General features: G+C 38.7%; 44 protein-coding genes, 1 tRNA gene and 3 pseudogenes. 38 read left to right on the forward strand and 10 right to left on the reverse strand.

Annotated features, from left to right (window positions below):
- The first annotated feature begins 162 nt into the window (after positions 1-162).
- The 18 genes from HT671_RS11945 (at position 163) to smc (ending at position 20,538) form a co-directional block, all read left to right on the forward strand.
- On the forward strand, positions 163-288 hold the full coding sequence (locus HT671_RS11945; RefSeq protein WP_031233629.1) for a hypothetical protein: 126 nt from the start codon (positions 163-165) through the stop codon (positions 286-288).
- 52 nt (positions 289-340) lie between these two features.
- Positions 341-1,384: a TIGR00341 family protein gene (locus tag HT671_RS07250; RefSeq protein ID WP_007284808.1), complete on the forward strand. Its 1,044-nt coding sequence runs from the start codon at positions 341-343 to the stop codon at positions 1,382-1,384.
- A 165-nt stretch (positions 1,385-1,549) separates the two neighbouring features.
- Positions 1,550-3,637, forward strand: coding sequence for a type I DNA topoisomerase (topA, locus tag HT671_RS07255; RefSeq protein WP_000179656.1), 2,088 nt, complete (start codon positions 1,550-1,552; stop codon positions 3,635-3,637).
- 105 nt (positions 3,638-3,742) lie between these two features.
- Entirely contained in the window at positions 3,743-4,102 is a 360-nt protein-coding gene (locus HT671_RS07260; protein ID WP_023936524.1) for a YbaN family protein, read from the forward strand.
- Positions 4,103-4,194: 92 nt separating this feature from the next.
- Positions 4,195-4,827, forward strand: coding sequence for a copper homeostasis protein CutC (locus tag HT671_RS07265; RefSeq protein WP_050208162.1), 633 nt, complete (start codon positions 4,195-4,197; stop codon positions 4,825-4,827).
- A gap of 43 nt (positions 4,828-4,870) precedes the next feature.
- Entirely contained in the window at positions 4,871-5,527 is a 657-nt protein-coding gene (locus HT671_RS07270; protein WP_050223289.1) for an MmcQ/YjbR family DNA-binding protein, read from the forward strand.
- A gap of 314 nt (positions 5,528-5,841) precedes the next feature.
- On the forward strand, positions 5,842-7,404 hold the full coding sequence (locus HT671_RS07275) for a 2-isopropylmalate synthase (protein WP_050223288.1): 1,563 nt from the start codon (positions 5,842-5,844) through the stop codon (positions 7,402-7,404).
- Between the two features lie 11 nt (positions 7,405-7,415).
- Positions 7,416-8,453, forward strand: coding sequence for a 3-isopropylmalate dehydrogenase (gene leuB, locus HT671_RS07280; protein ID WP_023933058.1), 1,038 nt, complete (start codon positions 7,416-7,418; stop codon positions 8,451-8,453).
- Complete coding sequence (locus HT671_RS07285) at positions 8,450-8,719, forward strand: DUF1294 domain-containing protein (protein ID WP_050208156.1); 270 nt, start codon at positions 8,450-8,452, stop codon at positions 8,717-8,719. Before leuB ends, HT671_RS07285 begins: the two co-directional genes overlap by 4 nt.
- 3 nt (positions 8,720-8,722) lie before the next feature.
- Positions 8,723-10,105: a 3-isopropylmalate dehydratase large subunit gene (leuC, locus tag HT671_RS07290; protein WP_050208154.1), complete on the forward strand. Its 1,383-nt coding sequence runs from the start codon at positions 8,723-8,725 to the stop codon at positions 10,103-10,105.
- 9 nt (positions 10,106-10,114) lie between these two features.
- Positions 10,115-10,708 (forward strand): 3-isopropylmalate dehydratase small subunit, encoded by a 594-nt coding sequence (gene leuD, locus HT671_RS07295; RefSeq protein ID WP_023933062.1) that lies wholly within the window; start codon positions 10,115-10,117, stop codon positions 10,706-10,708.
- 27 nt (positions 10,709-10,735) lie between these two features.
- Positions 10,736-11,515 carry a Sua5/YciO/YrdC/YwlC family protein gene (locus HT671_RS07300; RefSeq protein WP_000160496.1) on the forward strand — a complete coding sequence of 260 codons (780 nt, stop codon included), beginning with the start codon at positions 10,736-10,738 and terminating at the stop codon, positions 11,513-11,515.
- Positions 11,516-11,671: 156 nt separating this feature from the next.
- Positions 11,672-13,405, forward strand: coding sequence for an McrB family protein (locus tag HT671_RS07305; protein ID WP_138703430.1), 1,734 nt, complete (start codon positions 11,672-11,674; stop codon positions 13,403-13,405).
- Positions 13,389-14,708: an McrC family protein gene (locus HT671_RS07310; RefSeq protein WP_171043120.1), complete on the forward strand. Its 1,320-nt coding sequence runs from the start codon at positions 13,389-13,391 to the stop codon at positions 14,706-14,708. The genes HT671_RS07305 and HT671_RS07310 overlap by 17 nt, the downstream gene beginning before the upstream one ends.
- Positions 14,709-14,880: 172 nt before the next feature.
- Positions 14,881-15,867, forward strand: a complete 987-nt coding sequence (locus HT671_RS07315; protein WP_138703432.1) for a GMP reductase — start codon at positions 14,881-14,883, stop codon at positions 15,865-15,867.
- A 65-nt stretch (positions 15,868-15,932) separates the two neighbouring features.
- Positions 15,933-16,004, forward strand: a tRNA-Arg gene (locus HT671_RS07320).
- 305 nt (positions 16,005-16,309) lie between these two features.
- Complete coding sequence (gene rnc / locus HT671_RS07325; RefSeq protein WP_000661480.1) at positions 16,310-17,008, forward strand: ribonuclease III; 699 nt, start codon at positions 16,310-16,312, stop codon at positions 17,006-17,008.
- On the forward strand, positions 16,999-20,538 hold the full coding sequence (smc, locus tag HT671_RS07330) for a chromosome segregation protein SMC (RefSeq protein WP_023938602.1): 3,540 nt from the start codon (positions 16,999-17,001) through the stop codon (positions 20,536-20,538). The genes rnc and smc overlap by 10 nt, the downstream gene beginning before the upstream one ends.
- 193 nt (positions 20,539-20,731) lie before the next feature.
- Here smc and HT671_RS07335 read toward each other — a convergent pair whose 3' ends face one another.
- On the reverse strand, positions 20,732-21,583 hold the full coding sequence (locus HT671_RS07335) for an Rgg/GadR/MutR family transcriptional regulator (protein WP_023938601.1): 852 nt from the start codon (positions 21,581-21,583) through the stop codon (positions 20,732-20,734).
- Between the two features lie 79 nt (positions 21,584-21,662).
- Here HT671_RS07335 and HT671_RS07340 point away from each other — a divergent pair, with 79 nt between their 5' ends.
- From HT671_RS07340 to ftsY, 7 genes and pseudogenes are all read left to right on the forward strand, one after another.
- Entirely contained in the window at positions 21,663-21,731 is a 69-nt protein-coding gene (locus tag HT671_RS07340; RefSeq protein WP_133302227.1) for an SHP2/SHP3 family peptide pheromone, read from the forward strand.
- Positions 21,732-21,758: 27 nt separating this feature from the next.
- The gene (locus HT671_RS07345; protein WP_172923103.1) at positions 21,759-22,985 is read left to right on the forward strand and encodes an MFS transporter; all 1,227 of its coding nucleotides are present in this window, start codon (positions 21,759-21,761) and stop codon (positions 22,983-22,985) included.
- Entirely contained in the window at positions 22,969-23,097 is a 129-nt protein-coding gene (locus HT671_RS11675) for a site-specific DNA-methyltransferase (protein ID WP_004242334.1), read from the forward strand. Before HT671_RS07345 ends, HT671_RS11675 begins: the two co-directional genes overlap by 17 nt.
- A 54-nt stretch (positions 23,098-23,151) precedes the next feature.
- A pseudogene (locus HT671_RS07350) lies at positions 23,152-23,691 on the forward strand (DNA methyltransferase); the annotation flags it as partial.
- 268 nt (positions 23,692-23,959) lie between these two features.
- Positions 23,960-24,751, forward strand: a complete 792-nt coding sequence (locus HT671_RS07355; protein ID WP_023938600.1) for an HAD family hydrolase — start codon at positions 23,960-23,962, stop codon at positions 24,749-24,751.
- Positions 24,751-25,569, forward strand: a complete 819-nt coding sequence (locus HT671_RS07360) for a Cof-type HAD-IIB family hydrolase (protein ID WP_023938599.1) — start codon at positions 24,751-24,753, stop codon at positions 25,567-25,569. The genes HT671_RS07355 and HT671_RS07360 overlap by 1 nt, the downstream gene beginning before the upstream one ends.
- 3 nt (positions 25,570-25,572) lie before the next feature.
- A complete protein-coding gene (ftsY, locus tag HT671_RS07365) occupies positions 25,573-26,862 on the forward strand; it encodes a signal recognition particle-docking protein FtsY (RefSeq protein WP_172923104.1) in 1,290 nt (429 codons plus the stop codon).
- A gap of 45 nt (positions 26,863-26,907) precedes the next feature.
- Here ftsY and zwf read toward each other — a convergent pair whose 3' ends face one another.
- From zwf to HT671_RS07380, 3 genes are all read right to left on the reverse strand, one after another.
- Positions 26,908-28,395: a glucose-6-phosphate dehydrogenase gene (gene zwf, locus HT671_RS07370; RefSeq protein ID WP_172923105.1), complete on the reverse strand. Its 1,488-nt coding sequence runs from the start codon at positions 28,393-28,395 to the stop codon at positions 26,908-26,910.
- 150 nt (positions 28,396-28,545) lie between these two features.
- Positions 28,546-29,286: an amino acid ABC transporter ATP-binding protein gene (locus tag HT671_RS07375; protein WP_001096326.1), complete on the reverse strand. Its 741-nt coding sequence runs from the start codon at positions 29,284-29,286 to the stop codon at positions 28,546-28,548.
- Positions 29,286-31,451 carry an ABC transporter substrate-binding protein/permease gene (locus HT671_RS07380; RefSeq protein WP_172923106.1) on the reverse strand — a complete coding sequence of 722 codons (2,166 nt, stop codon included), beginning with the start codon at positions 31,449-31,451 and terminating at the stop codon, positions 29,286-29,288. The genes HT671_RS07375 and HT671_RS07380 overlap by 1 nt, the downstream gene beginning before the upstream one ends.
- Before the next feature lie 172 nt (positions 31,452-31,623).
- Between HT671_RS07380 and HT671_RS07385 the strand changes: the two genes are divergently transcribed.
- The 5 genes from HT671_RS07385 (at position 31,624) to HT671_RS07405 (ending at position 36,205) form a co-directional block, all read left to right on the forward strand.
- Positions 31,624-32,577: a CPBP family intramembrane glutamic endopeptidase gene (locus HT671_RS07385; RefSeq protein WP_172923107.1), complete on the forward strand. Its 954-nt coding sequence runs from the start codon at positions 31,624-31,626 to the stop codon at positions 32,575-32,577.
- A 76-nt stretch (positions 32,578-32,653) separates the two neighbouring features.
- Positions 32,654-34,642: an excinuclease ABC subunit UvrB gene (gene uvrB, locus HT671_RS07390; RefSeq protein WP_050207922.1), complete on the forward strand. Its 1,989-nt coding sequence runs from the start codon at positions 32,654-32,656 to the stop codon at positions 34,640-34,642.
- A gap of 9 nt (positions 34,643-34,651) precedes the next feature.
- Positions 34,652-35,215: a GNAT family protein gene (locus tag HT671_RS07395; RefSeq protein ID WP_050207923.1), complete on the forward strand. Its 564-nt coding sequence runs from the start codon at positions 34,652-34,654 to the stop codon at positions 35,213-35,215.
- On the forward strand, positions 35,181-35,669 hold the full coding sequence (locus HT671_RS07400) for a GNAT family N-acetyltransferase (RefSeq protein WP_000216002.1): 489 nt from the start codon (positions 35,181-35,183) through the stop codon (positions 35,667-35,669). The genes HT671_RS07395 and HT671_RS07400 overlap by 35 nt, the downstream gene beginning before the upstream one ends.
- A gap of 68 nt (positions 35,670-35,737) precedes the next feature.
- The gene (locus HT671_RS07405) at positions 35,738-36,205 is read left to right on the forward strand and encodes an 8-oxo-dGTP diphosphatase (RefSeq protein ID WP_000091551.1); all 468 of its coding nucleotides are present in this window, start codon (positions 35,738-35,740) and stop codon (positions 36,203-36,205) included.
- Here the strand turns inward: HT671_RS07405 and HT671_RS07410 are convergent.
- Positions 36,202-36,270 (reverse strand): annotated as a pseudogene (locus HT671_RS07410) (DNA-binding transcriptional regulator); the annotation flags it as partial. The gene HT671_RS07405 and the pseudogene HT671_RS07410 sit on opposite strands and share 4 nt — an antisense overlap.
- 144 nt (positions 36,271-36,414) lie before the next feature.
- Here HT671_RS07410 and HT671_RS07415 point away from each other — a divergent pair.
- From HT671_RS07415 to HT671_RS07445, 7 genes and pseudogenes are all read left to right on the forward strand, one after another.
- Positions 36,415-37,389, forward strand: coding sequence for a LacI family DNA-binding transcriptional regulator (locus tag HT671_RS07415; protein WP_050207926.1), 975 nt, complete (start codon positions 36,415-36,417; stop codon positions 37,387-37,389).
- Positions 37,389-38,300 carry a ribokinase gene (gene rbsK / locus HT671_RS07420; RefSeq protein WP_050207927.1) on the forward strand — a complete coding sequence of 304 codons (912 nt, stop codon included), beginning with the start codon at positions 37,389-37,391 and terminating at the stop codon, positions 38,298-38,300. The genes HT671_RS07415 and rbsK overlap by 1 nt, the downstream gene beginning before the upstream one ends.
- Positions 38,275-38,673, forward strand: coding sequence for a D-ribose pyranase (gene rbsD, locus HT671_RS07425; protein WP_000759834.1), 399 nt, complete (start codon positions 38,275-38,277; stop codon positions 38,671-38,673). The genes rbsK and rbsD overlap by 26 nt, the downstream gene beginning before the upstream one ends.
- A 13-nt stretch (positions 38,674-38,686) precedes the next feature.
- On the forward strand, positions 38,687-40,165 hold the full coding sequence (locus tag HT671_RS07430; protein WP_000687782.1) for a sugar ABC transporter ATP-binding protein: 1,479 nt from the start codon (positions 38,687-38,689) through the stop codon (positions 40,163-40,165).
- Between the two features lies 1 nt (position 40,166).
- Complete coding sequence (gene rbsC, locus HT671_RS07435) at positions 40,167-41,111, forward strand: ribose ABC transporter permease (protein WP_023938584.1); 945 nt, start codon at positions 40,167-40,169, stop codon at positions 41,109-41,111.
- 103 nt (positions 41,112-41,214) lie between these two features.
- On the forward strand, positions 41,215-42,180 hold the full coding sequence (locus tag HT671_RS07440) for a substrate-binding domain-containing protein (protein WP_023940186.1): 966 nt from the start codon (positions 41,215-41,217) through the stop codon (positions 42,178-42,180).
- Positions 42,181-42,255: 75 nt separating this feature from the next.
- A pseudogene (locus HT671_RS07445) lies at positions 42,256-42,396 on the forward strand (DNA mismatch repair protein MutT); the annotation flags it as partial.
- Here the strand turns inward: HT671_RS07445 and HT671_RS07450 are convergent.
- The 5 genes from HT671_RS07450 to coaB form a co-directional block, all read right to left on the reverse strand.
- Positions 42,393-42,908 (reverse strand): transcription repressor NadR, encoded by a 516-nt coding sequence (locus HT671_RS07450; protein ID WP_000159169.1) that lies wholly within the window; start codon positions 42,906-42,908, stop codon positions 42,393-42,395. The pseudogene HT671_RS07445 and the gene HT671_RS07450 overlap by 4 nt on opposite strands.
- A gap of 11 nt (positions 42,909-42,919) precedes the next feature.
- Complete coding sequence (locus HT671_RS07455) at positions 42,920-43,447, reverse strand: ECF transporter S component (protein WP_001097394.1); 528 nt, start codon at positions 43,445-43,447, stop codon at positions 42,920-42,922.
- Between the two features lie 177 nt (positions 43,448-43,624).
- Complete coding sequence (locus HT671_RS07460; RefSeq protein ID WP_023938573.1) at positions 43,625-44,188, reverse strand: ECF transporter S component; 564 nt, start codon at positions 44,186-44,188, stop codon at positions 43,625-43,627.
- Positions 44,172-44,723, reverse strand: a complete 552-nt coding sequence (gene coaC / locus HT671_RS07465) for a phosphopantothenoylcysteine decarboxylase (RefSeq protein ID WP_023938571.1) — start codon at positions 44,721-44,723, stop codon at positions 44,172-44,174. Before coaC ends, HT671_RS07460 begins: the two co-directional genes overlap by 17 nt.
- A gap of 11 nt (positions 44,724-44,734) precedes the next feature.
- Entirely contained in the window at positions 44,735-45,424 is a 690-nt protein-coding gene (gene coaB / locus HT671_RS07470; RefSeq protein ID WP_023938570.1) for a phosphopantothenate--cysteine ligase, read from the reverse strand.
- A gap of 229 nt (positions 45,425-45,653) precedes the next feature.
- Between coaB and HT671_RS07475 the strand changes: the two genes are divergently transcribed.
- Positions 45,654-47,324, forward strand: coding sequence for a formate--tetrahydrofolate ligase (locus HT671_RS07475; protein WP_023938568.1), 1,671 nt, complete (start codon positions 45,654-45,656; stop codon positions 47,322-47,324).
- Positions 47,325-47,578: the final 254 nt, after the last annotated feature.

A 47,578-nucleotide genomic window follows, 5' to 3' on the forward strand; every position in this document is an offset into this window, starting at 1 on the left:
CCCACGTAACCGCTATGTTTCAAAAAATGAATTGACACAAGCTGAAGTAATCGAGCGCCTAGCCGCTATCGGTGAAAGCTTGGATCAAGCAGCTACAGTATAAGATTAAACAGTCCTTAGGGGCTGTTTTTCTATGCTTTTTACTCAAAAATCTAATACTCAATGAAAATCAAAGAACAAACTAGGAAGCTAGCCGCAGGCTGCTCAAAGCACTGCTTTGAGGTTGTAGATAAGACTGACGAAGTCAGTTACATATATCTACGGCAAGGCGAAGCTGACGTGGCTTGAAGAGATTTTCGAAGAGTATTAGCGACTAGTTAGCTGGGAAAGGAAGATATTTGTGACAAATAATAAACTGTATTCGTTGATAGAATTTAGAAATAAAATATATGAAGAATTAGAACTTTCCAGAAGTGATTTAGCGATTTTACTATGTGCCATGCTTATCGCCTCTATCGGATTAAATATGGATTCGACTCCCGTGATTATTGGAGCCATGTTAATCTCTCCTTTGATGACACCTATTCTGGGAGTGGGGCTCTCTCTAGCTATATTTGATTTTAAATTGTTAAGAAAATCTTTTAAAATATTAGCTATTCAAATTCTTGCCAGTCTAATAGCTTCAACACTTTATTTTTATCTTTCTCCCATTTCGTATGCTAGTTCGGAGATTGTTGCTAGAACCTCTCCGACTATTTGGGATGTTCTCATTGCTTTTGTAGGAGGGATAGCAGGTATTATTGGTGCTAGGAAAAAAGAGACCAATAATATCGTCCCTGGTGTAGCAATTGCAACTGCCTTGATGCCTCCTCTTTGTACAGTAGGTTATGCTATTGCTTCTGCTAATCTAAAATTTATCATAGGCTCCTCTTACCTATTCCTCATCAATTGTAGCTTTATTGTCATTGCGACTTATATAGGTGTTAGGTTGATGATGGTTAAGAAACATTATTTTAAAGATAATGAAGAAGACTCTAAAATGCGCAGGATTTTGCTTCTAGTTGCTGTTTTGCTGATGATTCCGAGTTTTATCTCTGCAACGACTTTAGTGAGAGAAACGTTGAAAAAAGAGTCCCTTAAGAAATTTATATCAGAGCAATTTCAGGGGCATAATATTTTGAAAAAAATCTATTCTAAAAAGACTCATACCCTAAAGCTAACCATTTCAGGAAATTATTTGACAGAAGAAGAACTCGATATGATTTCCAGTAAGAGAGGTGACTATGGTTTAAGTGATGTTTCTGTTCAAGTTTCCCAATTGTCTGATTCAGAACAACTTAGTAAGGAAGAACTGGTGGAGTATTTCTTCCAGTATATCAAGGATAAGGAAGCAAAAGAAAAGGAAAAAGCCAATAAATTTGATACAGAGTCTGAGGAACAATAATTTCTTGAGAATAGCTGGTTTTTCTCGTGAGTCTTCTATGTATATCAAAGGAAGACTGAAGTCTTAAGTATAAACTTTTCTTCTATTATAGTAGCTAAGTCTTGACAGGGTTCAAAAAATGGTTTACACTTTATAAAGTTTATTACTTTGAAAAGGTGTGATACTGTGGCTACGGCAACAAAAAAGAAAAAATCAACAGTTAAAAAAAATCTAGTCATCGTGGAGTCGCCTGCTAAGGCCAAGACGATTGAAAAATATCTAGGCAGAAACTACAAGGTTTTAGCCAGTGTCGGGCATATCCGTGATTTGAAGAAATCCAGTATGTCCGTCGATATTGAAAATAATTATGAACCGCAATATATCAATATCCGAGGAAAAGGCCCTCTTATCAATGACTTGAAAAAAGAAGCTAAAAAAGCTAATAAAGTTTTTCTGGCGAGTGACCCGGACCGTGAAGGAGAAGCGATTTCTTGGCATTTGGCCCATATTCTCAACTTGGATGAAAATGATGCTAACCGTGTGGTCTTCAATGAAATCACCAAAGATGCTGTCAAAAATGCTTTTAAAGAACCTCGTAAGATTGATATGGACTTGGTCGATGCCCAACAGGCTCGTCGTGTCCTAGACCGCTTGGTAGGCTATTCGATTTCGCCTATTTTGTGGAAGAAGGTCAAGAAGGGCTTGTCAGCAGGTCGCGTTCAGTCTATTGCGCTTAAACTCATCATTGATCGTGAGAATGAAATCAATGCCTTCCAGCCAGAAGAATACTGGACAATTGATGCTGTCTTTAAAAAGGGAACCAAGCAATTTCAGGCTTCCTTCTATGGAGTAGACGGCAAAAAGTTGAAACTGACTAGCAATGATGAGGTCAAGGAAGTCTTGTCTCGTCTGACTAGCAAAGATTTTTCAGTGGATCAGGTAGATAAGAAAGAGCGCAAGCGCAATGCTCCATTACCCTATACCACTTCATCTATGCAGATGGATGCTGCCAATAAAATTAACTTCCGTACTCGAAAAACCATGATGGTTGCCCAACAGCTCTATGAAGGGATCAATATCGGTTCTGGTGTGCAAGGTTTGATTACCTATATGCGTACTGATTCGACTCGTATCAGTCCAGTGGCACAGAACGAAGCAGCAAGTTTCATTACAGACCGTTTTGGTAGCAAGTATTCTAAGCATGGTAGCAAGGTCAAAAATGCATCAGGTGCTCAGGATGCCCATGAGGCTATTCGTCCGTCAAGTGTCTTTAACACACCGGAAAGTATTGCTAAGTATCTGGATAAGGATCAGCTCAAGCTTTATACTCTTATTTGGAATCGTTTTGTAGCGAGTCAGATGACAGCTGCTGTCTTTGATACCATGGCTGTTAAATTGTCGCAAAATGGTGTTCAATTTGCTGCTAATGGTAGTCAGGTTAAGTTTGATGGTTATCTTGCCATTTATAATGATTCTGACAAGAATAAAATGTTACCAGATATGGCTGTTGGAGATGTGGTTAAGCAGGTGAATAGCAAACCAGAGCAACATTTCACTCAACCGCCTGCTCGTTATTCTGAAGCGACATTGATTAAGACCTTGGAGGAAAATGGTGTTGGACGTCCGTCAACCTACGCACCGACCATTGAAACTATTCAGAAACGTTATTATGTTCGCCTTGCAGCCAAACGCTTTGAACCGACAGAGTTGGGAGAAATTGTTAACAAGCTCATCGTTGAATATTTCCCAGATATCGTAAACGTGACCTTCACAGCTGAAATGGAAGGCAAGCTGGATGATGTCGAAGTCGGAAAAGAGCAGTGGCAACGTGTTATTGATGCCTTTTACAAACCATTCTCTAAAGAAGTGGCCAAGGCTGAAGAAGAAATGGAAAAAATCCAGATTAAGGATGAACCAGCTGGATTTGACTGTGAAGTGTGTGGCAGTCCAATGGTCATTAAACTTGGTCGATTTGGTAAGTTCTACGCTTGTAGCAATTTCCCAGATTGCCGCCATACCCAAGCAATTGTGAAAGAGATTGGTGTTGAGTGTCCAAGTTGTCATCAGGGACAAATCATTGAGCGTAAAACCAAACGCAATCGCCTTTTCTATGGTTGCAATCGCTATCCAGAATGTGAATTTACCTCTTGGGACAAGCCTGTTGGTCGTGACTGTCCAAAATGTGGAAACTTCCTCATGGAGAAAAAAGTCCGTGGTGGTGGCAAGCAGGTTGTTTGTAGCAAGGGTGACTACGAAGAAGAAAAGATTAAATAAGAAGAGAGTCCTGAAAGTGAATTTCAGGCTCTTTTTGGTTAGAACTTGACAAAATTCATCATTGTATGCGAAACTAGAAGAAGATTATTTTAATTAGGAGTAGTTATGCGTCTTATCTATCTGATAATTGGTTTTTTATCACTGGCCTTGGCAATTGTTGGGGTTGTTTTACCCTTGTTGCCTACAACGCCTTTTCTTTTGTTGTCTATTGCTTGTTTCTCCAGAAGTTCCAAGCGCTTCGAAGATTGGTTGTATCATACCAAGCTCTATCAAGCATATGTTGCTGATTTTCGCGAGACTAAGTCTATTGCGCGTGAACGTAAAAAAGAGATTATTGTCTCTATCTACATCTTGATGGGAATTTCCATTTATTTTGCACCTCTTTTACCTGTCAAAATCGGTCTGGGAGCCTTGACCATCTTTATCACCTATTATCTCTTTAAGGTTATTCCAGACAAAGAATAGTTAAAATAGTAGTTATTTGCCTTGATAAAAATAAAAACATATTCACAACAATATGATATAATAAATTTAAAGTAATCTTCAAGGAGAATCAAATGATTTACGAATTTTGTGCTGAAAATGTGACCTTGCTTGAAAAAGCGATGCAGGCTGGAGCTCGTCGAATCGAACTATGTGATAATCTTGCAGTTGGTGGAACAACACCCAGCTATGGAGTAACTAAGGCAGCGGTTGAATTGGCAGCTAACTACGATACGACCATCATGACTATGATTCGTCCACGTGGTGGCGACTTTGTCTATAATGATATGGAAATTGCTATTATGCTAGAGGACATTCGTTTAACTGCTCAGGCTGGAAGTCAAGGGGTTGTATTTGGGGCTTTAACTGCTGAGAAGAAGTTGGATAAGCCTAATCTGGAGAAGCTAATTGAGGCTTCAAAAGGAATTGAAATTGTCTTTCACATGGCCTTTGATGAATTGAGTGATAATGATCAACTGGAAGCTATTGACTGGCTCAGCCAAGCTGGTGTCACCCGTATCTTAACTCGTGCTGGAGTATCTGGTGACTCGCTAGACAAACGTTTTGCTCATTATCACAAAATTTTGGAATATGCTAAAGGTAAAATTGAAATTCTACCAGGTGGAGGGATTGACTTGGACAACCGTCAAACTTTTATCGACCAGCTGGGTGTAACACAATTGCATGGAACCAAGGTTGTCTTTTAAAAAATAGAAAGGAACTGCTAGCTTTTGATAGCAGTTTTCACTTATGTTTGAAATTTTTAAATCCTATCAATTTAATAAAGAAAAGGCTCATGCTTTTGGTTTTGTAGAAAATAGTGGAGTCTGGACCTATAGTTGCCAGATTTTGCAGGGTGACTTTGTCATGACTGTGTCCATTACTACTGAAAATGTGAGCTTTCAAGTCTTTGACCAGGAAACGGGTGATCTTTATCCCCAAGTTCATATGGAAAGTTTTAAAGGAAGTTTTGTTGCAAGTGTCCGTGAGACTTGTCTGGAGATTCTTTACCAGATTCGGAAGGCTTGTTTTGATGTGCAGGATTTTATCTGTCCTCAGACTAAGCGTATCATGAATCAGGTTCAGGAAAAATATGGTAATCAGTTGGAATATCTGTGGGAGAAATCTCCTGATACGGCAGTGTTAAGACATGAAGGAAATCAAAAGTGGTATGCCGTCTTGATGAAAATCTCTTGGGATAAGCTGGAAAAGGGTAGAGAAGGTTTAGTCGAAGCAGTCAATCTCAAACATGATCAAGTAGTGGACCTGCTTTCACAAAAGGGCATTTATCCAGCTTTTCATATGAACAAACGTTACTGGATTAGTGTGGCCCTTGATGATACGTTGTCAGATGAAATGGTACTGGAATTGATAGAAAAAAGTTGGAACTTAACCTCTAAAAAATGAAACATTTCAAGGATTTTCAAGAACTTTCAATTAGCTAAATATTCTCTACTGAAGAAATTTTCAGAAAATATTTGATTTTTTCTTGACAAGTGCTTTTGCCTATGCTAAAATACTTAACAAGATATCAAACGAAGGAGAAAGTCAAACATGAAAACAGCTAAGTTTAATCAATTTGCTTTGTTGTTGAGGTACTCGGGCTAGTGCAAAAAGCATTAGTCCTGTTTGGCTTACCAAGCGGGAGTAAATCAACATCTCGCTTGGGTTTCTGAGCGAGATGTTTTTTTTAAAATCACATTTGGAAAAGGGGAAATCTTATGCGAACAGTTGAATTTCTAGATACCAGCCTTCGGGATGGAGAGCAGACACCCGGTGTTAACTTTTCAATCAAAGAAAAAATTGCCATAGCAAGGCAGCTTGAGAAATGGGGTATTTCAGCCATTGAAGCTGGTTTTCCGGCGGCGAGTCCTGATTCATTCACAGCAGTGCAGGAGATTGCTAAGGCCTTGAAGAAAACGGCGGTAACTGGTCTGGCCCGCTCTGTCAAGTCTGATATTGATGCTTGTTACGAGGCCCTAAAGGACGCCAAGTATCCACAAGTTCACGTCTTTATCGCTACCAGTCCCATTCATCGTAAGTATAAGCTCAATAAGAGCAAGGAAGAGATTTTGGAAGCTATTAAGGAGCATGTTTCTTATGCCCGTTCTAAGTTTGAAGTGGTCGAATTCTCTCCTGAGGATGCGACTAGAACAGAGTTGGATTTCCTCTTACAAGTTGTTCAAACAGCGGTTGATGCAGGGGCGTCTTATATCAATATCCCTGATACGGTTGGATTTACCACGCCAGAGGAGTACGGTGCTATCTTCAAATACTTGATTGAGAATGTCAAGACGGATCGTCAGATTATCTATTCGCCTCACTGCCACGATGACCTTGGAATGGCAGTGGCAAATAGCCTTGCTGCCGTCAAGAATGGGGCAGGACGTGTTGAAGGAACCATCAATGGTATTGGTGAGAGAGCTGGAAATGCTGCTTTGGAAGAAGTAGCAGTAGCCCTCAATATTCGCCAAGATTACTACCAAGCAGAAACCAGTATTGTCCTAAATGAGACCATCAATACGTCAGAAATGGTTTCTCGCTTCTCAGGTATCCCAGTTCCTAAAAACAAGGCCGTCGTTGGTGGTAATGCCTTTTCTCACGAATCTGGTATTCACCAAGACGGAGTCCTTAAAAATCCTCTTACCTATGAAATCATCACCCCTGAATTAGTCGGTGTTAAGAGTAATAGCCTCCCACTTGGAAAATTGTCTGGTCGCCATGCCTTTGTCGAGAAACTGAGAGAATTGGCCCTAGATTTTACAGAAGAGGATATCAAACCACTCTTTGCTAAGTTCAAGGCGCTAGCAGACAAGAAGCAAGAAATCACAGATGCAGATATTCGTGCGCTGGTAGCTGGAACTATGGTTGAAAATCCAGAAGGCTTCCACTTTGATGATTTACAACTGCAAACCCATGCAGATAATGACATTGAAGCACTCGTTAGTCTGGCTAATATGGATGGTGAGAAGGTCGAATTTAATGCAACAGGGCAAGGTTCCGTTGAAGCGATTTTTAACGCTATCGACAAATTCTTTAACCAATCCGTCCGCTTGGTGTCCTATACCATTGATGCTGTGACAGATGGAATTGATGCCCAGGCTCGGGTCTTGGTCACTGTTGAAAACAGAGATACAGAAACCATCTTTAACGCAGCAGGCCTTGATTTCGATGTGTTGAAGGCTTCAGCTATTGCCTATATAAACGCTAATACCTTTGTTCAAAAAGAGAATGCTGGTGAGATGGGACCTAGCGTTTCCTATCGCGATATGCCTAGTGTGTAAAGGAGAAGGCTATGACAAAGAAAATAGTAGCTTTAGCAGGGGACGGAATTGGCCCAGAAATCATGGAGGCTGGTTTAGAGGTCCTGGAGGCTCTAGCTAAAAAAACAGGCTTTGTCTATGAAATAGACAAACGACCTTTTGGAGGTGCAGGTATTGATGCTGCAGGGCATCCCTTACCTGATGAAACCCTCAAGGTATGTCGTGAAGCAGATGCCATTCTCCTAGCGGCTATCGGTAGTCCCCAGTATGATAGTGAAACGGTTCGGCCTGAACAAGGCTTGCTAGCTCTCCGTAAGGAACTCAATCTTTACGCTAATATTCGCCCTGTAAAAATCTTTGACAGTCTCAAGCATTTGTCACCACTAAAATCAGAACGAATTGCTGGGGTGGACTTTGTCGTTGTGCGGGAGTTGACAGGCGGGATTTACTTTGGGGATCATATCCTTGAAGAAAGAAAAGCGCGTGATATCAACGACTATAGCTATGAGGAAGTGGAGCAGATTATTCGCAAAGCCTTTGAAATTGCAAGAAATCGCAGAAAAATCGTTACTAGTATCGATAAGCAAAATGTGTTGGCGACCTCAAAACTCTGGCGGAAAGTATCTGAGAAGGTCTCACAGAATTTCCCAGATGTAACCTTGGAACACCAGTTAGTGGACTCAGCTGCCATGCTCATGATTACCAATCCTGCCAAGTTTGATGTCATCGTGACAGAAAATCTTTTCGGAGATATTCTCTCGGATGAATCAAGCGTTCTATCTGGCACACTTGGGGTTATGCCATCAGCCAGTCATTCTGAAAATGGACCAAGTCTCTATGAACCTATTCACGGTTCAGCACCTGATATTGCTGGTCAAGGAATTGCCAATCCTATCTCCATGATTTTATCAGTGGCCATGATGCTGAGAGACAGTTTTGGACGTTATGAGGATGCAGAGCGTATCGAGCGTGCTGTTGAGGCAAGTTTGGCAGCTGGTGTTTTAACAAGAGATATAGGGGGACAGGCTTCGACCAAGGAAATGACGGAAGCTATTATTGCAAGGTTATGAAGTTAGACGAAAAAATTACTCTAGTCCTTTTGATTTGGAATGTCATGGTTTTCTTGATTTATGGTATTGACAAATCTAAGGCAAGGAGAAGAGCTTGGCGCATTCCAGAGAAAATCTTACTCATTTTAGCCCTTTCTTGTGGTGGTTTTGGTGCTTGGTTAGCAGGAATCACTTTTCACCATAAGACTCGAAAATGGTACTTTAAAACAGTTTGGTTTCTTGGGATGGTGACTACACTAGTAGCCTTATATGTTATTTGGAGGTAATGGATGGCAGGAAAATCGATTTTTGATAAATTATGGGACCGTCATGTCATCACAGGAGAAGAGGGGCAGCCCCAACTCATGTATGTGGACCAGCACTATATCCACGAGGTGACCAGTCCTCAAGCCTTTCAAGGTTTGCGAGATGCAGGTCGCAGATTGAGACGACCAGACTTGACATTTGGAACCTTTGATCACAATGTCCCGACGGTCAATATCTACGATATTCGAGATGTGATTTCTAAGGCACAAATTGATAAGCTGGCTGAAAATGTTGAGGAGTTTGGGATTGAACATGCTGCCCACGGTTCTGAAAAACAAGGGATCGTACACATGGTTGGTCCAGAAACAGGACGAACCCAACCAGGGAAATTCATAGTCTGTGGGGATAGCCATACAGCAACCCACGGGGCTTTCGGAGCGATCGCCTTTGGAATTGGAACCAGTGAGGTCGAACATGTCTTTGCTACCCAGACCCTCTGGCAGGTCAAACCCAAGAAAATGCTGGTGGAATTTACAGGTGTTCCTCAAAAAGGAGTTTATTCCAAGGATTACATTTTAGCCTTGATTGCCAAGTACGGCGTTGCTTGCGGTGTCGGCTACGTTGTGGAATATCGTGGACAAGCGATTGATGCACTGAGCATGGAAGAGCGAATGACCATCTGCAATATGTCCATCGAGTTTGGATCTAAGATGGGAATCATGAATCCGGATCAAACCACCTATGATTATCTCAAGGGACGGGAGTGTGTTCCAGAGGACTTTGAAGAGGCTGTGGCTGATTGGAAAACAATTGTCAGTGATGAGGATGCTGTTTACGATAAGGTTATCCAGATGGATGTCTCAGACTTGGCTCCCATGGTGACCTGGGGGACCAATCCTGCTATGGGTGTTGACTTTGACAGTAGCTTCCCAGAAATTAAGGACATGAATGATGAGCGAGCCTACAACTACATGGACTTGGAACCAGGTCAAAAGCCAGCGGATATTGAACTAGGCTATATCTTTATCGGTTCTTGTACCAATGCTCGTCTCAGTGACTTGCAACTGGCTGCGCGATTTGTCAAAGGAAAGAAAATTGCTCCCAACTTAACGGCTATCGTGGTTCCAGGCTCTCGTCCTGTCAAACGAGCGGCTGAGAAGTTGGGCTTGGACAAGGTCTTTCTAGATGCTGGTTTTGAGTGGAGAGACCCAGGTTGCTCTATGTGCCTAGGGATGAATCCTGATAAGGTTCCAGATGGCGTTCACTGCGCCTCAACAAGCAACCGCAACTTTGAAGACAGACAGGGGTTTGGTGCTAAGACCCACCTCTGCAGTCCAGCCATGGCAGCAGCAGCAGCTATTGCAGGGCGCTTTGTAGATGTTCGGCAAATGCCAGAGGCCCAGTAAGGAGAGGATATGGAGAAATTCACAGTTTATACAGGAACGACCGTTCCTCTTATGAATGATAACATCGACACCGACCAAATCCTACCCAAGCAGTTTCTCAAGTTAATTGATAAAAAAGGCTTTGGTAAGTACCTTATGTATGCTTGGCGTTATCTGGATGATCTCTATACTGAGGACCCAGACTTTGTCTTTAACCGACCTGAATATCGCAAAGCCAGTATTCTCATTTCAGGGGATAACTTCGGCGCAGGGTCTTCGAGGGAACACGCTGCTTGGGCTCTAGCGGACTATGGTTTTAAGGTCGTGATTGCGGGGTCTTTCGGTGATATTCATTACAATAATGAACTCAATAATGGTATGTTGCCTATTGTTCAGCCCAGAGAGGTTAGAGAGAAACTAGCTCAGCTACAACCAAGTGACCAGGTAACTGTGGACTTGGAACAACAAAAAATCATCTCACCAGTTGGAGAATTCACGTTTGAAATTGATAGCGAATGGAAACACAAACTCTTAAATGGTTTGGATGATATTGGTATTACCTTGCAGTATGAAGATTTGATTGCTGCTTATGAAAAACAACGACCAGCCTACTGGCAGGATTAGAAGAAAAATAGAAAAGGAAATAGAACTATGACAAAACACATTCAATGGAAGGGAACACTTTCACAAGAAGGCTATGATATTTTAAAAGGTGAGGGTGGATGTATCGTTTGCCCTACTAAAGTTGGTTACATCATCATGACTAGTGACAAGGCAGGTCTTGAACGTAAGTTTGAAGCTAAAGAACGTAACCGTAACAAACCAGGTGTTGTTCTCTGCGGTAGCATGGACGAGCTTCGCGCTTTAGCACAACTCAACCCAGAAATTGAAGCCTTCTACCAAAAACATTGGGATGAAGATATTCTTCTTGGTTGTATCCTTCCTTGGAAACCAGAAGCCTTTGAGAAACTCAAAGCTTATGGGGATGGTCGTGAAGAGCTTATGACTGACGTGCGTGGTACTAGCTGTTTTGTTATCAAATTTGGAAAAGCTGGTGAACAATTGGCTGCCAAACTTTGGGAAGAAGGCAAAATGGTTTACGCTTCATCTGCAAACCCATCTGGAAAAGGAAACCGTGGTAAGGTAGAAGGTATCGGAGAACGTATCGAAGGAGCAGTAGACCTTGTCATCGAAGCAGACGACTATGTGGCATCCATCCAACCTGACAAAACGATTGAAACTCGCTACGAGCAAGGTGTGATGGTGTCTATGGTCGATAAAGATGGCAAACTCATCCCAGAACAAGGGGGAGCACGATCAACTTCACCAGCTCCAGTTGTAATCCGTAAAGGGCTTGACATTGATAAGATTATGATGCACCTGTCAGATACCTTTAACTCATGGGATTACCGTCAGGGCGAGTATTATTAGGATAAAAAAGAAGTCTAGTGTTAAGAGGGAATACTCCACTCTACACTAGGCTTTTTCTTTAGAAATTCTTTTCTTTTTCTATAGGATATGATATGCTAGAGATGAGCTATATATTAATAGAACTTACTTGTGAAAGTAAATTAAAGGAGTATTCAAATGAACAGTAAACAAAATAATTACTTTTTTGTTGGTACAAGATTTGGTGATGATGATTATCTTGAATATTTCAGGAAAGAAGGAAAGTGGGAATTAGGATGGCATAACAACGAGGAAAATAAACAGTATCAAAAAATGTTAAAGTTGTTTAATAAAATTAAACCAGGTGACGTTTTATTTGCTAAATCCACATATGTCAAAAAGAAGAATTTACCTTTTGTAAAGAAAGATGATTTAAAGGTTTCTGTGATGAAAATTCGTGGAATGGCGACTGTTAAAGAGGTTTTAGATGATGGGCATACCATTATTGTTGATTGGAAAAAAGAGTATATAGAGAGGGAGTGGTTTTTCTTTACGGGGCAAGAAACAATATGGTTTCCATCAGATATTAAGTATCGAACTAAAGAGACTAACCAGTTAATAAAATTTGCTGCAAGTGATGAAATCATAATTCAAGACTATGACTATTTTTTGAATCATCCTAATTGGAAAAAGTATAAAAAATTAGAAAGTGAAACTATGTTAAGGAATGATTTTTTATTTAATTATAGTGGTATATTAAGAAAATCCAAAAACCTCATCCTCCGTGGTGCACCGGGGACGGGAAAAACTTATCTTGCTAAAGAAATTGCTAAAGAGTTAACGGAAGGTCATGAGGAGCAAATCGGCTTTGTACAGTTTCATCCATCTTATGATTATACGGATTTTGTAGAAGGTTTAAGACCAGTATCAAATGGGGATGGAGCTATTGAGTTTAGGCTACAGGACGGTATTTTTAAAGATTTTTGTCAGAAAGCAAAAGAAACCCAATTGATTGGAGGACAAGATAATTTTGATGAGGCTTGGGATTCTTACTTAGAATATATAAATGTTGCTGAAGAAAAAGAATATATAACAAAAACATCTTACTTATCTGTTAATAGTAGACAAAATTTGTCAGTAAATTATGATAGTGGTGTTCCAGGATGGTCACTACCTAGCAAATATGTTTACGAGTTGTATAAAGATAAAAATTATAATAAGCAAGAATACTACAAAAGTGGTGGAAAAACTGTCCTAGAAACATTGAGAAAGAGATTTGGTTTGAAAGACTATGTTTCCCCAATAGAAATTGATACTGATAAGAAATTCGTCTTCATCATCGATGAAATCAATCGTGGGGAGATTTCTAAGATTTTTGGCGAACTCTTTTTCTCTATCGACCCTGACTATCGTGGTGAAAAAGGAAGTGTTTCTACCCAATATGCAAATCTACACGAAACTGATGAAAAGTTCTATATCCCCGAAAATGTTTACATCATCGGAACTATGAATGATATTGATCGTTCAGTGGATACCTTTGATTTTGCTATGCGTCGTCGTTTTCGTTTTGTTGAAGTTACTGCCGAGGGTCAAGTTGGCATGTTGGATAAAGAGCTGAATATCTATGCTGAAGAAGCTAAGACTCGACTAAGGAACTTGAATGCTGCTATTGAAAATGTTCAGGAGTTAAACAGTCATTACCATATCGGACCAAGTTATTTCCTTAAGTTGAAGGATGTAGATTTTGACTATGAATTACTTTGGTCTGATTACCTTAAACCGCTTTTGGAAGATTACTTACGGGGTTCTTATGAGGAAGCTGAAATTCTTGAAACATTGAAGAAGGCATTTGATCTGACAAATAATGAGCAAAAAGATCAGGCAGTAGCTGATGACAATGAAGGCGATGAAAACGATGCTGCGGATTACTGATAATCAACACAAGATTGTTAAAGAAGAATTTGTTGAAGAATATCCTAAACTAAGCAATCTTCTTTTAGACAGAACCTTGGAAAGTCTATCCCAAGATGAACGTGTTTTCATTTTTCCAAATGATTTGAAGAATTCTCCTGACTTAGAGAAGGACCAAAAGATTTTTGAAACAGTTAATCAGAAAATCAAGACAGGAAATGTGATTGGTTTTCTGGGGTGTGGTCAGGAACGATTAACGATTTCCTCACGATTTTCTGATGAGAGTAATGACCATTTTTTGCATTATCTCTTACACAAGGTTCTTAATATCAATCTCACTAGTTTAGATGTTGCTTTGTATCGTGAAGAGAGACTTTATCAACTTTTGATGTATCTCTTCCCTAAGTATCTACAAGCTGCAATTCGAAAAGGTCTTTATAAGGAATACCAGCGATTTTCTCATAACGACAGTCATGTTAAGGGAGTGATTGATGTAAGAAACCATCTCAAGAAAAATCTTCCTTTCACGGGAAATATTGCCTACACAACAAGAGAGTTCACCTATGATAATCCTCTCATGCAGCTAATCCGTCACACTATTGAATACATTAAGAATCAGAAAAGAATTGGGCAAGGGGTTCTTGATAATCTCTTGACTAGTCGTGAAAATGTAGCAGAAATCGTGCGGGTAACTCCTTCTTATAAACTAGCTGATCGTGCTAAGATTATTCGGGGAAATCAATCTAAACCTATACGTCATGCATACTTTAACGAGTACAGAAAACTACAAGCACTTTGTCTGATGATCCTAAACCAAGAAAAGCACGGTTTAGGCTATCAAGATCAAAAAATTCATGGTATTCTTTTTGATGTTGCCTGGTTTTGGGAAGAGTATGTTCATACTTTGTTGCCAAAAGATTTCATCCATCCACGAAATAAGGATAAGACGGATGGGATTTCAGTGTTTTCTATTCGAGAACGAAAAGTTTATCCAGATTTCTATAATAGAGATTTAAAAATTGTGTTAGACGCTAAATATAAAAAGATTGAAGATACTGAAAAAGGAATAAACCGTGAGGACTTGTTCCAACTGATTTCCTATTCTTATATTTTAAAAGCTGAGAAGGCTGGTCTTGTTTTTCCGAGCGAGGACAAGGTTGTTGATAATGAGATAGGAAAGCTAGCAGGGTACGGAGCCTTATTAAAGAAATGGTCTATTCAAATTCCTCAGAACTCTTCATCCTATCGTGAATTTTGTGAAATGATGGAAAACTCAGAAGAAATTTTTAAAAGGAATATTACTAAAGAACTGGGGAGAAAATAATCTCTCCTTTTCTTTTGTTGTTTATCCAATAAAAACCGAACTTTATATTTTAATTTATAAAATTATTTGACAAAAACTGTACTTTGATTTATAATGAATTAAGGAAACGTCGGAAAAGACGTAGTGGTGCGAGAGCATAGGTAGGTCATTACAAAAGAAACGAGACATCGATATGTTAAATGAATTTCCAATTTTTGATTACGAAGATATTCAATTGATTCCAAATAAATGTGTGATTAAAAGCCGTGCAGAAGCGGATACAAGTGTCACTCTAGGAAATCACACCTTTAAACTACCTGTTGTGCCAGCTAATATGCAGACGATTTTGGATGAAAATGTAGCAGAGCAACTGGCTAAAGGTGGTTACTTCTACATTATGCATCGTTTTGATGAGGCAGGACGCATTCCTTTTATTAAACGAATGCATGAGCAAGGACTTATTGCTTCTATCTCTGTCGGCGTTAAGGACTATGAGTATGATTTTGTTAGCCAGCTCAAGGATGATGCTCCAGAATACATCACGATAGACATTGCTCATGGTCATGCAGATAGCGTGATTTCTATGATTCAACACATCAAGAAAGAATTGCCAGATACTTTTGTTATTGCTGGAAATGTGGGAACACCAGAAGCGGTGCGTGAATTGGAAAATGCTGGTGCGGATGCCACTAAGGTCGGAATTGGTCCTGGTAAGGTTTGTATCACCAAGGTCAAGACAGGTTTTGGTACAGGTGGTTGGCAGTTGGCTGCTCTCCGTTGGTGTGCCAAGGCTGCCCGTAAACCGATTATCGCTGATGGAGGAATTCGTACTCACGGCGATATTGCCAAGTCTATCCGCTTCGGTGCTAACATGGTCATGATTGGTTCCCTCTTTGCAGGACACATCGAAAGTCCAGGGAAAACGATTGAAGTCGATGGTGAACAATTCAAAGAATACTATGGTTCAGCTTCCCAATACCAAAAAGGTGCTTACAAAAATGTGGAAGGCAAACGTATCTTGCTTCCTGCTAAAGGTCATCTGCAAGACACTTTAACTGAGATGGAACAAGACCTTCAAAGTGCTATTTCTTATGCAGGTGGACGTCAGGTTGCTGACCTTAAACACGTTGATTATGTTATCGTGAAAAACTCGATCTGGAATGGGGATACTTCCCACTAAGACGGGCTATCTCACTAGAAAAAACTTGTTATTAGAGCAAATTTCTGTTATAATAAAACAAGTTTCCACCCTTAGTGTAATGGATATCACGTAAGATTCCGGTTCTTGAGATGGGGGTTCGATTCCCTCAGGGTGGATGTAAACATCCTAAAAAGCCTTTAATAGGGCTTTTTGTTTATCCTGCCTCAAATTTGCCCCTAATACTCTTCGAAAATCTCTTCAAACCACGTCAACGTCGCCTTACCGTAGATATATGTAACTGACTTCGTCAGTCTTANNCTGCGGCTAGTTTCCTAGTTTGCTCTTTGATTTTCATTGAGTATAAAACTGAAAATCTCTGTCTAAAGAATGCCCAAATCCCCTCCAGTCCCGTTTTAGAGTGACTCAGGAGGCTTTTTTTGATATAATAAAAAGGACTGTTATCAGTTAGAAAGAGGTTGGTATGAAAGAATTACAAACTGTACTAAAGAACCATTTTGCAATCGAATTTGCAGACAAAAAGTTACTGGAGACTGCCTTTACTCATACGAGTTATGCCAATGAGCACCGCCTCTTAAAAATTTCACACAATGAACGCTTGGAATTTTTAGGAGACGCTGTTCTACAGTTATTGATTTCAGAATATCTATATAAAAAATATCCTAAAAAGCCTGAAGGTGACCTATCAAAACTCCGTGCTATGATTGTCCGTGAGGAGAGTTTAGCTGGTTTTGCGCGTGATTGCCAGTTTGACCAGTTTATCAAGTTGGGTAAAGGGGAAGAAAAATCTGGTGGTCGCAATCGTGACACCATTCTTGGTGATGCCTTTGAAGCCTTTCTTGGTGCCCTTCTTTTGGATAAGGATGTGGCCAAGGTCAAGGAATTTATCTACCAAGTTATGATTCCTAAGGTAGAAGCAGGCGAGTTTGAGATGATTACAGACTACAAAACCCATCTCCAAGAGTTACTTCAGGTCAATGGTGATGTGGCTATTCGTTATCAGGTGATTTCTGAAACAGGGCCTGCTCACGATAAGGTCTTTGATGTAGAAGTTCTTGTTGAAGGTAAGAGCATCGGTCAAGGCCAAGGTCGTTCTAAGAAATTAGCAGAGCAGGAAGCTGCCAAAAATGCCGTTGAGAAAGGGCTGGATTCATGTATTTAAAGGAAATCGAAATTCAGGGATTCAAGTCTTTTGCTGATAAGACCAAGGTCGTTTTTGACCAAGGTGTGACGGCAGTTGTTGGACCCAATGGATCTGGAAAGTCAAATATTACAGAAAGTCTGCGTTGGGCCTTGGGGGAGTCAAGTGTTAAGAGTCTCCGTGGCGGCAAGATGCCGGATGTCATTTTTGCTGGAACTGAAAGTCGCAAACCGCTCAATTATGCTTCTGTAGTTGTGACTCTGGATAATCAAGATGGATTTATCAAGGATGCTAGTCAAGAAATCAAGGTCGAGCGCCATATCTATCGTAGTGGAGATAGCGAATACAAGATTGACGGCAAGAAAGTCCGTCTGCGTGATATTCATGACCTTTTCTTGGATACAGGTTTGGGACGAGATTCCTTCTCCATCATTTCCCAAGGGAAGGTTGAGGAGATTTTTAATTCTAAGCCTGAGGAACGCCGAGCTATTTTTGAAGAAGCTGCAGGGGTTTTGAAATACAAGACTCGTCGCAAAGAAACTGAGAGTAAACTGCAGCAAACTCAGGATAATTTAGACCGCCTTGAAGACATTATCTACGAGTTGGATAATCAAATCAAGCCTCTTGAGAAGCAAGCTGAAAATGCTCGTAAGTTTTTAGATTTGGAAGGTCAACGCAAGATTATTTACTTGGATGTTTTAGTTGCTCAAATCAAGGAAAATAAGGCTGAACTAGACTCGACAGAAGAAGAGTTGGTACAGGTTCAGGAACTCTTGACAAGCTATTACCAAAAGCGTGAAAAATTAGAAGAAGAAAATCAGAATCTCAAGAAGCAACGCCAAGATTTACAGGCTGAAATGGCCAAAGACCAAGACAGTTTGATGGATTTGGCTAGTCTAATTAGTGATTTAGAGAGAAAATTAGCCCTATCGAAACTGGAATCTGAGCAAGTAGCCCTGAATCAACAGGAAGCACAAGCCCGTTTGGCTACTTTGGAAGATAAGAGAAAATCACTCAGCAAAGAAAAATCTGATAAGGAAAGCTCTTTGGCACTTTTAGAGGAAAATCTAGTCCAAAATAATCAAAAACTCAATCGACTAGAGGCTGAATTGCTGGCTTTTTCAGATGATCCTGATCAGATGATTGAGCTTTTGCGTGAACGCTTTGTAGCTCTTTTACAAGAAGAAGCGGATGTCTCAAACCAACTGACTCGTATTGAGAATGAGTTGGAAAATAGTCGTCAGCTTTCTCAAAAACAAGCAGATCAATTAGAAAAGCTGAAAGAACAGCTGGCTACAGCTAAAGAGAAGGCTAGTCAGCAAAAGGCGGAGCTTGAATCTGCTAAGGAGCAGGTTCAGAAATTACTGGCCGACTACCAAGCTATTGCCAAGGAGCAAGAGGAGCAGAAAGCTTCCTATCAAGCTCAACAAAGTCAACTCTTTGACCGTCTGGATAATCTCAAAAACAAGCAGGCCAGAGCTCAAAGTTTGGAAAATATCCTGAGAAATCATAGTAACTTTTATGCAGGTGTTAAGAGTGTCCTCCAAGAAAAAGACCGCCTTGGTGGGATTATTGGGGCAGTTAGTGAGCATCTGACTTTTGATGTTCATTATCAAACTGCCTTAGAGATTGCGCTTGGAGCAAGCAGTCAGCACATCATCGTAGAGGATGAGAACGCGGCGACTAAGGCGATTGATTTCCTAAAGCGCAACAGGGCTGGTCGCGCAACCTTCCTTCCGTTGACAACGATCAAGGCGCGTACGATTTCTAGTCAGAATCAAGATGCTATCGCTGCAAGTCCGGGATTTCTGGGCATGGCAGATGAGTTGGTGACATTCGATACTAGACTGGAAGCTATTTTCAAGAATTTACTAGCTACGACAGCGATTTTTGATACAGTAGAACATGCGCGTGAAGCTGCTCGACAAGTTCGTTATCAGGTTCGCATGGTGACATTGGATGGGACAGAGTTGCGTACAGGTGGTTCCTATGCAGGTGGAGCTAATCGCCAGAATAACAGCATTTTCATCAAGCCAGAACTGGAGCAATTACAAAAAGAAATTGCTGAAGAAGAAGCAAGTCTTCGTTCAGAAGAAGTGGCTTTGAAGACCTTACAAGACCAGATGGCTAGATTGACCGAATCATTAGAAGCCATCAAATCTCAAGGAGAGCAGGCTCGTATTCAGGAGCAGGGCTTATCCCTCTCTTATCAGCAAACCAGTCAACAAGTTGAAGAGCTAGAAACTCTTTGGAAACTTCAAGAAGAGGAATTAAATCGTCTTTCTGACGGAGATTGGCAAGCGGATAAGGAAAAATACCAAGAGCATCTTACTACTATCGCCAGTGACAAGCAAAATCTGGAAGCTGAGATTGAAGAGATTAAGTCTAACAAAAACGCCATCCAAGAACGTTATCAAAACTTGCAGGAAGAGCTAGCGCAAGCTCGCCTGCTTAAGACAGAACTGCAAGGGCAAAAACGTTATGAAGTGGCTGATATTGACCGTCTAGGCAAGGAATTGGATAATCTGAATATCGAACAAGAGGAAATCCAGCGTCTTCTTCAAGAAAAGGTTGACAATCTTGAGAAGGTTGATACAGAATTGCTCAGTCAACAGGCTGAAGAAGCCAAAAATCAGAAAACAAATCTCCAACAAGGTTTGATTCGCAAGCAGTTTGAATTGGATGATATTGAAGGTCAGCTGGATGATATTGCTAGTCATTTGGATCAGGCTCGCCAGCAGAATGAAGAGTGGATTCGCAAGCAAACACGTGCTGAAGCTAAGAAAGAAAAGGTTAGCGAGCGCTTACGTCATTTACAAGGTCAATTAACAGACCAGTACCAGATTAGCTATACTGAAGCACTAGAAAAGGCACATGAATTGGAAAACCTCAATCTGGCAGAGCAAGAAGTTAAGGATTTAGAGAAGGCTATTCGCTCACTGGGGCCTGTCAATTTGGATGCTATTGAACAGTACGAAGAAGTTCACAGCCGTCTGGATTTCCTCAATAGCCAGCGAAATGATATTTTGTCAGCGAAAAACCTGCTCCTTGAGACCATTACAGAGATGAATGATGAGGTCAAGGAACGCTTTAAATCAACTTTTGAAGCTATTCGTGAGTCCTTTAAAGTGACCTTCAAACAGATGTTTGGCGGAGGTCAGGCAGACTTGATATTGACTGAGGGTGACTTACTGACAGCTGGGGTTGAGATTTCAGTCCAACCACCAGGAAAGAAAATCCAGTCGCTTAATCTCATGAGTGGTGGGGAAAAAGCCTTATCAGCTCTTGCCTTGCTCTTCTCCATTATTCGTGTCAAGACCATTCCATTTGTCATCTTGGATGAGGTGGAAGCTGCGCTGGATGAAGCCAATGTTAAACGTTTTGGGGATTACCTCAATCGATTTGACAAGGACAGCCAGTTTATCGTTGTGACCCACCGTAAGGGAACCATGGCAGCGGCTGATTCTATCTATGGAGTGACCATGCAAGAATCAGGTGTCTCAAAAATTGTTTCGGTTAAGTTAAAAGATTTAGAAAGTATTGAAGGATGACAATTAAACTAGTAGCAACAGAAATCGGAATAAGTAAATTGATACAATAGCATATAAAGAAAGCCTTGAAATTTAGCTGATTTCAGGGCTTTTTAACTGTCTATTGCTATCAGGGTAAAATCATTAGAGATGTTGTGAGTTTATGGAGACACCCTTGATTTGTAAAATGTTAAATAGTAGAGAATCATTTCATCTATTCTTTGTTTACCAGTTTATCGAAATGGCTAGTATAGTGTAATTTTAACTTGTCTTCTCCTAAAATATCAAGCACTTGTATGGCCTGTTTCATTTTTTCAATTCCGCTATCTGAATGACGTTTAAATTCAAAGTAACCAGTTGCATAGAGAAAAACTGTCTGTTCATAAAAGTTTAATTCATTATCTAATAATGCTTTTATCTCGGAGATTAGATAAGTACAGTTTGAAAATTCTTCTTTACCTATGCTCAGGATTAGACAATTGATGGCCAGTTGAGTGACAATTCGCTTATTTGTTTTATTCAATGAAGAGTAGATGTAATTGTTCAACATTTCCTTTGTTAATAGGAAGTAGGAGTTGTAGTTTATTGTTCGTACACAGTTACCTAATAAAGTGATTTCATAGTAACCCCATTTTTCAACTTTGAAGAGATAATCTGTCAATTGAAGTAATTCTTTATTTGATGGAATAATGCTGGAATCCATTGTATGTAGAATGGATTTTATCATTGTTTTCTCGAACGAATTTAAAGTGTAATGTGATGAGTCAGAAAGTAGAGCGGCTATATTATTGATGTTTTGTGATGAATATTGCTTACGAATATATTGAACCAAATTAGCGAATAATTCAGTATTAGTATAATCTTCATCATGTAAAATAAGAAACTCATCTAAAGTAATGTGTAATTTGTCTAAAATATTGATAAGTCGAATACAAGATATCTCTGATTCCCCACGTTCGAATCTAGATATTTGAGATTTTGAAAGATGTTCATCTGCTACAGAGCATAGACTAATTTGTTTTCCTTTACGAACTTTTCTAAGTGTGATGCCAAGTTTTGATTTCATAATTTCCCATTTTCCCAACAAAAATTAAATCCGTTTTTATTTATTGTACAATAAATAAAAACGGAAAGGAAGTCCGAGTATGAAGAAAATTTCAAAATTTTTGCCGATTTTGGTTTTGGTGATGGATATTATCATAATTTTTGGTTAGTAAAAGATGAATTAGAAGGAATGTGGTATGATCAGCAATAAAATTTCATCAGAGTTAAAATATTATCTATATATCATTTTTACAAATTTACGATTTACTAGAATAGTAAATATTATCTTTATTGTCCAGTTTTTGGGATTATCTTTAGTACAATTTGCATTTTTTCAATCTATTTTTCTATTTTCTCAATTAGTTTCAGAGATTCCCTGCGGAATTTTAGGAGATAGATTTAGTAAGAAGAAAATCGTTCTATTGGGACTAGTTCTGTTATCAATTACTCCATTATTAACTCTTTCATCAATCTTGCTAATGAAGGACTATGTTTACTATGTTATTCTAGGGGCATTTGTTTTAGAAGGAGTAGGAAATGCTTTATTAAGTGGAGCTGATGATGCCTTGTTTTTTGAATCTCTAAGAAGTGAAGGCAAGGAGGAGAGTTATGGGAAAATAAGAGGAAAGTTACAATTAATCAGTGCTCTGACTTTGGGGATTGCTACATTTATAGGAGGTGGTTTGTATAGCATTACAAGATATTTACCATATTTTATTCAGTCTTTTACACTTATAGGTTCAATGATAATCATCATATCTATTCCAGATAATCAGAAAAACGCTATAGAAGATCTTAATCAAAATGGTGTTCCGAAATTTAAAGAATTATTTTCAGTTTTTCATAGGTTGCTAGAATCTACTAAAATTCTTTTCATGTTCGCTTTTACTACGGTTATTGTCTCAGCAATTAACGTAATGTTTGCTTTATTACCAGATTATTTTTCTAAAATAGGATTTTCTACATCTATTAATGGAGCTATGTTTATGATTTATAGTATCATTGGTGGCATAGTAGCAACTCAAGCTTATAAAATATCAAAAATAAGAGTTTCTAAATTAATTATGCTGCTATCATTGATACTAATGATTTCCATTATTTTTCAAATTTTGCCTTTCAATGCCACATTTATATTTAGTCTTCTACTGTTGTACATTATCATAGATATTCTTGATCCTATTATCATGGAGATGTTACATCTTTGGGTTGATGACAATTCAAGAGCAACAGTTATATCAGGACTATCCTTTTCAATTAGTCTTGTTACAATGTTGGTAAATCCGATAATTGGTGTAGGAATTCAAATATTTAATATGAGAATAACTATCTTATTGATTTCTAGTTTTATAATTGTAATGATATTAATCTCGTATATGTTAATAGAAAAAACTAAAAGGAGTAAAAAACATGAAAACAGAGAATAAGGCTTATTTAGGTGATTCCAGAGCTATGGAAGATGTCGAAAATGATTCTGTTGATTTAATAATCACTTCTCCACCATATTTTAATTTAGTTGATTATCAACACGATAATTAGATTGGGTTAATAGAAACATATAAAGGCTATATTTAGAGTCTAAATAGTGTTTGGGAAAGATGTAGTAAAATATTAAAAGAAACAGGAACAATTTGCATCAATATTTGCAGTTCTGTAGAAATTAGCAGAAAAAATCAAAATATGTATTACGATATCAAACATGAAATTGAAAAATTCTTTGCGGAGCATAATTTCTATATTGAAGGGACAATAATATGTAATTTGAATAATACTTCATATATCAAAAATCAAGTTGAAAAATATCCTTCAAGTTATTCGAATAATGAGTCTTTGATTCTAAATAACTATGAATACATATTGATTTTTAAGAAAAAGTCAGAATTTATAGTGTGGGATAGAAACATTGAGGGAACTAAATTTATTGACTGCATTTGGAATATACCTTGGGATTATTCTACAAGACCACCAGCTTTTTCAGAACAAATTGTCAATCAACTTATTGATATTTATTCTCTGGAAGGTGATGTTGTGTTGGATCCGTTTATGAGGCAAGCAACTACATCTTTGTGTGCTTTTAAGAAAAACAGAAAGTTCATTACTTATGAATTAAATCCAACCACTTATAAATTATGAAGAAACCTTTAAGACAATTCTGAAAGATGGGTATCTCGTCCTTGTTTTTTCGATTTTTATCAGATTAATTTCAACTTTTATTGGCATTGGAAGTTAGTTTGGGAATTTAGAAAAAATCCAGATATACCAAAGGGGTAAGCGATATTGGATAAAAATCAAGTGATAAAGTAGGGAGTTTATCAAGCGTCTAATCTCAAATGGATTAGGCGCTATTTGCTTTTTCTATGGTATAATAGAAGGTGGATTTATTAAGGAGTATGAAGAATTTATGATTAAACTAGTAGCAACGGATATGGACGGAACCTTCCTAGATGAGAATGGGCGCTTTGATATGGACCGCCTCAAGTCTCTCTTGGTTTCCTACAAGGAAAAAGGGACTTACTTTGCGGTGGCTTCGGGGCGCGGATTTCTATCCTTAGAAAAATTATTTGCTGATGTTCGTGATGACATTATTTTCATCGCGGAAAATGGCAGTTTAGTAGAGTATCAAGGTCAGGACTTGTATGAAGCGACCATGTCTCGTGACTTTTATCTGGCAACTTTTGAAAAGCTGAAAACGTCACCTTATGTAGATGTCAATAAACTGCTCTTGACGGGGAAAAAAGGCTCTTATGTGCTAGATACGGTTGATGAGACCTATTTGAAAGAGAGCCAGCACTATAATGAAAATATCCAAAAAGTAGCGAGTCTGGAAGATATTACAGATGACATTTTCAAATTTACAACCAACTTCACAGAAGAAACGCTGGAAGCTGGGGAAGCTTGGGTTAATGAACATGTTCCTGGTGTCAAGGCTATGACAACTGGCTTTGAATCTATTGATATTGTTCTGGACTATGTCGATAAGGGTGTGGCTATTGTTGAATTAGCTAAAAAACTTGGTATCACAATGGATCAGGTTATGGCTTTTGGAGACAATCTAAATGACTTGCATATGATGCAGGTTGTGGGACATCCTGTAGCTCCTGAAAATGCACGACCTGAAATTTTAGAATTAGCAGAGACAGTGATTGGTCACCATAAGGACCAGTCGGTTATAGCTTATATGGAGGGCTTATAATGGCAGATATAAAATTGATTGCATTGGACTTAGACGGGACCTTGCTGACTACTGATAAAAGGCTGACGGATTGTACCAAGGCAACTTTGAAAGCTGCGCGTGATCGTGGTATCAAGGTCGTATTGACAACTGGTCGTCCCTTAAAAGCTATGGATTTCTTTCTCCATGAACTAGGGACTGACGGCCAGGAAGATGAGTATACGATTACCTTTAATGGTGGTTTGGTTCAGAAAAATACGGGTGAGATTCTTGATAAGATAGTCTTTTCGATTGATGATGTGACTCGAATTTACGAGGAAACTGAAAAACTAGGAATCCCCTTATACGCCATTTCAGAAGGAACAGTTTATCAGCTTCAGTCTGACCAAGAAAGTTTATATGCCCAGTTAAACCCGACTCTAACGTTTATTCCAACTGCTTTTGAAGACTTGTCTAGTCAGATGACCTACAATAAATGTGTGACTGCATTTCATCAGGAACCTTTGGATGCAGCTATTCAGAAGATTTCACCAGAATTATACGACCAATATGAAATCTTTAAATCACGTGAAATGTTGCTAGAGTGGTCACCAAAGAATGTTCATAAAGCAACAGGCTTGGCAAAACTAATCAGCCATCTTGGAATCGACCAAAGTCAAGTTATGGCTTGTGGTGACGAGGCCAATGACCTCTCGATGATTGAATGGGCAGGGCTCGGTGTTGCCATGCAAAACGCTGTTCCTGAAGTCAAGGCAGCCGCAAATGTGGTAACTCCAATGACTAATGATGAGGAAGCTGTCGCCTGGGCTATCGAAGAATATGTGCTAAAGGAGAACTAAGATATGGGATTATTTGACCGTCTATTCGGAAAAAAAGAAGAACCTAAAATCGAAGAAGTTGTAAAAGAAGCTCTGGAAAATCTTGATTTGTCTGAAGATGTTGAGCCTGTCTTAACAGAAGCTCAGGAAGTTCCTCAAGAAGAAGCAGAGGTTGAAAGTTCTGAAGAAACTCTGCTCCAAGAAGAGGATAATCAAGAGACAGTTGAAGAAAGTATGGATTCAAAGCCAACTGTAGAGGTTTCTCAAGAAGAAATAGAAGAATTTCCAAACTCAGAAGAAGTCTCAGAGGGAGATAATCCTGAGCACGAACGAACTGTAGAAGAAAATAGTTCTGAAGTGCTTGAACCAGAAACGCTTCAAGCAGAAGAAACCGTTCAGGAAAAATATGACCGTAGTCTCAAGAAAACTCGTACAGGATTTGGTGCCCGCTTGAACGCCTTCTTTGCTAACTTCCGCTCTGTTGACGAAGAATTTTTCGAGGAACTAGAAGAACTGCTCATCATGAGTGACGTTGGTGTCCAGGTGGCTTCTAACTTAACCGAGGAGCTACGCTACGAAGCCAAGCTAGAAAACGCCAAGAAACCCGACGCACTACGCCGTGTGATCATTGAGAAATTGGTTGAGCTTTATGAAAAGGATGGAAACTATGATGAAAGTATCCACTTCCAAGATGGCTTGACAGTCATGCTCTTTGTTGGTGTTAATGGTGTTGGGAAAACAACTTCTATTGGGAAACTAGCCCACCGCTACAAACAAGCAGGTAAGAAGGTCATGCTGGTTGCGGCAGATACCTTCCGTGCAGGGGCAGTAGCCCAGCTTGCTGAATGGGGCCGTCGTGTGGACGTTCCAGTGGTGACTGGACCTGAAAAAGCTGACCCAGCCAGTGTGGTCTTTGATGGCATGGAACGTGCCGTAGCTGAAGGTATCGATATTCTCATGATTGATACTGCTGGTCGTTTGCAAAACAAGGACAACCTCATGGCTGAGTTGGAAAAGATTGGTCGTATCATTAAACGTGTTGTTCCAGAGGCCCCCCATGAAACCTTCTTGGCTCTTGATGCATCAACAGGTCAAAACGCTCTTGTACAGGCCAAAGAATTTTCGAAAATCACGCCATTAACTGGAATTGTCTTGACTAAGATTGACGGAACTGCTCGAGGTGGTGTTGTTCTAGCCATCCGAGAAGAACTCAATATTCCTGTAAAATTGATTGGTTTTGGTGAAAAAATCGATGATATTGGAGAGTTTAACTCAGAAAACTTTATGAAAGGTCTCTTGGAAGGCTTAATCTAACCAGAAACAAAAATCCTGCAAGGCATAAACTTGCAGGAAATTTTTTTATTCTAAACGACCATCTTGACGATAGGCAATATCTGGTTGCCAAGTCCATTTGGCACCGAATTTTTCAAGTAAGTCAAAGCTAGCTTGAGGTCCCATGCTCCCAGCTTTATAATCATGAAGTGGGGCACCATTTTCAGCCCAGAGCTCTTCGATACGGTCAATCAATTTCCATGAGGCACCAACCTCATCCCAGTGGCTAAAGTTAGTTGAGTTGTTATTTAGGACATCATAAATCAATTTCTCGTATGGTTCTGGAGAAGCACCAGTTGCGGTTGCATCTGTACGGTAATCAAGTGAGTTAGGAGCCAAGTTAAATTCTTCTCCTACCTGCTTCCCATTTAGGCTAAGAGAGAAGCCTTCTGTTGGTTGGATATAGATGGTCAAAATGTTTGGAGCAAGTGGTTCTCCAAAGATAGAATCCATTTGTTTAAAGACGATGTTGACATGAGTTCCTTTTTCAGTTAGTCGTTTACCTGTACGGAAAAAGAAAGGAACACCACGGAATCGATCGCTGTCTACAAAGAAAGCACCAGATGCAAAGGTTTCAGTTGTAGAGTATGGATTCACATTTGGCTCGCTACGATAAGAGATGTATTTCATGCCATCAATCTTACCAGAACGATATTGACCACGGATAAAGTGTTCTTTAAGTTCTTCATCAGTTGGATGATAGAGATTTTTAAAGACCTTAATCTTTTCAGCACGAATCTCGTCTTTTGTGAAGCTGGCTGGCTTGTCCATGGCAAGCAGAGAAAGAAGTTGTAGAGTATGGTTTTGTACCATGTCGCGGAGGGCACCAGATTGGTCATAGTAGCCACCACGTTCTTCTACCCCCAAGCGCTCTGCAAAGGTAATTTGAACATTGTCGATAAAGTCCTTGTTCCAAACGTTTTCAAAAATCAGGTTGGCAAAGCGAACTGCAAAGATACTTTGAATCATTTCCTTACCAAGATAATGGTCGATACGGAAAATTTGTTCTTCGTTAAATGTCGCTAGGAGCTCGTCATTCAACTTGCTTGCAGTTGCGTAATCTGTACCAAATGGTTTTTCAACGATTAAGCGTTCAAAACCTTTACCATCCACAATGTTTTCAGACTTGAGGTGTTTGGCAATGGTTCCAAAGAATTGAGGAGCCATAGACAAGAAGAAGAACTTGTTGTGTTCAGCTTGGTACTTGTCATTTAATTCAGCCTGTAATTGACGTAGAGCAATGTAGTGTTCTGTATCATTGACATCATGACTTTGATAGTAGAAGTGGCTAGCGAATTCTTGAGCCTGTTCGGTACTATCTGCCAAATCAAGGATCGATTCGACGACAACAGATTCAAAATATTCCTTGCTCCAAGGACGACGGGCAGTTCCAATGACGGCAAAATGTTTGGAAAGATTGCCGGATTTATATAGTCTAAATAGGGAAGGGTAGAGCTTGCGTTTAGCCAGGTCTCCACTCGCACCGAAAATTGTAACAATAACCTTAGATGACATCTAGCTACCTAATTTCTATTTTTATTCCTAGTCTTGCTAGGTATGAGGAAACCTCATTTCATAAACTTAATTCTAACATAATTTTCCGAAAAATCAAAAAATCCAATACGAGGTAGAAAAAAACTGCAAGGAAATCCTTACAGTTTGAGTTTAAACGTTTAAGACCTTGTCCAAGAACTCTTTCAGACGTGGGTGCTGTGGGTTATCAAAGATTTGATCAGGTGTTCCGTCTTCAAGGAATTCACCATCTGCAGTAAAGATAACTCGGTTGGCAACCTGACGAGCAAATCCCATCTCATGGGTTACGATAATCATGGTCATGCCTTGTTTAGCCAAGTCTTTCATAACGTTTAGTACGTCTCCGACCATCTCAGGGTCAAGGGCAGAAGTTGGTTCATCAAAGAGCATGATGTCTGGATTCATTGCAAGTCCACGAGCGATGGCTACACGTTGTTTTTGACCACCTGACAGGCTATCTGGACAGGCCTTAGCCTTATCTGCTAGCCCAACCTTGTCAAGCAACTCCATTCCCAATTTTTCAGCTTCTTCCTTAGTCATCAACTTGTGCTCAATAGGAGCAAAGGTGATGTTGTCCAAAACAGACATATGTGGGAAGAGGTTGAAGTGTTGGAAAACCATTCCGATATTTTCACGTACGTGGTCAACGTTGGTTGTTTTTTCAGTTAAGTCATAACCGTTCACAGTGATGTGACCGCTAGTAACTTCTTCCAAGAGATTTAGGCTACGGAGGAAAGTTGACTTACCAGAACCTGAAGGACCAATGATACAAACAACATCTCCTTCATAGAACTTGGTCGTAATTCCTTTTAAAACTTCATTTTTTCCGTAGCTTTTGTGTAAATCATTTACATCAATTTTTAGTTTTGCCATTAACGAATCCTCTTTTCTAAGCGTTTCGCTAGTTTAGTCAAAAGTGTGATAATTACAAGATAGAAGATAGCAAGGATTGCATACATCTTGAAACTTTGGTAGTTACGGGCAATGATAATCTTACCAGTTTGGAAGAGTTCCACCAAACCGATAGCAGATACGATAGTTGTATCTTTCAGAGCGATAACGAATTGGTTAACAAAGTTTGGCAACATCAATTTAGTTGCTTGTGGCAAGATAATCTTACGCATGGTTTTTCCATAAGAAATCCCCAAGCTTCGGCTGGCTTCCATTTGACCAACCGGAACGGCCTGAATACCACCACGAACGATTTCAGCGATATAAGCAGCCGCATTGAGTGAGAGGGCAATGGTACCAGCTACAAAGTCGTTAATTGGACTTTGTTGACCTGTGATAGACTCGATGAAGTTTGGAATTCCCCAGAAGATGAAGGCTGCAAGAATCATCAATGGAATACCACGAATAACGTCAACGAAAATCTCAGAAATCACACGAAGAGATTTGTATGGGCTAACGCTAAACATACCGAAGATAATCCCTATAACAATAGCAATAGCAAATGAGATAAGAGCTAGAGCAAGAGTGATACCAAGCCCGCTAAGGAGTTGTTTGTAGTTGTTTTGAAGCAGACCCCAGATAGTTGTCTCATCAACAGTGCTTGTTGAAGCGGTTGAAGACTCACTAGCTAGGTATTTATCAAGAATCTTTTGGAATTCTCCGTTTGCTTTAAGGTTTGCAAGTCCGTTATTGAACATTTCAATCAATTCTGGATTTGCTCCTTTTTTAACGGCAAAGGCTGTTTCACCAATTGGAGTTCCAGCGATTGGGGTTTTCAATTTTTGGCCTTGGCTGATAGAATATTTGAGAACAGGCTCATCATCCATAACGGCATCGATGGCACCAGTGTTTAAACTGTCATACATTGACGAACCATCAGCGAAGGTTTTGATTTTGTAGCCGTATTTGCTTTGATTTTCTGTTAGGAAGGTTTGAGAAGCAGTTCCGTTTTTAACACCAACTGTCTTTCCTTTTAGATCTTCATAAGAAGCAATATTGCTTGATTCTTTGACACCAAGAATGGTATTAGCAGTGTAGTATGATTCTGAGAAGTCAAAAGTTGCCTTACGAGCATCTGTGACAGACATACCAGCAATGATACCATCAGCTTGTCCAGCTTGGACAGCACTGATAGCAGCATCAAAACCAGGGTTGGTGATTTCAATTTCAAAACCTTGGTCTTTAGCGATTGCTTTAATCAATTCCATATCAATACCAGTGTATTGGTTGCTTGAATTTTGGAAAACAAAAGGTGCAAAAGAAGAATCGCTGGCAATGATGTATTTAGCCTTAACAGGAATGGCTTTGAAGCCTGCAAGAGTAGTTGTAGTTGGCACTGCTGAAGATGATGAAGCAGTCCATTTCTTGATAATTTTATCAAGACTACCATCTTTTTTCATTTCAGCCAAGGCTTGGTTAAATTCAGTAACCAGGTGCTCGTATTTACTTCCTTTTTTCACACCGAAAGCAAAACTTCCTACAGCTTCACCATCCATTTCAATATGGAGGTCTTGACCTTGGTTAATGGCATATTCGATAACAGGTTTGTCATCCATCATGGCATCGATGGCACCAGCACTCAAGCTGTTGTTCATTAAATCACCAGTGTCAAATGTTTTAATAGTAAAGCCGTATTTATCTTTGATTGTTTCAAGGAAACGTTGAGCGGCAGTTCCGTTTTTAACACCAACGGTTTTGCCAGTTAATTGGTCGTACTTGCTAATTTTGTGTGACTTTGTAGTAGCAATGACAACTTTTGTATCATAGTAAGTATCAGACATGGTGAAGACTTTTTCACGTTCTTTAGTCTTTGTCATCCCTGCCATGATAGCGTCGGCTTGCCCAGCTTGAACCGCATTGACTGCTGCGTCAAATCCAGGATAGGACATCTGAATGTTCCAGCCTTTAATCTCAGCGACTTTGTTAATAATGTCAACATCAATTCCTTTATAAGTTTGATCTGAATCTTTAAACTCAAAAGGTGCATAGGCGGTATCAGAAACAATCTTAATCGTTTCTGCTTTGGCAATACCTAGTGAGAAAATTGGGAATAAAATTAGCAAAAATGCTAGAAATTTTTTCTTCATTTTTAGTCTCCTTTTCCGAATATTCTCTCATTATATCAGAAAAAGTAAAAAAAGGCAAATTTTTATATTTTTCGTGTCAGAAAATATAACATTGATTTTTCCTTTTCTTTCTTGAATTGCTATTAAAAAGTGCTATAATAATAGTGTATATAGAAGAAAAGAGGACGGGGATATGAAGAACAAAAGAATATTTAAAGACTTCCAAGCTTCAAAAATGAGTTTAAACATTTACACAAGCCCCTTGTTAGCTCTATTTTTCGTCTATATATCTGAGTTCATATCTTCTCTATTTTTTGGCCTTAGTTTTTTAGCATTGATCGGGCTATTTAGCAATCTTGGTATGGGTGGTCAAAGAATTTCAGATTTCCTTCAAATGTTATTTCAGAATTTATCTGATAAAACAAGTGACATCCATTTAATATTTGAATTATTGTCCTTTGGTTTTATCATCTTAACTGTGTTTAGATGGACTAGAAAAGTAGAGAAAAGACCGATTCGAACCTTGGGATTCTATAAAGAAAATTTTTTAAGTGCCTTATTTAAAGGATACGGTCTTGGTCTATCCCTCTTTATACTTGCTTTGGCTGGACTAGTAGCCTTGGGGCAGTATCAATTTGACTCCATTCACTTGGATACTTATTCGCTAGCTTTTACTTTATTTACAATACCTTTTTGGATTTTACAAGGAACGGCAGAAGAATTGGTTACTCGTGCTTGGCTGATTCCACAATTGGCTAAGAGAACTAATCTTAAAGTCGCTATTATCATATCTAGTAGTCTCTTTACCTTACTTCATTTAGGAAATCCAGGCATAACTTTCTTATCTGCAATTGATCTCTTTTTATTCGGAGTTGCCATGTCCCTATATCTTCTTAAAACAGATACTATATGGGGTATAGGTGGTATTCATGGAGCCTGGAATTTTGCTCAGGGCAATCTCTTTGAGATTTTAGTTAGTGGTCAGCCGTCAGGAACATCGCTGATGACCTTTTTACCACAAGGCAATCAAGACTGGCTATCTGGTGGGTCTTTTGGTATTGAGGGATCCATCGTGTCCAGTATTATTTTGTTTCTGCTGATTCTTTATCTCGCTTATCAATTAAAGAAAGAAAATGAAAGGATGTGACTTCGGTCCGTCCTTTTCTTCGTGAAAATGCTACAAGTATGCTAAAATAGGAATAGCACATGGAGAGAGGATTCTTATGATCAATCGCATTACAGATAATCAATTTAAACTAGTATCAAAATATCAACCATCAGGAGATCAACCCCAAGCTATCGAGCAGTTGGTTGATAATATCGAGGGTGGAGAAAAAGCTCAGATTCTGATGGGGGCGACTGGAACAGGGAAGACCTATACCATGAGTCAGGTCATTTCCAAAGTCAATAAACCAACTCTGGTCATCGCCCACAATAAAACTCTGGCAGGACAGCTCTATGGGGAGTTTAAGGAATTTTTCCCTGAAAATGCAGTTGAGTACTTTGTGTCTTACTATGATTATTACCAACCTGAGGCCTATGTCCCTTCTAGCGATACCTATATTGAGAAGGACAGCTCTGTCAATGACGAGATTGACAAGCTTCGTCACTCAGCAACTTCGGCTCTTTTGGAGCGCAATGATGTTATTGTCGTGGCCTCAGTCTCTTGTATCTATGGTTTGGGTTCGCCCAAGGAATACGCTGATAGTGTCGTGAGTCTCCGTCCAGGTCTTGAAATTTCTCGTGATAAACTCTTGAATGACTTGGTTGATATCCAGTTTGAACGTAATGATATTGATTTCCAACGGGGAAGATTTCGTGTGCGTGGGGATGTGGTGGAGATTTTCCCAGCATCTCGTGATGAACATGCCTTTCGAGTAGAATTTTTTGGAGACGAAATTGATCGTATTCGTGAGGTTGAGGCTCTGACTGGTCAGGTATTGGGAGAAGTGGATCATTTAGCGATTTTCCCTGCGACTCACTTTGTGACCAATGACGATCATATGGAGGATGCTATTGCCAAGATTCAAGCAGAATTAGAAGAGCAACTAGCTGTCTTTGAAAAGCAAGGCAAACTGCTTGAAGCCCAGCGCTTGAAACAGCGGACAGAGTACGATATTGAAATGCTGCGCGAGATGGGCTATACCAATGGGGTTGAAAACTATTCACGCCACATGGATGGACGGAGTGAGGGTGAGCCTCCTTATACGCTTCTCGACTTCTTCCCAGATGATTTTTTGATTATGATTGACGAGAGTCATATGACTATGGGACAAATAAAAGGCATGTACAATGGAGACCGTTCGCGTAAGGAAATGCTGGTTAATTATGGTTTTCGTTTGCCGTCTGCTCTGGACAATCGTCCTCTCCGTCGTGAAGAGTTTGAAAGCCATGTCCATCAGATTGTTTACGTTTCAGCGACACCGGGCGACTATGAAAATGAACAGACCGAGACAGTAATTGAGCAAATCATTCGTCCAACGGGACTCTTGGATCCTGAGGTGGAAGTCCGTCCGACTATGGGACAGATTGATGACCTTTTGGGTGAAATCAATGCCCGTGTTGAAAAGAACGAACGAACCTTTATCACAACTTTGACTAAGAAAATGGCAGAAGACTTGACTGACTACTTCAAGGAAATGGGCATCAAGGTCAAGTACATGCACTCGGATATCAAGACTTTGGAACGGACGGAGATCATCCGTGACCTGCGCTTGGGTGTCTTTGATGTCTTGGTCGGAATCAACCTCCTTCGTGAAGGAATTGACGTTCCTGAAGTGAGCCTCGTAGCGATTCTCGATGCTGACAAGGAAGGTTTCCTTCGTAACGAGCGTGGACTCATCCAGACCATTGGGCGTGCCGCCCGTAACAGTGAAGGTCATGTCATCATGTATGCTGACACCGTTACCCAGTCTATGCAACGTGCTATCGATGAAACTGCCCGCCGTCGGAAAATCCAGATGGCCTATAATGAAGAACATGGTATCGTTCCACAAACCATCAAGAAAGAAATTCGTGACCTGATTGCCGTGACCAAGGTAGTTGCTAAGGAAGAGGACAAGGAAATCGATATCAATAGCCTAAACAAACAAGAGCGCAAAGAACTTGTTAAGAAACTCGAAAAACAAATGCAAGAAGCCGTTGAAGTGCTTGACTTTGAACTAGCAGCTCAGATTCGTGATATGATGCTGGAAGTCAAGGCCTTGGATTAGGGGAATAGTATGATTTATTTAAGAAAGTTAAAGAAAGAAGATTTGATGTCTTTATGGGAAATGGCTTATTCACAGCTTAATCCAGTTTGGAAACAGTATGATGCTCCCTATTATGATGATTATCAGTATTTTTCAAATTTTAAAGAATTCGAACTACAAAAATCAGAATCCATTTTAAGCCACTCAAATCGCCTTGGTATTTTTGTTGATGATAAACTAGTTGGGACTGTTTCGCGTTATTGGGTATGTAAAGAAACAAGATGGATGGAATTGGGAATTGGTATTTATGATAAAAAATTCTGGAACACTGGTATTGGGAAAGTTGCTATGTTGCAGTGGATAGATAGGACGTTTCAGGATTACTTGGAGTTGGAGCATCTGGGTTTGACAACTTGGTCAGGAAATATTGGTATGATGAAACTTGCTGAAAAATTAAGAATGAAAAAAGAAGCTCATATTCCAAAAGTTCGTTATTATCAAGGTAAATATTTTGACAGTATTAAATATGGTATTTTGAGAGAAGACTGGGAGAAAATAAATGACGGTTATTATCAAATCAATGGAAACTCCTGAAGAGATAGAAGGTAAATCCTTCGTTCACTGGCAAACGTGGAGAGAGGCTTATGATGACCTTTTGCCTGCGGAATTTCAGGAGACAATGACATTAGAAAGATGTCGACTCTTTAGTCAAAAGTATCCAGAAAATACATTGATTGCGATGGATGGTGTGAAGATAGTTGGTTTTATAAGTTATGGCAACTGTCGTGATGAGACTATTCAAGCTGGTGAAATTATTGCTTTATATGTTTTAAAAGACTATTATGGAAAAGGAATCGCACAAAAGTTAGTGAAAGCAGCTTTGACTGATCTTAATCATTTTTCTGAAATTTTCTTATGGGTATTGAAAGATAACAAGCGCGCCATTGCTTTCTATCAAAAAATGGGTTTTACTTTTGATGGACAAGAAAAAATACTTGAACTTGGAAAGCCTATAAAGGAAAAACGGATGGTATTCTATTCTAAATAATTCTCAAAAGTAAAAGCTAATATGGTACCAAGTCTGAAAATTTAATAAATTAGAAAGCGAGTAAATTTATGTCCCGTTCCCAATTAACGATTTTAACAAATATTTGTCTGATTGAAGACCTCGAAACTCAGCGCGTGGTGATGCAGTATCGCTCTCCTGAAACCAATCGCTGGTCTGGTTATGCCTTTCCAGGAGGCCATGTAGAAAATGGCGAGTCTTTCGCGGAGTCTGTCATTCGTGAAATCTACGAAGAAACAGGATTGACTATCCAAAATCCTCAACTAGTCGGTATCAAGAACTGGCCACTAGATACAGGCGGGCGCTACATTGTCGTTTGTTATAAGGCAACTGAGTTCTCTGGTACCCTTCAATCTTCAGAAGAGGGAGAAGTTTCTTGGGTGCAAAAAGACCAGATTCCAAACTTGGATCTGGCCTATGATATGTTACCTTTGATGGAGATGATGGACGCTCCTGACAAGTCAGAGTTTTTCTACCGCCACCGTACAGAAGACGATTGGGAAAAGAAAATTTTCTAATCCTTTACTAAATAACCGAGCTGATCCAAGGCCTCCTCGATATATTGGAGGTCTTGTTGCGTTTCCTGTCTAATAGTAATAGAAGATTAGGAAAAAATATATGTACTCTGAAATAAATTTAAAATATTTTTAGAAAAGTATTGACAAATCAAAAGAAAACGTTTACTATAGAATAAGGGAACGGTTCCACAACGTGAGAAGGAGGAGTGATGACTACAATAAAACAGGTTGCTGAAGAAGCTGGAGTATCAAAATCAACGGTTTCAAGATATATATCAAAAAAAGGTTATGTTGGAGATGATGCGAGAGAGAAAATAAAAAATGCGATTAAAAAATTAAATTACACACCAAATGTATTAGCACAATCTTTGAAAACCAAAAAAAACCAAATAGTAGGACTCTTATTGCCAGATATTTCAAATCCCTTCTTCCCAAGATTGGTTCGAGGCGCTGAATCATATTTGAAAGATAAAGGTTATAGAATTATGGTTGGTACGATTTCAGACCAAGAATCTTTGAGTGAATATGTTAACTTGCTGTTGAAAACAAATGCTGCTGGCATTATTACTACACATGATTTCACAAAAGAATATCCAGATTTATCATTACCTGTTGTTGTGGTTGACCGAATTAGTAAAGATACAGGTTACGGTGTTTTTTCTGATAATCAGTCAGGTGGTCGTTTGGCTGCTGAAGCAATCTGTAATGCAGGTGCTAAACAAGTTCTGATTATTAAAGTTTTAGATGATAAAGCTGAGAACATTGCGGAACGATTTGAAGCAAGTTTAAACTATTTGAGGAATAAATCTTTAGAGATTCGTATTGAAGAAAGTGAAACATTTGAGTTTGAAAAAATTCAAAAAGAAGCTAAAGAGAATCTAAAAAGAAATCCAAATATTGATAGTATTATAGCACCTTCTGATATTCATGCGATAGCTTATATTCATGAAATTTTAGCAATTGGTAAAAAAATTCCAGATGATATTCAAATAATTGGTTATGATGATATTGTACTTAGTCAATTTATTTACCCTTCTTTATCAACTATTCACCAATCATCATATAAAATGGGAGAACAGGCTGCAAAACTAATCTATAATATGGCAAATAAGTTCTCTATAGATGAAGCTAAAATTAAACTACCTGTTAGATACGTAGAAAGAAATACATTAAGGAGAAAGTAATGAGTAAAATTGTTGTTGTTGGAAGTATTTCAATGGACTTAGTTATGAGAACAAAAAGGATTCCAGAAGGAGGTGAAACAATTTTTGGGGATTCATTTAATATAGTTCCAGGTGGAAAAGGTGCAAATCAAGCTGTAGCTATTGGTAGATTATCCAGTGTAGAAGATAATATTTACATATTTGGAAACGTCGGAGAAGATATTTTTTCAGCAGATTTATTAAGTAATCTGCAAAATAATAATATTTCTACAGAATATGTGGGAACGGTACCACAATCTACAGGAGTTGCACAAATTACTTTATATGGAGGTGATAATAGGATTATTTATTATCCCGGAGCGAATAATTTAGTTAAAACAAATGATTGGAAAAATGAGTGGGAATTGATTAGTGATGCAAGTATTGTTGTATTACAGAATGAAATACCACATGAAGCCAACCTATCTATAGCTAAATTTTGTCAAGAAAATCAAGTTAAGGTGCTTTACAATCCTGCACCAGCTAGAGAAACAGACATAGAGATGATTCCTTTTTGTGATTTTATTACTCCTAATGAGCATGAATGTTCAGAGCTTTTTCTAGATAAGAAATTAGAAGAAATTATTAAAATTTATCCTAATAAAATGATTGTGACATTAGGAGTTGAAGGTTCCATTTATTATGATGGGGCAGTAGTTCAGAAGATTCCTGCTATAAAAGCAGAAGTAGTTGATACTACAGGAGCAGGAGATACATTTAATGGTGCTTTTGCTTATGCTATCTCAAAAGGAAAAGAGATGAATGTTGCATTGTCCTTTGCAACGATTGCTTCACATCTTTCTGTTCAAAGATTTGGAGCGCAAGGAGGCATGCCGAGTTTGAAAGAAATAAAGGAGCATTCAGGATATGAAGAAATATGGGATTTTAAATAGTAATATAGCAAAACTAGCTGATGATTTAGGTCATATGGATTTGGTTTGTATCGGAGATTTAGGATTGCCAGTTCCAAAAGGTGTTGATAAAATTGATTTAGCATTAAGAAAAGGTAGTCCAAGTTTTTTAGAAGTTTTAAAAGAATATTCAGATCATGTACTTATTGAAAAAATTTTCTTAGCAGAAGAAATTAAGGAAAAAAACAAAGAACAGTGGCAAGCAGTTTTAGATCTTTTAGAATCGAATATAATTATTGAATATATTAGTCACGAAGAATTGAAAGCTATGAATACTAAAGTTAAGGCAGTTATTCGCACTGGGGAAGATACACCATATTCGAATATAATCTTGCAATCAGGAGTTATTATTTAGAAGGGGGTTGCCTATGAAAATTGAAATGAAGAACATTTCAAAATCTTTTGGGAATAATCGTGTTTTAGAAAGTATTGATTTGGTTCTTAATTCAGGAGAAGTTCATGCTTTAATGGGAGAGAATGGTGCAGGCAAATCAACCTTAATGAATATTTTAACTGGACTTTTTCCAGCTACTTCAGGAACTATTTTTATTGATGGAAAAGAAAAAACATTTTCTAATCCTCAAGAGGCAGAACGGTTTGGACTGAGTTTTATTCATCAAGAAATGAATACTTGGCCAGATATGACTGTACTTGATAATCTTTTTTTAGGAAGAGAAATAAAAAATTCGATTGGGTTTTTAGATAAAGCTAGTATGGAAAGGAAAGCTAAAGAAGCATTTAAACGTCTTAATATCTCTATTCCTCTTGATGCAATCATTGGTCAATTATCAGTCGGACAACAACAAATGATAGAAATAGCAAAATGTTTATTATCAGAAGTTTCCTTGTTAATTATGGATGAACCCACAGCAGCTTTAACTGATCGTGAAACTGAAACACTTTTTAAAGTGATAGAAGGATTAAAATCTGATGGTGTAGGTATTGTGTATATTTCACATCGGATGGAAGAAATCTTTAAGATTACAGATCTTATAACTGTTATGAGGGATGGGTTTGTAATTGATACCAAGAAAACGAAGTTAACCAATGCGGATGAATTAGTTCAGAAGATGGTAGGTCGTGAATTAGAAGATTATTATCCAGAAAAAAAGGCTGAGATTGGGAATATTGTTTTTCAAGCTAAGAATCTTTCTGGTGATGCTTTTACGGATATTTCTTTCTATGTACGTCAAGGGGAAATTCTTGGTTTTTCTGGTTTGATGGGTGCTGGTCGTACTGAAATAATGCGAGCAATTTTTGGAATTGATTCTTTAAAATCTGGTCAAATTATAATAAACGAAGAACAACTGATAATTAAAAATCCTTTTGAAGCAATTAAGCATGGAATTGGTTTCTTAACAGAAGATCGTAAAGATGAGGGATTGATTTTAGATTTTTCTATTAAAGATAATATGACTTTACCTAGTACTCGAGATTTTGTTAAAAATGGTATTTTTGATAATAAAACAAGTGATATATTTGTACAACGTTTAATTGATAGGCTACGAATTAAATCAGGTTATCCAGATAAGGAAGTTGGAACACTTTCTGGTGGTAATCAACAGAAAGTAGTTTTAGCAAAATGGATAGGTATTGCACCAAAAGTACTGATTTTAGATGAGCCAACTCGTGGGGTAGATGTTGGTGCTAAGCGTGAAATTTACCAATTAATGAATGAATTGGCTGAACGAGGTGTACCGATTATTATGGTCTCTTCAGATTTACCAGAAGTGATTGGAGTCAGTGATCGCATTATGGTCATGCATGAAGGTAGAATTAGTGGGGAATTAACACGTCGAGAAGCTACACAAGAAAAAGTTATGCAACTAGCTACAGGAGGACAATAGTGTGAAAAATACTATGAAGTATATGTCAGAATTGACAACAGTAATAGCATTGATAATTTTAATGGCTGTCATCACTATTATCAATTCAAATTTTTTAACAGCAAATAATCTGTTAAATTTACTATTGCAAGTAACATCAAATGCACTGATCGCTTTTGGAATGACCTTTGTTATTCTAACAGGTGGAATCGATTTATCAGTAGGATCAATTTTAGCCTTATCCAGTGCGCTAACAGCAGGTTTATTAGGATCTGGAATGCCTGTTACGTTAGCAATTCTCATCTCTTTAATTTTGGGTTGCATTCTAGGTATGATGAATGGGTTATTGATTTCCTACGGGAAATTAGCTCCATTTATCGTCACTTTAGCGACTATGACTATTTTTAGGGGAGCAACACTTGTTTATACAAATGGGAATCCTATTACAAAAGGATTAAGTGATACATTCTTATTTCAATTTTTGGGGCAAGGTTACATAGTAGGAATTCCATTTCCTGTAATTATTATGTTTATTGTATTTATTGTTTTATATGTTTTACTTCATAAAACAGCATTTGGTAAATCTGTATATGCTATAGGGGGGAATGAAAAAGCAGCATATATATCAGGTGTGAAATTAAATAAAGTGAAAATTATCATTTATTCAATATCAGGTATGATGGCTTCAATTTCTGGATTGATTATAACATCACGCTTAAGTTCTGCTCAACCAACAGCAGGTGCTAGTTATGAAATGGATGCTATTGCAGCTGTTGTTCTTGGGGGAACCTCATTATCAGGAGGTAAAGGTCGTATACTGGGGACCTTAATAGGTGCTTTAATTATTGGGGTTTTGAATAATGGACTTAATATTATCGGTGTGTCAGCATTTTGGCAACAAGTAGTAAAAGGAGTTGTAATCTTAATTGCTGTTCTGATTGATCGTTTTAAAGTTGTAAAACAGTAGAATCATTTTCAATTTTTTTGGAAATAGCAACAATTTATTAGATGACGTACAATAATCGGGATGGAAACTATCCCTATAGATATATATTACGAGGAGTAATAACATGAAAATTATTAAAAAAATTAGCATTTTTGCTTTGTTTGTAACATTTATTTTTGCTTTAGCAGCTTGTGGAAAAACTGGTTTAGGAAATTCATCAAATGATAATAAATCTACGACTCAAAAGTCGGCAAAAGAATTAAAATTAGGAGTTTCTATTTCGACTACTAACAATCCCTATTTTGTGGCTATGAAAGATGGTCTTGAAAAAGCTGCAGGAGAAAAAGAAGTAACTTTGAAGATAGCAGATGCACAAGATGATGCTGCTAGACAAGCAGATGATATTCAGAATTTTATTAGTCAAAATGTAGATGCTTTACTAATTAATCCAGTTGATTCTGATGCAATTGTTACATCTATTAAAGCTGCTAATAATGCAAATATTCCAGTAATCTTAATTGACCGCGGTAGTAATGGTGGTGAAGTCTTGACAACTGTTGCTTCTGATAACGTAGAAGCAGGTAAAATGGCTGCCGAATTTATTACCAAGCAATTGGGAGAAAAAGCAAAAACTTTTGAATTATCAGGAGTTCCTGGTGCTTCTGCAACAGTAGATAGAGGTAAAGGATTTGAACAAATTTCAAAGACAAATTTAGATGTTCTTTCTAGTCAATCCGCTAATTTTGATCGCGCAAAAGCTTTGAATACAGCGCAAAATATGATTCAAGGAAACAAAGAAGTACAAGCAATCTTTGCACAGAATGATGAGATGGCGTTAGGAGCTGCACAAGCAGTAAAAGCAGCTGGTCTTAGCAATGTATTAATTGTTGGTATTGATGGTCAACCAGATGCACATGATGCTATTGCCAAAGGTGATATTACTGCCACTATTGCTCAGCAACCAGCTAAGATGGGTGAAATTGCTATTCAATCAGCAATTGATCATTATCAAGGGAAAAAACTAGAAAAAGAAACAGTTTCTCCAATTTATCTTGTGACTAAGGATAATGTTGATCAACATAACTGGTGATATATTTAATAAGTAGGTACTTATTCATCTTCATTCAATGTAGTTTTTAAATATCATTGTTACTATTTGAGCTATTGGATTCAAAAAGACCAGATTCCAAACTTGGATCTGGCCTATGATATGTTACCTTTGATGGAGATGATGGACGCTCCTGACAAGTCAGAGTTTTTCTACCGCCACCGTACAGAAGACGATTGGGAAAAGAAAATTTTCTAATCCTTTACTAAATAACCAAGCTGATCCAAGGCCTCCTCGATATAGTGGAGGTCTTGTTGTGTCTCGGCTTCAACTAGGTGATAATGAATACCATCTGTTAACTCAGAAATTGGCTTAAAGTCAGAACGTTCAACTTGTTCTAGAAAATGTTGCACGTCGCGGCGACAGGTCAGTTTTAGTAAGGTTTCAATCTCTCCATAAACAGGATGATCAATCAAGATATTTTGAACGCGACCACCATTATCTACGATAGCAAGTAATTCTCGTCCAATTTCTTCAACTTCATGCTTGACCTTAAATAATTTGTGATGATAAGTATTTGCATTAGCATCTTTATAGATATAACCACGATTGGTAGATAGAATTGGAGATCCATCAGCTCTTAAAATTGCAATATCTTGAACAATAACTTGTCGAGTGACATGAAAGTGCTCAGCTAATCTTTGGCCATTGAGGGCTTTAGGAGCTTCTTTCAAGAGTTGGAGCAGGGCTTGTTTGCGATCTTTTGTCATAGTTCTTCCTTTTAACGGCGTTTTCGAAGCACTTTATAGACAGCTAGTGCTAATGTATAGTCTACCATACTATGGATAATTGTACCAAATCCAACTAGTACAAATAGAACATAAAACATATTTTCTACATTGGTACCCGAAGTTGCGTAAAAAACGACACAGGCCAATACTTCAGCAAGGGCATGAACGACAGCCAAAACAAAGTTGAAAATCCAGGAAGCTTTTGGTTTATCTAGGGTATCGGGGAATTTTTGTAGGTAAAGAGCCCCCAAAGTCCCAAAAAAGATATGGGAAAAAGCTCGAAAAACGATCACCATGGGATAGCCAGCCATCAAAAAACCAAAACTAGAGGCTAGGATAACAAAAACTGCCATCAAGGGCGACAAGAACATGGCAATAAAAATAGCGATGTGGCTCCCCAAAGTATAGGAAGCAGGTGGAATGACAATCTTAAAAGGCATAACAATTGGAATCAAAATTGCAATAGCCGTTAAGAGGGCAGTCATTGTCATAAATTGTGTCTTTTTCCGTGTATTCATAAGAATCTCCTTTTTGTCTGTATATACACTAGTATAGTACAATAAACAAGACAATAAAGCAAGGATTTACTTGAGTTTATAGGTCATTTTAAATTAAATATTGGTAAAGATTTCACTAATAATAGTAATGATATAGAGCAAAATCTCCACCTTCAAGTATGAAAGCGGAGATTGTTTTTATTTCTTCAAGGTTTGTAGTCTTGGAACAATGGCTAGGGTTAGAACTGCGGAAATGATTAATTCGGCAATCGAATTTGTTGAGATAACAGTTGCTAGGAGTTTTTGGATATTACCATCAAAAACATTTCCAAAAAGATAGAAAATTCCACCAAGTACAAAGACTGTGTTGGTAAGTGAACCAAGGGCACCAGCTAGAATCAGACCAGTTTTATTTTTCATCAGTTTATAAACTAGATACGGAGTTAAACCAATCAAAATACGTGGGATGATGGCAATGATAGCTGAGTAGATGTTTCCGTTTGGTACGAATGGGGAGAAGAGGTAGCTTGTCGGTAGAATTGTAATCGTGTTAACAGTTAAGCTAAGTAGCCCCATCAAAAATCCAAGTGTAACCCCAACTCGTGGACCGTAAATAATGCTGGCAATAATGACAGGAATATGAACGATGGTCGGTTTGATTGGAAATGGAAAAAGGTTAAAGATAAGTGAGCTCAGAAAGTGTATCACGAGCATGGTTGCAAAAAAGATAGCAATGGGTGCAATATTAGAGCGTTTTTTCATCGAGAGTTTCCTTTATTCTTTCTAAAATAATTGTGAGGTCGGCTAAAGCTCCTCGTCCATGGTCGCCACAAGCTAGTAGGGATTCCTTAGGAGCAATCAGCTGATAGCCGTAGGCTTCTAATGTTTTCAGATTAGCCTGAGTTGCTGGATGGTCATACATTTTTGTATTCATAGCTGGTGCGATGAGTTTGGGAATATGACTGGGCAGGGCTAGAGCTGTACAGGTTACCATGTTATCCGCAAAGCCGTGGGCTAGTTTTGCAATAGTGTTAGCAGTTGCAGGGGCCACGATAAATAAATCCGCCTTTTTTCCAAGTTCGATATGATTGACTTGATCAGGATATGGTTCCTTCATGACATCTAAGTGGACGTAATTCTGTGAGAGTACCTGTAGTGTCAAAGGTTGGATAAACTCTGTAGCAGCCTGAGTCATTAAGACAGTGACTTGATGACCTTGTTTTTTTAGAGAACTGACTAAATCTGCCGACTTGTAAGAGGCGATTGAGCCCGTTACAGCCAAGAGAATATGTGCCATAGCTTTCCTTTCTATGAATGATAGGCTTGAATTTTTTCAAGGAGGAGTTCTGCAATTTCTTCTTTAGTCTGGGCTGTTTGAAGCTGATCTTTTTCGACAAAGATAGCACGATGCTGGTTCGCTGAGATTTGAGTCAGGTCATTTGCGATAATCAAGTCTGCTTGGTTCTTGATAAGACTTTTTCTAGCAATGTCAACCAGATGATCTTCGGTAACATCAACCAGCAGTTTAAAGCCAATCAGATGAATAGCAGGATTCCATTCCTTGACTAGGGATATGATTTTGGGTGTCTTTTTAAGGAACAAAACCTGAACCTCATCAGTTGAAGAAATCTTGGCCTGATGATTCTGCTTGCTTAAAAATTCTTCTAGATTGGAGCTAGCCTGAACTTCCTCAAGCCCTGTCATATAAACAGGAGTGTAGTCAGATACGGCCATTGAGTGAATCAAGACCTGATAATCCTGAATACGTTCTTGCATTTCCAGTAGAAGGTCCTTGGTATTGTTAATTTCTCGAATGATTAGGTTGGGATGGGATTCTGGCTTCAAAGCTCGTTTTGTCGTCATTAAACAAACTTCATGCCCTGCAGAAAGCAAGGTTTCTGTGATGATTTTGCCCAAGTGACCTGTAGAATGGTTAGTGATAGAGCGGACGCTATCGATAGCTTCGCTGGTACCGCCCGATGTAACTAAAATTTTCATAGCACTATTGTACACAAAAATAAACGGTAAGTAAAATGAAAGTGATAAATTTTTGGTAGAAACGAATATTTACTATAGTTTCAAACTATAAAGCCATATAAAATTTAAGAAAGGGCTCTAAAAACCTTAAAAAAATGGATATTTACGAACGTTTAGAGAGTTTGAGGATGTTAAAAATCTTGTTTTGTGATATAATGAATTATCATATAAGAGGTTAGAGGAGTTTTGAATGAAAACAGATATTGAAATCGCACAGAGTATTGAGTTGAAGCCAATCGTTGATGTTGTAGAGAAACTTGGTATTTCTTACGAAGATTTAGAGTTGTATGGAAAGTACAAGGCTAAGCTCAGCTTTGATAAAATTCGTGCAGTTGAGAGCAATCCAGTTGGGAAATTGATTTTGGTTACTGCCATCAACCCAACACCTGCAGGTGAAGGAAAATCAACTATTACCATTGGTCTTGCGGATGCCTTGAACAAGATTGGCAAGAAAACCATGATTGCTATTCGCGAACCATCTCTTGGTCCAGTAATGGGAATTAAGGGTGGTGCCGCTGGTGGTGGTTATGCTCAAGTTCTGCCAATGGAAGACATCAACCTTCATTTTACTGGAGATATGCATGCCATTACGACTGCCAACAATGCTCTTTCTGCCTTGATTGACAACCACTTACATCAAGGGAATGAGTTGGGAATTGACCAACGTCGTATCCTCTGGAAACGCGTTGTGGACTTGAATGATCGCGCCCTTCGTCATGTAACTGTTGGACTTGGTGGCCCTCTAAACGGTATTCCACGTGAGGATGGATTTGACATTACAGTTGCTTCTGAAATCATGGCTATTCTTTGCTTGGCAACGGACATCGAGGACTTGAAACGTCGTTTGTCCAATATCGTTATTGGTTATCGCTATGACCGTACGCCAGTTTCTGTAGGTGATTTGCAGGTTGAAGGTGCTTTAGCATTGATTTTGAAGGATGCTATTAAGCCAAACTTGGTTCAGACAATTTACGGTACACCTGCCTTTGTACACGGTGGTCCATTTGCTAATATCGCTCACGGATGTAACTCTGTCTTGGCAACAAGCACAGCCCTTCACTTGGCTGATTACACAGTTACTGAAGCTGGTTTTGGTGCAGACCTTGGTGCCGAGAAATTCCTTGATATTAAGACACCAAACTTGCCAACATCTCCAGATGCAGTTGTCATTGTCGCAACCCTTCGTGCCCTTAAGATGAATGGTGGTGTGGCTAAAGATGCTTTGACAGAGGAAAACGTAGAGGCAGTTCGTGCCGGTTTTGCCAACTTGAAACGCCATGTTGAGAACATCCGTAAGTTCGGTATTCCAGCAGTTGTAGCAATCAATGAATTTGTCTCTGATACTGAAGCAGAAATCGCAGCCTTGAAAGAACTTTGTGCCTCAATCGATGTACCAGTTGAATTGGCTAGTGTCTGGGCTGATGGCGCGGAAGGTGGAGTAGCTCTTGCTGAAGCGGTTGTCAAGACTATCGCTGAAAATCCAGCTAACTATAAACGTTTGTATGATAATGACCTTTCTGTCCAAGAAAAGATTGAAAAGATTGTTACTGAGATCTACCGTGGTAGCAAAGTGAACTTTGAAAAGAAAGCTCAAATACAAATCGCTCAAATCGTTCAAAACGGTTGGGACAAATTGCCAATCTGTATGGCTAAGACCCAGTATAGCTTCTCAGACAATCCAAATGCGCTTGGAGCACCAGAAAACTTTGAAATTACCATTCGTGAATTGGTACCAAAATTAGGTGCAGGCTTCATCGTTGCCCTAACTGGTGATGTTATGACCATGCCAGGTCTTCCAAAACGTCCAGCAGCTCTCAACATGGATGTTGAAAGCGATGGAACTGTACTAGGCTTGTTCTAGTGGATTGAAATTGACTTTGAGAGACTGGGTAAAAACTCAATTTCAGGAGAAAATGAAGTAAATTTTCCCATAATAGAGCGCATAATATCAAGGTTTTTCAACACTGGATATTATGCGTTTTTTGAGTTTAAATATTTTTGCCCTACCTATTTCTTATTTGCTGCAAGCAGTTCATCAATAAAATTTAGTCCTCTTTCCCTTGGGAAGAGGCTTTTTATACTCAATGAAAATTAAAGAGCAAACTAGGAAACTAG

Origin of the sequence: Streptococcus sp. 2741, from assembly GCF_013276315.1 — a bacterium.
Classification (GTDB): domain Bacteria; phylum Bacillota; class Bacilli; order Lactobacillales; family Streptococcaceae; genus Streptococcus; species Streptococcus pseudopneumoniae.

Bases quoted from the DNA above. Each gene is read 5' to 3' on its own strand.
- HT671_RS07285 (WP_050208156.1), top strand. From the start codon at position 8,450: ATGAAGTTAGACGAAAAAATTACTCTAGTCCTTTTGATTTGGAATGTC.
- HT671_RS07395 (WP_050207923.1), top strand. From the start codon at position 34,652: ATGATTTATTTAAGAAAGTTAAAGAAAGAAGATTTGATGTCTTTATGG.
- HT671_RS11675 (WP_004242334.1), top strand. From the start codon at position 22,969: ATGAAAACAGAGAATAAGGCTTATTTAGGTGATTCCAGAGCTATGGAA.
- HT671_RS07475 (WP_023938568.1), top strand. From the start codon at position 45,654: ATGAAAACAGATATTGAAATCGCACAGAGTATTGAGTTGAAGCCAATC.
- HT671_RS07380 (WP_172923106.1), bottom strand. From the start codon at position 31,451: ATGAAGAAAAAATTTCTAGCATTTTTGCTAATTTTATTCCCAATTTTC.
- HT671_RS07310 (WP_171043120.1), top strand. From the start codon at position 13,389: ATGCTGCGGATTACTGATAATCAACACAAGATTGTTAAAGAAGAATTT.
- rbsD (WP_000759834.1), top strand. From the start codon at position 38,275: ATGAAGAAATATGGGATTTTAAATAGTAATATAGCAAAACTAGCTGAT.
- leuB (WP_023933058.1), top strand. From the start codon at position 7,416: ATGACAAAGAAAATAGTAGCTTTAGCAGGGGACGGAATTGGCCCAGAA.
- coaC (WP_023938571.1), bottom strand. From the start codon at position 44,723: ATGGCACATATTCTCTTGGCTGTAACGGGCTCAATCGCCTCTTACAAG.
- HT671_RS07375 (WP_001096326.1), bottom strand. From the start codon at position 29,286: ATGGCAAAACTAAAAATTGATGTAAATGATTTACACAAAAGCTACGGA.
- HT671_RS07400 (WP_000216002.1), top strand. From the start codon at position 35,181: ATGACGGTTATTATCAAATCAATGGAAACTCCTGAAGAGATAGAAGGT.
- rnc (WP_000661480.1), top strand. From the start codon at position 16,310: ATGAAAGAATTACAAACTGTACTAAAGAACCATTTTGCAATCGAATTT.
- uvrB (WP_050207922.1), top strand. From the start codon at position 32,654: ATGATCAATCGCATTACAGATAATCAATTTAAACTAGTATCAAAATAT.
- HT671_RS07450 (WP_000159169.1), bottom strand. From the start codon at position 42,908: ATGACAAAAGATCGCAAACAAGCCCTGCTCCAACTCTTGAAAGAAGCT.
- HT671_RS07355 (WP_023938600.1), top strand. From the start codon at position 23,960: ATGATTAAACTAGTAGCAACGGATATGGACGGAACCTTCCTAGATGAG.
- coaB (WP_023938570.1), bottom strand. From the start codon at position 45,424: ATGAAAATTTTAGTTACATCGGGCGGTACCAGCGAAGCTATCGATAGC.
- leuD (WP_023933062.1), top strand. From the start codon at position 10,115: ATGGAGAAATTCACAGTTTATACAGGAACGACCGTTCCTCTTATGAAT.
- HT671_RS07345 (WP_172923103.1), top strand. From the start codon at position 21,759: ATGATCAGCAATAAAATTTCATCAGAGTTAAAATATTATCTATATATC.
- HT671_RS07315 (WP_138703432.1), top strand. From the start codon at position 14,881: ATGTTAAATGAATTTCCAATTTTTGATTACGAAGATATTCAATTGATT.
- HT671_RS07270 (WP_050223289.1), top strand. From the start codon at position 4,871: ATGTTTGAAATTTTTAAATCCTATCAATTTAATAAAGAAAAGGCTCAT.
- HT671_RS07440 (WP_023940186.1), top strand. From the start codon at position 41,215: ATGAAAATTATTAAAAAAATTAGCATTTTTGCTTTGTTTGTAACATTT.
- HT671_RS07360 (WP_023938599.1), top strand. From the start codon at position 24,751: ATGGCAGATATAAAATTGATTGCATTGGACTTAGACGGGACCTTGCTG.
- smc (WP_023938602.1), top strand. From the start codon at position 16,999: ATGTATTTAAAGGAAATCGAAATTCAGGGATTCAAGTCTTTTGCTGAT.
- HT671_RS07275 (WP_050223288.1), top strand. From the start codon at position 5,842: ATGCGAACAGTTGAATTTCTAGATACCAGCCTTCGGGATGGAGAGCAG.
- HT671_RS07415 (WP_050207926.1), top strand. From the start codon at position 36,415: ATGACTACAATAAAACAGGTTGCTGAAGAAGCTGGAGTATCAAAATCA.
- zwf (WP_172923105.1), bottom strand. From the start codon at position 28,395: ATGTCATCTAAGGTTATTGTTACAATTTTCGGTGCGAGTGGAGACCTG.
- rbsK (WP_050207927.1), top strand. From the start codon at position 37,389: ATGAGTAAAATTGTTGTTGTTGGAAGTATTTCAATGGACTTAGTTATG.
- HT671_RS07265 (WP_050208162.1), top strand. From the start codon at position 4,195: ATGATTTACGAATTTTGTGCTGAAAATGTGACCTTGCTTGAAAAAGCG.
- HT671_RS07335 (WP_023938601.1), bottom strand. From the start codon at position 21,583: ATGAAATCAAAACTTGGCATCACACTTAGAAAAGTTCGTAAAGGAAAA.
- HT671_RS07455 (WP_001097394.1), bottom strand. From the start codon at position 43,447: ATGAATACACGGAAAAAGACACAATTTATGACAATGACTGCCCTCTTA.
- HT671_RS11945 (WP_031233629.1), top strand. From the start codon at position 163: ATGAAAATCAAAGAACAAACTAGGAAGCTAGCCGCAGGCTGCTCAAAG.
- HT671_RS07430 (WP_000687782.1), top strand. From the start codon at position 38,687: ATGAAAATTGAAATGAAGAACATTTCAAAATCTTTTGGGAATAATCGT.
- HT671_RS07460 (WP_023938573.1), bottom strand. From the start codon at position 44,188: ATGAAAAAACGCTCTAATATTGCACCCATTGCTATCTTTTTTGCAACC.
- HT671_RS07260 (WP_023936524.1), top strand. From the start codon at position 3,743: ATGCGTCTTATCTATCTGATAATTGGTTTTTTATCACTGGCCTTGGCA.
- HT671_RS07405 (WP_000091551.1), top strand. From the start codon at position 35,738: ATGTCCCGTTCCCAATTAACGATTTTAACAAATATTTGTCTGATTGAA.
- leuC (WP_050208154.1), top strand. From the start codon at position 8,723: ATGGCAGGAAAATCGATTTTTGATAAATTATGGGACCGTCATGTCATC.
- HT671_RS07300 (WP_000160496.1), top strand. From the start codon at position 10,736: ATGACAAAACACATTCAATGGAAGGGAACACTTTCACAAGAAGGCTAT.
- HT671_RS07385 (WP_172923107.1), top strand. From the start codon at position 31,624: ATGAAGAACAAAAGAATATTTAAAGACTTCCAAGCTTCAAAAATGAGT.
- ftsY (WP_172923104.1), top strand. From the start codon at position 25,573: ATGGGATTATTTGACCGTCTATTCGGAAAAAAAGAAGAACCTAAAATC.
- HT671_RS07305 (WP_138703430.1), top strand. From the start codon at position 11,672: ATGAACAGTAAACAAAATAATTACTTTTTTGTTGGTACAAGATTTGGT.